Annotated in this window: 40 protein-coding genes (1 of these 40 running past the window's edge); 18 read left to right on the forward strand and 22 right to left on the reverse strand. The window is 61.3% G+C overall.

Going from position 1 to position 57671, the window contains the following annotated elements; all coding sequences use genetic code 11:
* Nucleotides 1-173 precede the first annotated feature (173 nt).
* From AC1RO5_RS25755 to AC1RO5_RS25770, 4 genes are read right to left on the reverse strand one after another with little or no spacing between them, the layout of a single operon-like run.
* The gene (locus AC1RO5_RS25755) at nt 174-1487 is read right to left on the reverse strand and encodes a sensor histidine kinase (RefSeq protein ID WP_493178369.1); all 1314 of its coding nucleotides are present in this window, start codon (nt 1485-1487) and stop codon (nt 174-176) included.
* Nucleotides 1484-2152: a response regulator transcription factor gene (locus AC1RO5_RS25760; RefSeq protein ID WP_493178371.1), complete on the reverse strand. Its 669-nt coding sequence runs from the start codon at nt 2150-2152 to the stop codon at nt 1484-1486. Before AC1RO5_RS25760 ends, AC1RO5_RS25755 begins: the two co-directional genes overlap by 4 nt.
* 3 nt (nt 2153-2155) lie before the next feature.
* Nucleotides 2156-2437, reverse strand: a complete 282-nt coding sequence (locus tag AC1RO5_RS25765; RefSeq protein WP_493178422.1) for a PepSY domain-containing protein — start codon at nt 2435-2437, stop codon at nt 2156-2158.
* A gap of 38 nt (nt 2438-2475) precedes the next feature.
* Nucleotides 2476-2784 (reverse strand): PepSY domain-containing protein, encoded by a 309-nt coding sequence (locus AC1RO5_RS25770; protein ID WP_493178373.1) that lies wholly within the window; start codon nt 2782-2784, stop codon nt 2476-2478.
* Between the two features lie 175 nt (nt 2785-2959).
* On the opposite strand from AC1RO5_RS25770, the gene AC1RO5_RS25775 reads away from it, so the two are divergent.
* From AC1RO5_RS25775 to codA, 5 genes are all read left to right on the forward strand, one after another.
* Nucleotides 2960-4039 (forward strand): patatin-like phospholipase domain-containing protein, encoded by a 1080-nt coding sequence (locus AC1RO5_RS25775; protein WP_493178374.1) that lies wholly within the window; start codon nt 2960-2962, stop codon nt 4037-4039.
* An 85-nt stretch (nt 4040-4124) separates the two neighbouring features.
* Nucleotides 4125-4481 carry a 6-carboxytetrahydropterin synthase QueD gene (gene queD / locus AC1RO5_RS25780; protein WP_007933061.1) on the forward strand — a complete coding sequence of 119 codons (357 nt, stop codon included), beginning with the start codon at nt 4125-4127 and terminating at the stop codon, nt 4479-4481.
* 261 nt (nt 4482-4742) lie between these two features.
* Entirely contained in the window at nt 4743-5567 is an 825-nt protein-coding gene (locus AC1RO5_RS25785; protein ID WP_493178376.1) for an alpha/beta fold hydrolase, read from the forward strand.
* Between the two features lie 219 nt (nt 5568-5786).
* On the forward strand, nt 5787-7058 hold the full coding sequence (gene codB, locus AC1RO5_RS25790) for a cytosine permease (RefSeq protein WP_493178377.1): 1272 nt from the start codon (nt 5787-5789) through the stop codon (nt 7056-7058).
* Between the two features lie 13 nt (nt 7059-7071).
* Nucleotides 7072-8316, forward strand: a complete 1245-nt coding sequence (codA, locus tag AC1RO5_RS25795) for a cytosine deaminase (RefSeq protein ID WP_493178378.1) — start codon at nt 7072-7074, stop codon at nt 8314-8316.
* A 57-nt stretch (nt 8317-8373) separates the two neighbouring features.
* Here the strand turns inward: codA and AC1RO5_RS25800 are convergent, their stop codons facing one another.
* Nucleotides 8374-9366, reverse strand: coding sequence for a diaminopimelate epimerase (locus AC1RO5_RS25800; protein WP_493178380.1), 993 nt, complete (start codon nt 9364-9366; stop codon nt 8374-8376).
* Nucleotides 9367-9535: 169 nt separating this feature from the next.
* Here AC1RO5_RS25800 and AC1RO5_RS25805 point away from each other — a divergent pair, with 169 nt between their 5' ends.
* A complete protein-coding gene (locus AC1RO5_RS25805) occupies nt 9536-10687 on the forward strand; it encodes an MFS transporter (protein WP_493178381.1) in 1152 nt (383 codons plus the stop codon).
* Between the two features lie 94 nt (nt 10688-10781).
* Here AC1RO5_RS25805 and AC1RO5_RS25810 read toward each other — a convergent pair whose 3' ends face one another.
* The 3 genes from AC1RO5_RS25810 to AC1RO5_RS25820 all read right to left on the reverse strand — a co-directional run bounded on the left by AC1RO5_RS25810 (nt 10782) and on the right by AC1RO5_RS25820 (nt 14836).
* The gene (locus AC1RO5_RS25810; RefSeq protein WP_493178383.1) at nt 10782-13205 is read right to left on the reverse strand and encodes a TonB-dependent siderophore receptor; all 2424 of its coding nucleotides are present in this window, start codon (nt 13203-13205) and stop codon (nt 10782-10784) included.
* 97 nt (nt 13206-13302) lie between these two features.
* Complete coding sequence (locus AC1RO5_RS25815) at nt 13303-14277, reverse strand: FecR family protein (protein ID WP_493178384.1); 975 nt, start codon at nt 14275-14277, stop codon at nt 13303-13305.
* A gap of 58 nt (nt 14278-14335) precedes the next feature.
* The gene (locus tag AC1RO5_RS25820; RefSeq protein WP_019579957.1) at nt 14336-14836 is read right to left on the reverse strand and encodes a sigma-70 family RNA polymerase sigma factor; all 501 of its coding nucleotides are present in this window, start codon (nt 14834-14836) and stop codon (nt 14336-14338) included.
* Nucleotides 14837-15032: 196 nt separating this feature from the next.
* Here AC1RO5_RS25820 and AC1RO5_RS25825 point away from each other — a divergent pair, with 196 nt between their 5' ends.
* Nucleotides 15033-16160, forward strand: a complete 1128-nt coding sequence (locus AC1RO5_RS25825; protein ID WP_493178385.1) for an HlyD family secretion protein — start codon at nt 15033-15035, stop codon at nt 16158-16160.
* On the forward strand, nt 16157-17749 hold the full coding sequence (locus AC1RO5_RS25830; RefSeq protein WP_493178386.1) for a DHA2 family efflux MFS transporter permease subunit: 1593 nt from the start codon (nt 16157-16159) through the stop codon (nt 17747-17749). The genes AC1RO5_RS25825 and AC1RO5_RS25830 overlap by 4 nt, the downstream gene beginning before the upstream one ends.
* A 21-nt stretch (nt 17750-17770) precedes the next feature.
* On the opposite strand, the gene AC1RO5_RS25835 is transcribed toward AC1RO5_RS25830, so the two are convergent.
* The 4 genes from AC1RO5_RS25835 to AC1RO5_RS25850 all read right to left on the reverse strand — a co-directional run bounded on the left by AC1RO5_RS25835 (nt 17771) and on the right by AC1RO5_RS25850 (nt 21599).
* Entirely contained in the window at nt 17771-18211 is a 441-nt protein-coding gene (locus AC1RO5_RS25835; protein WP_493178387.1) for a carboxymuconolactone decarboxylase family protein, read from the reverse strand.
* 171 nt (nt 18212-18382) lie between these two features.
* A complete protein-coding gene (locus AC1RO5_RS25840; protein ID WP_493178389.1) occupies nt 18383-19828 on the reverse strand; it encodes a mechanosensitive ion channel domain-containing protein in 1446 nt (481 codons plus the stop codon).
* A gap of 152 nt (nt 19829-19980) precedes the next feature.
* Nucleotides 19981-20607 (reverse strand): isochorismate family cysteine hydrolase YcaC, encoded by a 627-nt coding sequence (gene ycaC / locus AC1RO5_RS25845; RefSeq protein ID WP_493178390.1) that lies wholly within the window; start codon nt 20605-20607, stop codon nt 19981-19983.
* A 125-nt stretch (nt 20608-20732) separates the two neighbouring features.
* Nucleotides 20733-21599 carry a pirin family protein gene (locus AC1RO5_RS25850; protein WP_493178392.1) on the reverse strand — a complete coding sequence of 289 codons (867 nt, stop codon included), beginning with the start codon at nt 21597-21599 and terminating at the stop codon, nt 20733-20735.
* A gap of 105 nt (nt 21600-21704) precedes the next feature.
* Between AC1RO5_RS25850 and AC1RO5_RS25855 the strand changes: the two genes are divergently transcribed.
* Together AC1RO5_RS25855 and dkgB are read left to right on the forward strand one after the other, a co-directional pair.
* Entirely contained in the window at nt 21705-22613 is a 909-nt protein-coding gene (locus tag AC1RO5_RS25855; RefSeq protein ID WP_493178393.1) for a LysR substrate-binding domain-containing protein, read from the forward strand.
* 137 nt (nt 22614-22750) lie between these two features.
* A complete protein-coding gene (dkgB, locus tag AC1RO5_RS25860) occupies nt 22751-23554 on the forward strand; it encodes a 2,5-didehydrogluconate reductase DkgB (protein WP_493178394.1) in 804 nt (267 codons plus the stop codon).
* Between the two features lie 3 nt (nt 23555-23557).
* Here the strand turns inward: dkgB and AC1RO5_RS25865 are convergent, their stop codons facing one another.
* From AC1RO5_RS25865 to AC1RO5_RS25890, 6 genes are all read right to left on the reverse strand, one after another.
* Nucleotides 23558-26788: a transporter substrate-binding domain-containing protein gene (locus tag AC1RO5_RS25865; RefSeq protein WP_493178395.1), complete on the reverse strand. Its 3231-nt coding sequence runs from the start codon at nt 26786-26788 to the stop codon at nt 23558-23560.
* Nucleotides 26789-27409 (reverse strand): response regulator, encoded by a 621-nt coding sequence (locus AC1RO5_RS25870; RefSeq protein ID WP_413695603.1) that lies wholly within the window; start codon nt 27407-27409, stop codon nt 26789-26791.
* Nucleotides 27410-27551: 142 nt separating this feature from the next.
* A complete protein-coding gene (locus AC1RO5_RS25875; RefSeq protein WP_493178397.1) occupies nt 27552-27929 on the reverse strand; it encodes a response regulator in 378 nt (125 codons plus the stop codon).
* Between the two features lie 220 nt (nt 27930-28149).
* The gene (mgtA, locus tag AC1RO5_RS25880) at nt 28150-30867 is read right to left on the reverse strand and encodes a magnesium-translocating P-type ATPase (protein ID WP_493178398.1); all 2718 of its coding nucleotides are present in this window, start codon (nt 30865-30867) and stop codon (nt 28150-28152) included.
* Nucleotides 30868-31379: 512 nt separating this feature from the next.
* Nucleotides 31380-32717, reverse strand: coding sequence for a lysine N(6)-hydroxylase/L-ornithine N(5)-oxygenase family protein (locus tag AC1RO5_RS25885; RefSeq protein ID WP_493178399.1), 1338 nt, complete (start codon nt 32715-32717; stop codon nt 31380-31382).
* Between the two features lie 131 nt (nt 32718-32848).
* On the reverse strand, nt 32849-33331 hold the full coding sequence (locus AC1RO5_RS25890; RefSeq protein WP_018925353.1) for a sigma-70 family RNA polymerase sigma factor: 483 nt from the start codon (nt 33329-33331) through the stop codon (nt 32849-32851).
* Nucleotides 33332-33664: 333 nt separating this feature from the next.
* Between AC1RO5_RS25890 and AC1RO5_RS25895 the strand changes: the two genes are divergently transcribed.
* From AC1RO5_RS25895 to AC1RO5_RS25905, 3 genes are read left to right on the forward strand one after another with little or no spacing between them, the layout of a single operon-like run.
* A complete protein-coding gene (locus AC1RO5_RS25895) occupies nt 33665-34837 on the forward strand; it encodes an efflux RND transporter periplasmic adaptor subunit (protein ID WP_493178401.1) in 1173 nt (390 codons plus the stop codon).
* On the forward strand, nt 34838-36811 hold the full coding sequence (locus tag AC1RO5_RS25900; protein ID WP_493178402.1) for a MacB family efflux pump subunit: 1974 nt from the start codon (nt 34838-34840) through the stop codon (nt 36809-36811).
* Nucleotides 36812-36818: 7 nt separating this feature from the next.
* The gene (locus AC1RO5_RS25905; protein WP_493178403.1) at nt 36819-38213 is read left to right on the forward strand and encodes an efflux transporter outer membrane subunit; all 1395 of its coding nucleotides are present in this window, start codon (nt 36819-36821) and stop codon (nt 38211-38213) included.
* Between the two features lie 169 nt (nt 38214-38382).
* On the opposite strand, the gene pvdP is transcribed toward AC1RO5_RS25905, so the two are convergent.
* On the reverse strand, nt 38383-40011 hold the full coding sequence (pvdP, locus tag AC1RO5_RS25910; RefSeq protein WP_493178405.1) for a pyoverdine maturation tyrosinase PvdP: 1629 nt from the start codon (nt 40009-40011) through the stop codon (nt 38383-38385).
* 268 nt (nt 40012-40279) lie between these two features.
* Between pvdP and pvdM the strand changes: the two genes are divergently transcribed.
* The 5 genes from pvdM to AC1RO5_RS25935 all read left to right on the forward strand — a co-directional run bounded on the left by pvdM (nt 40280) and on the right by AC1RO5_RS25935 (nt 49855).
* Nucleotides 40280-41650, forward strand: a complete 1371-nt coding sequence (pvdM, locus tag AC1RO5_RS25915) for a pyoverdine-tailoring dipeptidase-like protein PvdM (RefSeq protein ID WP_493178406.1) — start codon at nt 40280-40282, stop codon at nt 41648-41650.
* Nucleotides 41647-42927: a pyoverdine-tailoring periplasmic protein PvdN gene (gene pvdN, locus AC1RO5_RS25920; RefSeq protein WP_493178407.1), complete on the forward strand. Its 1281-nt coding sequence runs from the start codon at nt 41647-41649 to the stop codon at nt 42925-42927. The genes pvdM and pvdN overlap by 4 nt, the downstream gene beginning before the upstream one ends.
* A gap of 45 nt (nt 42928-42972) precedes the next feature.
* Entirely contained in the window at nt 42973-43860 is an 888-nt protein-coding gene (pvdO, locus tag AC1RO5_RS25925) for a dihydropyoverdine dehydrogenase (protein WP_493178409.1), read from the forward strand.
* 131 nt (nt 43861-43991) lie between these two features.
* A complete protein-coding gene (locus AC1RO5_RS25930) occupies nt 43992-45650 on the forward strand; it encodes a cyclic peptide export ABC transporter (protein WP_493178411.1) in 1659 nt (552 codons plus the stop codon).
* Between the two features lie 29 nt (nt 45651-45679).
* Nucleotides 45680-49855, forward strand: a complete 4176-nt coding sequence (locus AC1RO5_RS25935; protein WP_493178412.1) for an amino acid adenylation domain-containing protein — start codon at nt 45680-45682, stop codon at nt 49853-49855.
* A gap of 285 nt (nt 49856-50140) precedes the next feature.
* Here the strand turns inward: AC1RO5_RS25935 and AC1RO5_RS25940 are convergent, their stop codons facing one another.
* The 3 genes from AC1RO5_RS25940 to AC1RO5_RS25950 all read right to left on the reverse strand — a co-directional run.
* Entirely contained in the window at nt 50141-52621 is a 2481-nt protein-coding gene (locus AC1RO5_RS25940) for a TonB-dependent siderophore receptor (RefSeq protein ID WP_493178413.1), read from the reverse strand.
* A 568-nt stretch (nt 52622-53189) separates the two neighbouring features.
* Nucleotides 53190-56426 carry a non-ribosomal peptide synthetase gene (locus AC1RO5_RS25945; RefSeq protein ID WP_493178414.1) on the reverse strand — a complete coding sequence of 1079 codons (3237 nt, stop codon included), beginning with the start codon at nt 56424-56426 and terminating at the stop codon, nt 53190-53192.
* Nucleotides 56423-57671, reverse strand: the 3' end of a protein-coding gene (locus AC1RO5_RS25950; RefSeq protein ID WP_493178415.1) for a non-ribosomal peptide synthase/polyketide synthase. The gene runs 12269 nt beyond the window's last position; the window shows 1249 of its 13518 coding nt (coding positions 12270-13518); its start codon lies off the right edge, out of view; the stop codon is at nt 56423-56425. Before AC1RO5_RS25950 ends, AC1RO5_RS25945 begins: the two co-directional genes overlap by 4 nt.

Raw genomic sequence — 57671 nt, forward strand, 5'->3', positions numbered from 1 at the left:
GAAGCAGGCACAGCAAGGGGGAGCAAGCTCCCCCTTTAGTTTTTACCGGACACTAGTGACGCTCCGCGTGGGAATGCTGCCAGGGACGCTCCGCGTTCCGCTTTGGGATGTGACGCAGAGCGTCACGGGATTCATTCCCACGCAGAGCGTGGGAACGATCGGCTGGAGGGAAATCAGCGTTTGGGCAGTTCGATAGTCACTTTCAACCCGCCCCACTCGCTTTCCTCCAGTCTCAACACCCCGCCCCAGGTGTCGACGATGTCGCGCACGATACCCAATCCCAGCCCATGCCCATCGGTCTGTTCATCGAGCCGAGTACCGCGGCTGAACACCTGGTCGTGCTGGTCTTCGGGAATCCCCGGTCCATCGTCTTCCACGCTCAACTGAAAACTTTCAGTCGTTTCGACCACGCTCAACCGCACTTCGGCATCCGCCCATTTGCAGGCGTTGTCCAGCAGGTTACCCAGCAACTCCAGCAGATCTACGCGATCCCACGGCAGTTGCAAACCGGCCGGTGCGCGGTAGCTCAGGTCGAGGTGTTCACCGTGAATCATGTTCAGCGTGGCCAGCAACCCCGGCAGCTCGGCATCGCAATCAAACAACGCCCCCGGCAGTGCATCGCCGGACAACCGGGCGCGGTTGAGTTCGCGATTGAGTCGCTGCTGGACCTGCTCCAGTTGCGCTTGAATCACCTTGCGCAGCTGCGGATGAGCATCGAGTTTCTCGCTGGAGGCCAGGCTCAACAACACCGCCAACGGGGTTTTCAACGCATGCCCCAAGTTGCCCAAGGCATTGCGCGAGCGCTTGAGGCTGTCTTCGGTGTGGGCCAGCAAATGGTTGATCTGCGCCACCAGCGGCTCCAGCTCCACCGGCACTGCTTCGTCGAGTTGCGAACGCTGGCCCTGCTGCAACTGAGCGATTTGCTCGCGGGCCTTTTCCAGCGGGCGCAAGGCGCGGCGCACGGTGATCCGTTGCAACAGCAAAATCAGCAACAGCCCCGCCAGCCCCAACCCGAGGCCGACTTGTTGCATGCGCCGGAAGCTCTCGCGCACCGGCGTGTAGTCCTGAGCGACGCTGATGGAAATCGCCTGGCCCAACCGCCGGTAGTCCGAACGCAACACCAGCAACTGCTGCCCTTCCGGCCCTAGTTGCAGGCTGCTGTTCAGGCCCGGGTGTTCGAGCCGCGGCAGGTCCTGATCCCATAACGAGCGGGAACGCCAATGGCTGTCGGCAAAGTCGATGCGAAAGTAGTGCCCGGAGAACGGTCGCTGATAGGCCGGCGACAGATGCCGCTCATCCAGCTGCAACCCCTGCGGGCCACGCACCAGCGCCACCAGCAGGCTCTCACTGTCGTTGCGCAACCCGGCTTCGAGGTAGCGCTGCAAACCGATTTCGAACAGCCACAGACTGGTTTGCGCCAGCACCAGGCCGACGATCACCATCACGCTGATCAGGCCCAGGCTCAAACGGCGCTGGATCGACCTCACTGGGCTTGCCCGCCGAACAGGTAACCCTGGCCGCGACGGGTTTCGATCACGCTGCGGCCGAGCTTGCGGCGCAGGTGGTTGACGTGGACTTCGAGCACGTTGGAATCGCGCTCGGTTTCACCGTCGTAGAGGTGTTCGGCGAGGTGGCTTTTGGAAAGGATCTGTTCGGGGTGCAGCATGAAATAACGCAGCAGGCGGAATTCGGCGGCGGTGAGCTGGATGTCGGCGCCGTCGCGGGTCACGCACTGGCGACCTTCATCCAGGTGCAGCCCGGCGGCCTTGAGCGTCGGCTGATTGGCCTGGCCATGGGAACGGCGCAACAACGACTGAATGCGCAGGTGCAGCTCTTCCGGGTGGAAGGGTTTACTCAGGTAATCGTCGGCGCCGGCCTTGAGGCCTTCGATCCGCTCGGCCCAGGAACCGCGCGCGGTGAGAATCAGCACCGGCGTGGCCAGGCCACCGGCCCGCCACTGCGCCAGCACCTCAAGCCCCGGCAAACCCGGCAGGCCGAGGTCGAGGATGATCAGGTCATACGGCTCGCTGCCGCCCTGGTACACCGCATCGCGGCCGTCAGCCAGCCAGTCCACGGCGTAACCCTGCCGGTTGAGGCCGGCCATCAATTCGTCGGCCAGCGGCACGTGGTCTTCCACCAGGAGCAAACGCATCGATCAATCTTCCTTGTCTTTCAGTAAGGCGCCGGTGGTGGCGTCCAGGTCCAGCTCGCGCACTACGCCTTCGGCGGTCAGCAGCTCGACTTCATAAACATAGACGTCGTGTTTTTCTTCAAGCTCGGCTTCCAGCAGCCTGGCCCCGGGATAGCGGTCCAGAGCTTGTTGCAAGAGCTGCTCCAGCGGCAGGATCACACCTTGTTGGCGCAAGCGCAGGGCTTCGTCCTGATCCAGGTCGCGGGCCACGGCCACCGAGCAAAAAGCCAGAAGCATCAGCACCATGCGACTGCTGGCGCGCCGATTCAAAAAAAGCACCTTCATTACGTATCCTGATGATCCTTGAGGACCTGCCCGTTGACCGCATCCAGTTCCAGGTCCCACTCAATGCCCTGCGGGTCGCGCAGTTCCACCTGGTATTTGTACTTGCCGTACTCTTCTTCGAGCTCGGTTCCGGTGACGGTCGAGCCGGGGTGTTTGGCCAGAGCGGTGGCGTTGAGCTGCTCGAAAGGCACAATGGTACCAGCGTCGCGCAGTCTCAGGGCTTCGTCGGGCCCCAGGTCGCGGGCATGGGCGGTGCTGACGGTCAGGCTGATGAGGGACGCGGTGAACAGGGCAGTCAGGATTTTCATGGGGGTGGTTCCGTATTTTTTTATGTGTTGCTACGAAGCGACCTTAGCGATTCGAACTTAATTGAAACTGAATTGCCATCATTGGGAATAGCTGATGCATTCCCCTACATTGATCGGGGACAATCGCAGCCCAAGAGGTGCTTATAATCCCCCGCTGCCAGACATCGAGACCGGTATGACCGCTATCCACATCAAGTTCCCTTCCCTGACCCTCAAGGCCGGCCCGCGTGCTCTGGCGCGCATCCGTGCCAACGGCTTGAGCGCTGCCGATGTGGGCACGTTGCCGGGCGCCGCCGGTGGCCCGAAAGCGCTGGGGATTCAGGGTCTGGACCTGGCGCTGTTCGGCGAATGGCTGCCGGCGGCGCCCCGGGAGCGTTCGCTGATCGGCGCCTCGGTGGGCTCCTGGCGGTTCGCCAGCGCCTGCCTGCCGGATGCCGCCGAAGGCATCCGCCGCCTCGGCCATCTGTACACCGAGCAGAACTTCGCCAAGGGCGTGACCATGGCGCAGATCAGCCAGAGCTCCCGGCGCATGCTCGATGATTTGCTCGACGGCCGCGATGCCTCGATTCTGGATAACGCCCACTACCGCCTGAACATCATGGTGGTCAAAAGCCACGGCCTGTTGGCGGACGATCATCGCGGCCGGTTGGGGCTGGGCCTGTCGTCGGTGATCGCTGACAACCTGCGCGGTCGCGCACGGCTGTCGCGGCATTTCGAGCGGCTGATCATCCACGACCCGCGCCAGGCGCCACCGGTCAACGCGCTGAATGATTTCCCGTCACGCTTCATCTCACTGGATGCCGGCAACCTGCGCCAGGCCCTGCTCGCCTCGGGTTCGATCCCGATGGTCATGCAAGGCGTGCGAGACTTGCCGGGCGCAGGCATTGGGACATTCCGCGATGGAGGTCTGCTGGACTATCACCTCGACCTGCCCTACAGCGGCAACGACATCGTGCTGTATCCGCACTTCACCGACCGGGTGATCCCCGGCTGGTTTGACAAGACGTTGCCATGGCGCCGCGCCTGCCCTGAGCGCTTGCAGGATGTTCTGCTGCTGGCGCCGTCGAAGGAATACCTGGCGCGCCTGCCCTACGGCAAACTGCCGGACCGCAACGACTTCAAGCGCTTCATGGGCGATGCCCCGAGCCGGCGGAAGTACTGGCGCGCTACGATGGATGAAAGCCGTCGCCTGGGCGATGAGTTCCTCGAACTGACCGCCAACGGTCGCCTCGGCGAGCGCTTGCTGACCCTTTAGTCAGTGTTTTGCCCAGAGCTCTGGTAAACTCGCCTCCTGCCCACATCGCCGCGGCGATCGCCACCTGAAAGAGCTGAACATCACTGTGGAAATCTTCAAAGAATTTACCTTCGAATCCGCCCATCGCCTGCCCCACGTACCGGACGGCCACAAGTGCGGCCGCCTGCACGGCCACTCGTTCAAAGTGGCGATTCACCTGAGCGGCGATCTTGATCCGCACACCGGCTGGATCCGCGATTTCTCGGAAATCAAGGAGATCTTCAAGCCGCTCTACGAGCGCCTGGACCACAACTACCTGAACGACATTCCCGGCCTGGAAAACCCGACCAGCGAAGTGCTGGCCAAGTGGATCTGGAATGAGTTGAAGCCGTTGTTGCCGGAACTCAGCGCGATCCGCATCCACGAGACCTGCACCAGCGGTTGCATCTATCGCGGTGAGTAAACAGCCTAAAGCAACGCAAATCCCCTGTGGCGAGGGGGCTTGTCGGAACGCCGCATCGCCCCGTTTGAGTGCGTAGCGCTCACAAGATCTTTGGTATATCAGAGATTTTGGGGCTGCTTCGCAACCCAACGGGGGCAAGCCCCCTCGCCACAGGGCTCCCACAAGAAAAATGCGTTTCGTCAGTGAATAGAGAAACAGCCTTCAATGGCTGTTTTTTTATGCCTATGCTTTTTGGCTCGCACACGCCAAGAGGACGCACCCATGACTGACTGGCCGCTGGCTCAGACCTATCGTTTCAACGGGCACTCCGTTCGCTACGCCGTACGTGGCGACGGTCCGCCGCTGGTGTTCGTGCATGGCACGCCCTTCTCTTCTTATGTGTGGCACCGGATTGCGCCGCACTTCATCACCACACACCGGGTGTATTACTTCGATTTGCTGGGTTACGGGCAATCCGCACAGCCGGACGCCGATGTGTCGCTGGGCGTGCAAAACCAACTGTTGGCGCAATTGCTGGAGCACTGGGGCCTGGAACGGCCAGACGTGGTAGCCCACGATTTCGGCGGCGCCACTGTGTTGCGCGCGCATCTGCTCAATGGCAAGGATTACCGCAGCCTGACGCTGATTGACCCGGTGGCGCTGTCGCCCTGGGGTTCGCCGTTCGTGCAGCATGTGCGTCAGCATGAAGCGGCGTTCAGCGGCCTGCCTGATTACATTCAACGGGCGATTGTGCCGACCTATATTCGTGGCGCGATCAAACGCGAGATTCCCGATCAGGAGCTGGCGCCCTACGTGCAGCCTTGGCTGGGTGATTCGGGGCAAGCGGCGTTCTATCGGCAGATCGCGCAGATGGATGAGCGTTATACCCGCGAGGTCGAAACGCTGTATCCGACGATTCGCTGCCCGGTGCAAATTCTTTGGGGGGAAGACGATCAGTGGATTCCCATTGAGCGCGGGCAGGCGTTGCATCAGATGATTGCGGGGTCGCAGTTTCATCCCGTTGCGAATGCCGGGAACCTGGTTCAAGAGGACGCGCCGGAGGCGATCATGGCGGCAATATTGCGATTTTTACCGTTGGCCGGGTGATTTTCAAGATCAAAGGATCGCAGCCTTCGGCAGTTCCTACAGGTGCGATCCTGGCAATTCTACCAACACCACAAATGTTCCAATTTGACTCAACCCCGCACTGCTTTCGAGCTCCCCCCGGGCCAAATCCGCCTGCTCGGCTATAAAGAACAACACCCTCGCGCCATTGGCACGAGCACTGCAACACCCTCGCGTCCTCCATCCAGCAAGGAATGCCACATGACGCAGAACGATCCGGGCAATGATTACCCCCTCAGCGAAGTTCCGATGCACGCCCGCAAGGGGCTCGCCTCCACGGCCATGGTGCTGCTGGGTTTTACCTTCTTCACGGCGACCATGTTTGCCGGCGGCAAGCTCGGGGTGGCGTTCAGTTTCGGCGAGATGCTGATGGTGATCGTCGTCGGCAATCTGCTGCTGGGGATTTACGCCGCGGGGCTTGGCTACATCGCCTTCAAGAGCGGCCTCAATTCAGTGCTGATGGGCCGCTTCTGCTTCGGCGAAGTGGGCAGCAAGCTCAGCGACCTGATCCTCGGCTTCACCCAGATCGGCTGGTACGCCTGGGGCACCGCGACCGCAGCCGTCGTACTCGGCAAATATTTCGAACTGAGCGAGAGCACCGTTCTGGGGCTGATGGTGCTGTTCGGCCTGGGCTTTTGCGCCACGGCGTACATCGGCTATCGCGGGCTGGAGATTCTGTCGTACATCGCCGTACCCGCCATGATGTTGCTGCTGATGCTGTCGATGTGGGTCGCGACAGTGAAGGTCGGCGGTCTCGAGGGTTTGCTTGCAGTGGTGCCGACGGGAACACTGGATTGGTCGACCGCGATTACCCTGGTGTTCGGCACCTTCGTCAGTGGCGCGACCCAGGCGACCAACTGGACGCGCTTCTCCCGCTCGGCGCGGGTCGCGGTGCTGGCGAGTCTGATCGGTTTCTTTATCGGCAATGGCCTGATGGTGCTGATCGGTGCCTATGGCGCCATCGTCTACCAGCAACCGGACGTGGTCGAAGTGCTGTTGCTGCAAGGCTTCGCCATGGCCGCGATGGCGATGTTGCTGCTCAATATCTGGAGCACTCAGGACAACACCATCTACAACTTCGCCGTCGCCGGCTGCAACCTGTTGCGCACCGGCCGACGCAAAACCGTGACCCTCGCCGGCGCGGTGATCGGCACGCTGCTGGCGCTGCTGGGCATGTACGACATGCTGGTGCCTTACCTGATTCTGCTGGGCACGGTGATTCCGCCGATTGGCGGGGTGATCATGGCCGACTTTTTCTTCCGCTACCGCGGTCAGTATCCACGCCTGGCCGATACCCGGTTGCCGGCGTTCAACTGGCCTGGCCTGAGCGCTTATGCGGTCGGCACCGTCGCGGCATTCAGCTCCCCGTGGGTCGCGCCGCTGGTAGGGATTGCCACTGCCGCGCTAACGTATGTGTTATTGACCGGCGTACTGGGTGCCCGTACCGCCGAAGCGCCACTACAAGATCTCTAAAAGGACTCGCCTGATGCACATCATCAACGCTCGCCTGCGCAACCAAGAAGGCCTGCATGAGTTGCACCTGGAAAACGGCCTGATTCACAGCATCGCCCGGCAAACCGAGGCCCCGTCACTGGGGCCTGATGACTTGGACGCCGGCGGTAATCTGGTGGTGCCGCCCTTCGTCGAACCGCACATTCACCTCGACGCCACCCTGACTGCCGGCGAACCGCGCTGGAACATGAGCGGCACGCTGTTCGAAGGCATCGAGTGCTGGGGCGAGCGCAAGGCAACCATCACTCAGGAAGACACCAAGACCCGCGCCAAAAAAACCATCCAGACCCTCGCCGCCCACGGCATTCAGCACGTGCGCACCCACGTCGATGTCACCGACCCGGAGCTGACTGCGCTCAAGGCGATGCTCGAAGTCCGCGAGGAAAGCCGCCACCTGATCGACCTGCAAATCGTCGCATTCCCCCAGGAAGGCATCGAGTCGTACCGCAACGGGCGCGAGCTGATGGAAGAAGCGATCCGCCTGGGTGCCGATGTGGTCGGAGGCATTCCGCATTTCGAATACACCCGGGACCAAGGCGTGAGCTCGGTGAAGTTCCTGATGGACCTGGCCGAACGCACAGGCTGTCTGGTGGACGTGCACTGCGACGAAACCGACGACCCGCACTCACGCTTCCTTGAAGTGCTGGCCGAGGAGGCCCGCAGCCGCGACATGGGTTCGCGCGTCACCGCCAGCCACACTACGGCGATGGGCTCCTACGACAACGCTTACTGCGCGAAACTGTTTCGCTTGCTCGGGCATTCCGGGATCAGTTTTGTTTCTTGCCCCACCGAAAGCATCCACCTGCAGGGACGCTTCGACAACTTCCCGAAACGCCGTGGCGTGACCCGCGTCAATGAGTTGCTCGAAGCGGGGATGAACGTGTGTTTCGGCCAGGACTCGATCGTCGACCCGTGGTATCCGCTGGGCAATGGCAACATCCTGCGGGTGCTCGAGGCCGGTTTGCACATCTGCCACATGCTCGGTTATCGCAATTTGCAGAGTGCGCTGGACCTGGTCACAGACAACAGTGCCAAGGCGATGAACCTGGGCGATCGCTATGGTCTGGAACGGGGCCGGCCGGCGAATCTGCTGATTCTGTCGGCGGACAGCGATTACGAGGTGATCCGCAGCCAGGGTCTGCCTCTGTATTCGATTCGCGGGGGCAAGGTGTTGATGAAGCGACAGATGCCGGTGGTTGAGTGGGCGGATCGGCTCTGAATCTTCGCTGACAGTTCGGGCGTCATCGCGAGCAGGCTCGCGATGACGGTCCCAAAATCACCCCATCAACCGCGCCGTCCCAAACAACCTGACCCGACTCAATTCGCCCTCCTGCTCTTCCAGCAGAATCGGCGCCGTGCCGCCGGGCATGACCACTTTCACTTCCCCGGCTACCACCCAACCCACTCGCCACGCCGCGCACGCCACCGCACTGGCGCTGGTGCCCGACGACTCGGTCGGCCCTTCGCCACGCTCGAACACCCGCGCAACGATGCGCCCTTCGGACTCAAGCATCGCCCATTGCAGGTTCACTCCGGCCGCACACGGCTGCCCTGCCCCGGCTGGCGTGGCGTAAGCGATGCGGGTCAATCCTCCTGACAGTTCCGGCTCGCGCATCTGCGCGTTACTCGGCAACGCATCGGCGCCTGTCACTAAGGTCACACAATGGGGATTACCGATGCGCACGAACTGGCTGCGGTTCCAGGCAGGGTCGAGCGTCGACAACGGCCGCACGTGACTGACATCACGCCCATTCAACACCACGGCTTCAACCCCTTGCGCACCCACCGCGTCAGGCCCGAACGAAGGCTGCCCCAAGTCCAGCCAGAACCCTTGCACGCCATCGATTTCGGCGGGTTTCACCGAAGTCGCCACCGGCGAAACCGCATCATTCTTGTCGTGATGAACCCTGAGCAGGCAAGCCTCCTCCCTCGGCATCAGCCCTCGTTCACTCAGGGCCTGGGAAAAAATCGTCAGGCCATTGCCACTACGCTCGGCCAGGCTGCCGTCGGTGTTGACGATCAGCAGGTCAAACGGCGGCGAAGATTGAAACGGCCCCACCAGCAAGCCATCGCAACGATGCGCCTTGCTGCCGGGCGGTTGTGTCCCGGGAGCCCAGCCGCAGAATGCCTCTATGGCTGACACGGCCCAGGTCTCACGGGTTTGCGCGGCCTGGCTGGCGTGGACAGGCAGGTCGATACCGCTGCGGCGCAGGGCGTCAGGCGCCACGACCACGTAGATATTGCCTCGAGCATCGTACATCCGCGTCATGGTGCCCCCCCTATGAACAATTGATCCGTCGACAATATCGCGAAACAGCGGCTGGCTGTGCAAGGATGTCACCCTGCCTGACTGCTGCCCCCACCGGAACGTGGTGATCGAACCCTTTGCGGTTGTTCACTGTCCTTTGGGGACGCGACGTTTTTTGCCAAGGATCGATATGACCAGCCTCAACACCCAAGCCGCCTTCGTCCCCGGACGCCTGGAACAGATGTCCACGCGCATCGCCTTTTTCATCGCCGGGTTCGGCATCGCGGCCTGGGCGCCGCTGGTGCCTTACGCCAAGGCACGGGCCGGGCTGGATGAAGGCACCCTCGGGCTGTTGCTGTTGTGTCTGGGGGTGGGTTCGATTCTGGCGATGCCCATGGCCGGGATTCTGGCGACGCGCTTCGGCTGCCGCCGGGTGTTGAGCGGCGGGACTTTGTTGATCTGTGCGGCGCTGCCGCTGTTGGCGACGGTGTCTTCGATTCCGGCGTTGATCGCGGCGTTGTTCATGTTCGGCGCGGGCCTCGGCACGGTGGATTCGACGGTGAACCTGCAAGCGGTGATCGTCGAGCGGGCCAGCGGCAAGACCATGATGTCGGGTTTTCATGGGCTGTTCAGCCTCGGCGGGATCGTTGGCGCGGCGGGTGTCAGCGCCCTGCTCGGTTTGGGCTTTTCGCCGCTGGGGGCGATGTTGGTGGTGATCGTGATTCTAGTGCTGGCATTGCTTAAAGCCGCGCCGCACCTGCTGCCTTACGGCAGTGAAAGCTCCGGCCCGGCATTTGCCGTGCCCCATGGCATCGTGCTGTTTATCGGCGGGATGTGCTTCATCGTGTTCCTGGCCGAAGGCGCGGCGCTCGACTGGAGCGCGGTGTTCCTGACGCAGGAACGCGGGATCGACACCGCGTATGCCGGGCTGGGTTATGCAGCATTTGCGCTGACCATGACGCTCGGGCGCTTGACCGGCGACAGGATTGTCCGGCGTCTTGGTTATACGCGAGTGATTGTGTTCGGTGGGCTGACGGCCGCGACAGGCCTGGCGCTGGCGACGTTCGCACCGGCATGGGAGACGGCGCTGGTGGGTTATGCGTTGCTGGGGGCTGGCTGCTCGAACATTGTGCCAGTGCTGTACACCGCCGTCGGCAAACAGACCGTCATGCCGGAAAGCATTGCCGTGCCGGCCATTACCACGTTGGGCTATGCCGGGATTCTCGCCGGGCCTGCCGTGATCGGCTTTATCGCCCATGGCAGCAGTTTGAGTTTTGCCTTTGGGTTGATGGCGATGTTGCTGGTGGCCGTGGCCATCGGCGGGAAGGTGTTGAAGGTTTAAAGCGAAAAGATCGCAGCCTGCGGCAGCTCCTCCAGGGGAAACGCATATTCCGCGTAGGAGCTGCCGAAGGCTGCGATCTTTTGATCTTCAGTCGTTAAAAACCGACGCTGGCCTGCACAAAGAACGTGCGTGGCGCGCCGACGTACATCCCCGAGTTGTTGTCGCTGGAACGGGTGAAATACTGCTTGTCGAAGATGTTTTTCACCCCGGCGCCGACTTTCAGGTTCGACAATTGCGGACCGAAGTCATAACCACCTCGCACGTTCCAGGTCACGTAACCCGGAATGTCACCGTACTGCCCGTCTGCGGAACCTTCGGTGATGTAGTGGCCGCTGAAGCTGCCATCGGCATTCACTCCGGTCCCCGGTGAACGCTGCTTGGACTGGGCAAAGGCATCGAGGTTGTAGGTCCAGCGGTTGATGTCGTAACGCAGCCCGGCGGTGGCCACCTGCCGCGAGTAGAACGGCAGATCACGGCCCTTGAAGCCCGGGATCTCACCTTCATACGTGGCGCGGGTGTAGGTGAAACCGGCGTTGGCGGTCAGGCCGTCGAGCATTGGGTTGAGCGCCGACATGTCGTAATGCACCGACGCTTCAAGGCCCTGGTGCTTGGTCGCGCCGAGGTTGGTCCAGCCCACGTCGTTGCTGATGTATTGCAGTTCGTCATCGAAGTCGATGTAGAACAGCGTCACTTCCCCGCCCCACACGTCATCGTTGTAGCGCGTACCGATCTCGTAGGTCTTGGCCTTTTCCGGGCTCAAGCCGTTGGCAGTGTTGTCACCCGAACCACCCTGGCCGAGCTGGAAATATTGCAGGCTGCCGAACGAGGTTTCGTAGTTGGCTAACAGTTTCCAGGCATCGGACAGGTGATACATCACGCTCAAGGCCGGCAGCGGTTCGTTGCTGTCGATGCTGCGGCGTTTTTCCTGCACGCGTTTGCCGGCGGTGTCGAGAACCGGCCTGTCGTGCCATTCGGTGCTGATGCTTTCAAAACGGATGCCGGGGGTCACGGTCCAGTTGCCGACATCGATCTTGTCATCGATGTAAACGGCGTGGGCTTCGGTGCCGCCGGTGCGGTCCTGGAACACATGGCCATCGGACGTTTTGCTGACCACCGGCTGATTGTTCACCAGCGCCAGACGGCTCGACTCTTCGTGCATGCCTTCTTTCAGGTAGCGATAACCAACGCTGGCTTCCTGCGTGGTCGGGCCCAGGTCGAACACATGGGACACCCGCGGTTCGATGTCGAAGGTGTAGTAAGTGCGTGGATAAGAGCTGAGGGTTTTCTGGTCGCGCGCGGCGATGGTGCTGCCACGGAAGCTGTCGGAATAGTAGGTCAGCACTTCGGCCTGGGTACGGTCGTCGATCTGCCGCGCCCACTTGAACGACACGTCCTTGCGGCGGCCGCTGAAGTTGTCATGGTCGCGGTCGGACTGGAACGGATCGGCGTCGTACTGCTTCTGCGTCAGGCCGCCGGGCATGTCGGCGCTGGCGTCGTAGTAATGGAAGTTGAGGCTGAAATCGTCCTGATCGGTGGGCGCCCAGTGGGTCTTGAAGATCACGTCGTCGATGTCATTGCCGTTGTTGCTTTTGCGATAACCGTTGCCGTTCACCCCGGAATACAACAGCGCCACGCCCAAGCCGTTATCGGCGGTGCCGCCGAGAAACGCGGTGTCGATGTGTTTCCAGCCACCGCGCTGGGTGGTTTCCAGGGTGGTGCCGATTTCACCGGTGGCTTTCTCCGGGATCGCGCGGGTGACGAAGTTGATCACGCCACCGACGTTCTGCGGCCCATAACGCACGGAACCGGCGCCGCGCACCACGTCGATGCTGTCGAGGTTGCCGGAGGAAATCGGCGCCATGGACAGCTGCGGCTGGCCGTAAGGCGCGAAGGCGGCCGGCACGCCGTCGATCAGTACGGTGGAGCGTGGCGACAGGCGCGAGGTCAGGCCGCGCACACCGACGTTCAGGGAAATGTCGCTGCCGCCCGTGCCGTTGGCGTCCTGCACTTGCACGCCGGGCACGCGCTTCAATACGTCGCCGACGTTCATCGCGCCCTGCTCGACCATCGCTTCACGGCGAATCACCGTGCGCGCGCCGGGATGGTTTTGCACCACGGCGGCATTGGCATCGCCGAGCCAGTCGCCCACCACCTTGATGTCGGTCACGCCCAATTCCAGCGGGCCATTTGAGGCGGAAGTCGGGGCCGGCATCAGCGTTACCGAACCTTCATCGATCTGGTATTGCAGACCGCTGCCTTGCAGTAATTGGCGCAAGGCCTGTTCCGGCGAGAGGTTGCCATCGACTACCGGAGCCTGTTTGCCGGCCACCAGTTCCGGGCTGAAAAAAACCTGCAGTGAGGTTTGCTGGCCCAGCTGACTCAAGGCCTGCCCCAATGGCTGCGCCTGAATATGAATGGCATCGGCAGCAAACGCCTGGGGCAGCGCCGAGCTGACCGCCAGGGCGAGAGCGAGGGGCAGCCAGGATGATTTGTTATTTTTAGCGGTGGTTTTCTTCACGTCGAACGTTGTCCTGTGGATCGCAAGAGTGTGCGTCTGTTAATGCAAACCAGTTGCAGTTGGACAAGAAGACGAAGAACTCGAAAAAAACCTGAATCTATCGGGAAATTATTTCCTGGCTGCCGTCATCGAGGGTACGGATGGCCACCGGCAGAATGCTCGGCAAGGCCTTGAGCAGCGCATCGGTGTTGTCGGATTTGAACACGCTGGTCAGGCGCAGGTTGCCCACTTGGGCACTGCCGACCGTCAGCGGTTTCTCCCGATAACGCGACACTTCCTCGGCCACTTCGCTGAGGCTGGCGTTGTTGAACACCAGTTTGCCGCTGCGCCATGCGGTCAGTTCCGCAGGATTGACCGCATAAGCAGCAGTCACTTTGCCCTGGGCATTGATGCGAGTGCCGAAGCCGGCGGTAAGGCTGACGAAATCGTCGCCGCTCCCTTGAACCCTGACCGTGCCCTGCTCCACCGCGACCCGGGTTTCGGCGCTGTCGCGGCGCACATCGAACCGGGTGCCGGTGACCGTGACCTTGCCGCTGCCCGCCTCGACCACGAACGGTCGACTGCTGTCGTGCTCGACGCTGAACATCGCCTCGCCTTGCGTCAACTCGATGCCCCGACGATCCTTTTCATAGCGCACCTGCACCCGGCTGCGGCTGTTCAGATCAATCACCGAACCGTCCGGCAACGCCACATGACGACGTTCGCCAAGGGCCGTGGAATATTCAGCCGTGTAGGTCGCCGGAGGGTTCAAGCCACTGAACAGCCCCAGGCCGAGCGCCACCGCCAACACGCTGGCGGCCACCGCGTAACGCACCAGCGGACGACGTTTACTGCTCGCCGCCGGGGTTTCACACAAGGCGTGCAGACGCTTGGCCGGCAATCGATCGGCCGCCACCCACAGGTTCTGGAGTATCTGATATTCGTTGCGATGCTGAGGGTGTTCGTCCAGCCAGCTCTCGAAGCTGCGCTGTTCTTCAGCGCTGACGGCAGGTTCCTGCAAACGCACAAACCACCGCGCCGCGTCGTCGCGAACCGTTGTTTGCCCGCACGCACAATCACGAGTATCCATCATGGAGAGTCCTGCTTGGCTGGGGACAAGAAGCCGGCGATCTGTTCGGGACAACGCAACATCATGGTTGTGACCCGTCCAGACGATCACGCAGATGCCGCAGGGTGCGGATCATATACTTTTCCACCATGTTCCTGGACAGCCCCAGGCGTTCGGCGATTTCGGCCTGGGTCAGGCCTTCGATCTTCTGCCAGACGAACACCTTGCGGCAGTTGAGCGGCAACTCGGTGAGCGCCCGCTCGATGGAATCCGCCAACTGGATCGCGTGCATGAAATGCTCCGGGTCGCCGGACGACGACACACTGTGATCGATCGCCTCCGACTCCATGGCGCCCCGCCGATCCTCACGCCGATAACCGTCCACCGCGATGTTGCGCGCGGTCTGGTGCAAATACGCCCGAGGTTGTTGCACCGCCGCCGAATCGGACTCGAGCACCCGCACGAAGGTGTCATGGGCCAGGTCCTCGGCCTGCTGACGATTTCTCAGGCGACGGGTCCAGGTGCCGATCAACTCTTCGTAGTGCTCGAAAAAACCGGGTCTGCGGGGCAGCTTGGGGGTCATTGCGGCGTGCTGTGGGGAGGAGGCGTGAATAGTAATGCTTCCTATTAAGCTCGGCAAATCATTCCTCCCCACATCGACTCCCCAGATTGGTTCGTGGACGTGCCAGACGACCGGTAGCAAAAATCTATTGCCACGAAATATTATCTGCGTCATATTACATCCGTAATAAAGCACCGCTTCTCACAGGTATTTGTCCATGACCAGCATGCCCAGCCTTGAACCCGACCTTGCTGTCGCAGTGAACCCACCCAAGCCTCCCCTGCTGAAACGGCTGGTGCTGCTAACGGCAGCCATCGCAGCCCTGGTGTTTATCGGGCTGTACGCGAGCCATTGGTGGACGGCCGGGCGCTTCATCGAAGAAACCGACGATGCCTACATTGGCGGCGACGTCACGGTGATCGGCCCGAAAGTCGCCGGCTATATCGAAGAAGTGCTGGTGACCGACAACCAGAGGGTCAAGGCCGGCGATGTGCTGATCCGGATCGACGCCCGTGACTATCGCGCCAACCTGGCCAAGGCCGAAGGCGCGGTGGCCGCTGAAGAAGCGTTGCTCGCCAACCTCGACGCCACCGAACAACTGCAGCACGCAGTGATCGGCCAGGCCCGCGCCGGCATCGATGCCGCGGGCGCCGAAACCGCGCGCTCGCGGGACGACAATGCCCGCTACAAACGCCTGGTGGGCAGCAATGCCGTCTCGGTGGAAAGCGCGCAACGAGTCGACGCCACCTTCAAGACTGCCCAGGCGCAGAGTGCCCGGGCCCAGGCCGAATTGCTGGCCGCGCAACGCCAGTTGAACGTGATCGAAACCCAGAAACAACAAGCCCGCGCGGCGTTGATACAAGCGCGGGCCGAGCGTGATCTGGCGCAGTTGAACGTCGGCTATACCGAGTTGAAAGCCCCCGTCGATGGCGTGATCGGCAATCGTCGGGCGCGGGTCGGCGCTTATGCCCAGGCCGGTTCGCAACTGTTGTCGTTGGTGCCGGCCAGCGGGTTGTGGGTCGATGCCAATTTTAAAGAAGATCAGCTAGCGCGGATGACGCCGGGCCAGCGCGTGATCGTGCATGCCGACGTGCTCAAGGGGCGTGAATTCCACGGGCATCTGGACAGCCTCGCGCCGGCCAGCGGTTCGCAGTTCAGCGTGCTGCCACCGGAAAACGCCACCGGTAACTTCACCAAAATCGTCCAGCGGGTGCCGGTGCGGATCCTGCTCGACCCGGCGGATGGCGTACTCGGTCATCTGCGTCCAGGCCTGTCGGTGACGGCCGAAGTGGACACCCGCGCCGAGCCTGAAGCTCAAACCCCAACCGTGGCCAGTACGCCATGAGCCGCGCCCTCGCCGCCCCCGCGCAACCGTTCAACGCCGCCAACATGGCGACGGCGACCAAGGTGTTCGCCTTCGCCACGATGTGCATCGGCATGTTCATTGCGCTGCTGGACATCCAGATCGTCTCGGCGTCGCTGCGTGACATCGGCGGCGGGCTCTCGGCCGGCACCGACGAAACTGCCTGGGTGCAGACCAGTTACCTGATCGCCGAAATCATCGTGATTCCGCTGTCGGGCTGGTTGTCCCGGGTGTTCTCGACCCGCTGGCTGTTCTGCGCCTCGGCGATTGGCTTCACCCTGGCCAGCCTGCTCTGCGGCGTGGCCTGGAACATCCAGAGCATGATCGCCTTCCGTGCCCTGCAAGGGTTTCTCGGTGGTTCAATGATTCCGCTGGTGTTCACCACCGCGTTCTTTTTCTTCAGCGGCAAGCAACGGGTGATCGCCGCTGCAACCATCGGCGCCGTGGCCTCGCTGGCACCGACGCTGGGGCCGGTGATCGGTGGCTGGATCACTGACATTTCGTCCTGGCACTGGCTGTTCTACATCAACCTGGTGCCGGGGATTTTCGTCGCGGTGGCAGTGCCGATGCTGGTGAAAATCGACCAGCCGGAATTGTCGCTGCTCAAGGGCGCCGACTACCTGAGCATGCTGTTCATGGCGGGGTTTCTCGGCTGCCTGGAATACACCCTCGAAGAAGGTCCACGCTGGAACTGGTTCAGCGACAGCACGATTCTGACCACCGCGTGGATCAGCGGCCTGGCCGGATTGGCCTTCATCGGTCGCACACTCCATGTGGCTAATCCGATCGTCGACCTGCGCGCCTTGAAGGACCGCAACTTCGCCCTCGGCTGTTTCTTTTCGTTCGTCACCGGGATCGGCCTGTTCGCGACGATTTACCTGACGCCACTGTTTCTCGGCCGGGTGCGCGGCTACAGCGCGCTGGACATTGGCCTGGCGGTTTTTTCCACCGGGGTGTTCCAGATTATGGCGATTCCGCTGTACGCCTTTCTGGCCAATCGCATCGACCTGCGCTGGATCATGATGACCGGCCTTGGGCTGTTCGCCCTGTCGATGTGGGATTTCAGCCCGATCACCCATGACTGGGGGGCTAGAGAATTGATTCTGCCGCAAGCCTTGCGCGGGATCGCGCAGCAACTGGCGGTGCCGCCGGCGGTAACCCTGACCCTTGGCGGGTTGGCACCGGCGCGGCTCAAACATGCTTCGGGATTATTCAACCTGATGCGTAACCTCGGCGGCGCAATGGGGATCGCTGCGTGCGCGACCATCCTCAATGACCGCACCAACCTGCACTTCACCCGGTTGGCGGAGAACCTGAATAGCACCAACGAAGCACTCAATCAGTGGCTGTCCCAGGTCGGCCACAACTTCGCCGCCCTCGGGCAGAGCGGTGACATCGGCGTCACCGCCAGCCTGCATCAACTGTGGCTGCTGACCTACCGCGAAGCGCAGACGCAAACCTACGGCGACGCGTTCCTGATGATCATGGTCTGCTTCATTCTCGCCACGGCGATGGTGCCCTTGATGCGCAAGGTGCAACCACCGGCCGCGCCGAGTGCCGATGCACATTGAGTCTGGCGCTATTGCAAAAAATCAGGCCTGAGGCATCTTGCGGAAACCCACGGCCAGACGGTTCCAGCTGTTGATGGTGGAAATCGCCACGGTCAGGTCGACCATTTCCTTGGGGCTGAACTCGGCGCTGAGCAGCGCATAGTCTTCGTCCGGGGCGCGGGTCAGGCTCAGTTGGGTCAAGGACTCGGTCCAGGCCAGCGCGGCGCGCTCACGATCGGTGAAGAACGGTGCCTCGCGCCAGGCTGTCACGGCGAACAGCCGGCGCGGTGTTTCCCCGTCCTTGATGGCATCGGCAGTGTGCATGTCGATGCAGAAGGCACAACCGTTGATCTGCGACGCGCGCAGCTTGACCAGTTCGATCAGCGACTTTTCCAGCGGTAGTTTCGAGACCGCGGTTTCCAGGGCCATCATGGCCTTGAGGGCGTCTGGGGAGGCGGTGTAGAAATCGATACGAGGTTGCATGGCGAGCTCCAATCACAGTGGGTGTTGGCGCTACGTTAATGCGGACCTGAGGTTGAACAAATAGCCAATTTTTTGGAAGTTGAGGATGCCAATAGACCAGAAGACTTCAGTGATGGTACCGACGCCTTCGCGAACAGGCTCGCGAAGGCGTCGGTACAGGCAATCAACCTATCAGTGGCTACGGCTGCGCAACCACTGCAAAAACCCCTTCTTCGCCACCACCTTGGGTGTTTCCTGCATCAGCGTCTGAGCCGTATGCATACGGAAATCCAGCAAGGCCTTCATCGCCTCGTTGATGTCATGGCGAGCATCGAGGCAAGGCTTGAGGTATTCCTTCTCTATACGATAAAGCGTGCAAAAGGTCTTGGCCGTAAAGTCGGCGAGCGCCGATTCATCGGAAAGAATCCCGGCCTCGCCAATCACCTCTCCCGGCCCCATTCGCGCGGCTTCGAACTTGGTGCCGCCGCGGCTCAGGGCTACCGACACCACGCCGGACTCGATGATGAACAGGTGATCGCTGACCTCCCCCGCCGGCAAGATCATTTCGCCGGCGCGAAAGGTTTGTAGCGTCATGTTCTGGCTGAAGGTTTCTTTCTCTTCCTGACGCAGAGTCGAGAAAATGTTCGAGCTGTCCAGCAGCGCCCGCGGCCGAGACAAGGCAGCAGGCGCGTTAGGCTCGACGCTCGACAACAGGCTGATACCGGATGCCTGCAAATGCCGGAACGCCAGGTCGAACAACTGATTACGCACCATGCGTTTCTGATCCATGGACACCACGAAACCGCTGATTTCGTATTCCACGCCAGTGCTGCCGGAGCTTTTCAACGCCACGTTCGGCGCCGGTTTGTTCAACAGAAAGCGGCACCCCTGCATGGCCCGCTCCAATGCATCGATCACCTTTTGCGGACGAGCGTGGGGGCTCACTTGCAGGCTGATCGAGACACCGAAAATGTCGCTTGGGCGGCTGAAGTTGACGATCTTGGCCTTGGCCGCCAGGGAGTTGGGAATCACCGCCATGCTGCCCTGCGCGGTTTGCAGGCGCGTGGCGCGCCAGTCAATGTCGGTGACCCGGCCTTCGGTGCCATCGATGGAGATCCAGTCATCCAGTTGATAGGGTTTGGTGGTGTTCAGGACGATCCCGGAGAACACGTCGCTGAGGGTGCTTTGCAGGGCCAGGCCGACGACGATCGCCAACGCACCGGACGTCGCCAGCACGCCCTTGACCGGCAACTCGAGCACGTATGCCAGTGCGGCGATGACCGCGATCAGGAAAATCACCGCGCCGAGCAGGTCCTGCAACAAGCGCCCGGTGTGCCCGACCCGTTGCATCATCACCGCACCGAGCAACACCGTCAGGGTGCGCGCCGCGTACAGCCACCAACCGATCTGCAAACCGGTTGCCGCCAGGTGCAACGGCACATTGTCGGCCCAGGGCGCCGGCGCCATGGGGTTCAAGCCTTCGTTGAACAGCAGCACGCTGAACAGCGAGAAAATCACCAGCCGCACTGCCAGTTTCCAGTTGCTGCCGCTGGCCGTGATCAAACGCCACAACACCAGATCGATCAGGATCAAGGCCAGCGCGCACAGCAATGGATGATCGGTGAGCAGTGACTGCATCAAGTAACTCCAGCAAGAACCAATGACACAAACATCGCACGGATTGTAGGAGCTGGCGAAGCCTGCGATCTTTTGGCGATCTTTTGGCGATCTATAAAGATCAAAAGATCGCAGCCTTCGGCAGCTCCTACAAGGGGCGATGTGCGTCAGGTTTACTTGGCGCTGGTCAGGGTGTTGTAGCTGGTCATCAGGTTGCGGTAGTCGGGGATATGGTTGGAGAACAAGGTTGCCAGCCCTTCCACGTCGTTGCGCCAGTCGCGATGCAGCTCACAGGCCAGGCCGAACCAGGTCATCAGCTGGGCACCGGCCGACGACATGCGGTCCCACGCCGATTGACGGGTCAGTTCGTTGAACGTGCCGGAGGCGTCGGTCACCACGAACACCTCAAAGTCTTCGGCCAGGGCCGACAGTGCCGGGAACGCCACGCAGACTTCGGTCACCACGCCGGCGATGATCAGCTGTTTCTTGCCGGTAGCCTTGATCGCCTTGACGAAGTCTTCGTTGTCCCAGGCGTTGATCAGGCCAGGGCGAGCGATGTACGGCGCGTCCGGGAACAGCGCCTTGAGTTCCGGCATCAGCGGGCCGTTGGGGCCGGTTTCGAAACTGGTGGTCAGGATCGTTGGCAGCTTGAAGTACTTGGCCAGGTCGGCCAGGGCCAACACGTTGTTCTTGAAGCGGTCCGGGTCGATGTCACGCACCAGAGAAAGCAGACCCGCCTGATGATCGACCAGCAGAACGGCGGCGTTATCCTTGTCGAGACGTTTGTAGGAAGTAGTCATGGGGTAATCCTCGCTTTTTATCGATGCCGAACGGGCCGGCGTGAGTGACTCTGATTTTTCGTTTAAACGCGCCAGGCAGGCGTAGTCAGCCAAGCCCGACGCACCACAGCACTACTGCATTGAATTCAATCGCTCATCCGGCCGAACCGGCCGGACTGGAAGTCGGCGAAGGCCTGGTGAATCTCCAGCTCGCTGTTCATCACAAACGGGCCGTGGCCGACGATGGGTTCGTCAATCGGCTCGCCGCTGAGCAGCAGCACTACGGCATCGTTGTTGGCCTCCAGGCTGAGCTGATCGCCGTTGCGTTCGAACAATGCCAACTGCCCTTCACGTACCAGTTCCCGACCGTTGACCTGAACCGTGCCGCGCAGCACCACCAGTGCGGTGTTGCGCCCCTCATGCAGATCCAGGGTCAGCAACTTGCCGGCGTTCAAGCGAACGTCCCACACGTCAATCGGCGTGAAGGTCCGCGCCGGGCCTTTGTGGCCGTCGAACTCACCGGCGATCAAGCGCAGGCTGCCGGCGTTGTTTTTCAGCGGGACGCTCGGAATGTCGCCATCGAGAATCGTCTGGTAACCGGGCGCGGCCATCTTGTCCCTGGCCGGCAAGTTGACCCACAGCTGAACCATTTCCAGAGTGCCGCCAGTTTTGGCGAAACCTTCGGAGTGGAACTCTTCGTGAATAATCCCCGAGGCCGCGGTCATCCATTGCACGTCGCCAGGGCCGATCTTGCCGCCACTGCCGGTGGAGTCACGGTGTTCCAGCTCGCCCTTGTAGACGATCGTCACGGTTTCGAACCCGCGGTGCGGATGCTGACCAACGCCACGACGCTCGGTGGTCGGGGTGAATTCGGCTGGACCGGCGTGATCCAGCAGCAGGAACGGGCTGATGTGTTTGCCCAGGTTGTCGTAGGAAAACAGCGTGCGAACCGGAAAACCGTCGCCGACCCAGTGAGGTCGTGGGCTGGTGTAGATACCGATGATGTTTTTCATCTTTGTCTCCGAATCTGTTGTGTGACGCGATGGACAAAGCTTAAAACTGCGCCATTTGGTGCGCTAGACTGCGAAAATCAGCCTTAGCGTTCTATTTGGAGAACGATGGTGGAAGACCTCAACACCCTCTACTACTTCACCCAAGTGGTGGAACACCGCGGTTTCGCCCCGGCCGGACGTGCGCTGGACATGCCCAAATCCAAGCTCAGCCGGCGAATCGCCGAGCTCGAAGAACGCCTGGGCGTGCGCTTGCTGCACCGCAGCAGCCGGCATTGCACGCTGACCGAAATCGGCCAGGCCTATTACCAGCGCTGCCTGGCCATGCGGGTGGAAGCCGAAAGCGCCGCCGAACTGATCGAACGCAACCGCTCCGAACCTCAGGGCGTGGTGCGTATCAGCTGCCCTACGGCGCTGCTGAACACCTGGGTCGGGCCGATGCTCACCCGCTACATGCTCAAATACCCGTTGGTGGAGGTGTTCATCGATAGCACCAACCGTCGGGTCGATCTGATCCACGAGGGGATCGACATCGCCCTGCGAGTGCGCTTTCCGCCGCTGGAAAACACCGACATGGTGATGAAGGTGCTCGGCAACAGTACCCAGTGCCTGGTGGGCAGCCCCGCACTTGCTCAGCGCCTGTCATCACCGGCCACCCCAGCGGACCTCAGCGGTTTACCTAGCCTGCACTGGGGTGGCGCGCAGCGTGAATATCAGTGGGAGTTGTTCGGCGCCGACGGCGCCAGCGCGCTGATACGGCATACCCCGCGAATGATCACCGATGACTTGCTGGCCTTGCGTCACGCGGTACTCGCCGGCATCGGCATCGCCCACCTGCCCAAAGTGGTGGTGCGCGATGACATTGCTGCCGGCCACCTGGTGGAACTGGTGCCGGGCTGGACACCCAAGTGCGGGATCGTGCACGCGATCTTCCCTTCACGACGCGGGCTGCTGCCGTCGGTGCGCACCTTGATCGACTTTCTCGGTGAGGAGTTCAGCCATAGCGATATGGCTTGAGAGCCACAGATCTTTTGATCTTCCAACAGCCCATTCATGACTTGCGGTAAACAGTGCTTTGCCAAACCAGCGGTTTTTCTCAAGGGTGCAGCCGGGGATACTCCCGACCATTCCCACTGCAACCCCTGGAGTCATTGATGTCTATTCCCGCATTCGGTCTTGGTACGTTTCGCCTGCAAGGCCAAGTGGTCATCGATTCGGTAAGCACCGGTCTTGAGCTGGGTTACCGGGTCATCGACACCGCGCAGATCTACGAAAACGAAGCCGAAGTCGGCCAGGCCATCGCCGCCAGCGGCATTGCCCGTGAAGAGCTGTTCATCACCAGTAAAATCTGGGTCGCCAATTACGCCAAAGACCGGTTGATCGACAGCCTCAAAGAGAGCCTGGATAAGCTGCAAACCGACTATCTGGACCTGACCCTGATCCACTGGCCGTCGCCGGAAGATCAGGTGCCGGTCGAAGCGTTCATGGGCGCGCTGCTCGAAGCCAAACGACTGGGCCTGACCCGGCAGATAGGTGTGTCCAACTTCACGGTCGACCTGATGAAGCAAGCCATCGCTGCGGTCGGCGCCGAGAATATCGCCACCAACCAGATCGAGCTGCACCCGTACCTGCAAAACCGCAAGGTCGTCGAATTCGCGCAAAGCCAGGGCATCCAGATCACCTCTTACATGACCCTGGCCTACGGCGAAGTGCTGAAGGACCCGGTCATCCAGCAGATCGCCGATCGCCTGCAGGCGACACCGGCCCAGGTCACCCTGGCCTGGGCCATGCAACTGGGGTACGCGGTGATTCCTTCTTCCACCAAACGCGCCAACCTGCAAAGCAATCTGCACGCCTGCACCCTGACCCTGAACGACGCCGACATGGCGCTGATCGCGGGCCTGGATCGCGGCCAGCGGCTGACCAGCCCCAAAGGCATTGCGCCGCAGTGGGATTGAGTTTCAGCCTTGACGCAAGTGCTTATCCAGCAATGACATCGCGTGCTGCAGTCGATCGACCGCTTCGTCGAGCAGCGCCGAATCCCCCACATCGATGACACGCTCCAGTTGCTCGCAACGCTCGATCAGGCGCTGTGCCCGAACCATGCGCGCGCCGCCCTTGATGCGGTGCGCCAGGTCGCGCAGCACATGGTGATTGCCATTGGCGTGCGCCAGGAGCAGATCCTCCCGATCCACCCTGTTGGTCACCGTCAGCTCGCGCACCAGGCTTTCAATCAACGTGCGGTCCGCACCGACGTATTGTTCCAGGCCACTGAGGTCCATCTCGGGCGTTGATGGTTCTTCGATGCGCTCAGGCGCCTGACTGGCAAACCTGGACGCCAGCCAAGCGTCCAAATCCGCCAGCAGGATGGGTTTGAACAGGCAGTCGTCCATGCCTGCCTCCAGACAGCGCAACTTCTCCTCGGGCTGCGCATTGGCGGTAAACCCCAGAATCAGCGTCGACGGCAATCCCTTGGCGCGCTCTTCATCGCGTATGGCACCGGCCAGCTCATAACCACTGAGCCTGGGCATATTGCAGTCGGTGACGACCAGATCGAAGCCATGCTCGCGCCACAGTTCAAGCCCCCGCGCGCCCTCTTCGGCCTCCAGAACATGATGCCCCAGGTGGCTCAGTTGTCGTGAAAGCAACAATCGATTGGCCGGGTGATCGTCGACCACCAGAATCGTCAGTGACTGCGTCGGCGCCTGCAACCCGATATCGCCCCCCACACTGGAAGGCAACGGTTGCAATGCGATCAGCTCAAGGTTGATGTCGATCCGCGTGCCTTGCCCAAGAACGCTGTCGAGTTGCAACTGCCCGCCCATCATTTCGCACAAGCTGCGACTGATCACCAACCCCAGGCCAGAACCGCTGCGGGCTGACTGTCGGCCGTTATCGGCCTGGATAAACGGGCTGAACAACCGTTGCCGGTCGACGGTGCTGATGCCAATGCCGGTGTCTTCAATGCATACGCTGACCGCCAGATGCCCCGCCGTAACGAGCACTACCCGCAGCGTCAGGCTCACCTCCCCCTCACGGGTGAACTTGATGGCATTGCTCAGCAGATTGGACAGCACCTGCTTGAATCGGATGGGGTCGATCAACACATCGCAGTCGCTGTGTTCGTCCAGATCGATTCGCCAAGCCAACGCGTTCTGTCGTGCAAGACCTTCGAAAACCCGACATACCGACGCCACCAGCGCCCGCAGATTGGCCCGTTCAGGACTCAGGGATAAATGCCCGGACTCGATCCGCGCGATATCCAGAATGTCGCCGATCAGCGCCAGCAATTGTTGGGCGGCACTGGACGCCACCTCAATGGCGCAACGGTCGGTGACGCCCTCGTCCGCACGTTTCAGGGCCAGTTCGAGCATGCCGATCAGAGCACTCATCGGCGTGCGGATCTCATGACTCATGGTCGCCAGAAAGGTAGTTTTGGCGCGATTGGCGTCGTCCGCCACGTCCTTGGCGTCCTGCAATTGCTGCAACCATTGCTGGCGCTGACGGATCTGCCAGCGCTGCCAGGCGATCCAGCCCAGGGCGAGTAACAGCAAGGCGCCAGCCACGGCAAATGCCTGAAGAATGCCTTGGCGATGACGCAGCCAATAGCTGTCATCCACCACCACATCATTGCTCCAGCGCGCCACCAGATCGTCCATCTCCTGGGGCGAGATGCTCAGCAATGCCTTGTTCAGTATCGAGTGCAGCTCCAGCGCATCATTTCCGGTCGCCAGAGCGATGCGTGCCGGTTCATCGCCCACAGTACTGCTGATGCGCAGACGCCCGCTGTAATACCGGGCAATCAGGTAGCGGGTCATGAACAACGAACTGAGCGCGGCATCGGCTTCCCCCTTCATGACCATTTCCAGGCCTTGGGCCGGGCTTTGCACATCCAGCATCCGCACCTGCGGTGCCCTGGCAAGAATGAATGCGCGCATGGGATGACTGTGATAAATCGCCAGGCGTTTGCCGGCCAAATCGTCCAGCGTCCTCGGACTGCCGGGGGTGACTGCACTGACCAGCGTGTATGGATTAGTGACGTAAGGGCTGGTAAAACGCAGCCCGGCTACACCTTCAGTCGTGGGGATGAGAGCCGGTAATACGTCGATCTCGCCAGCCTTGAGCCGCTGGATCTGCTCGTCCAGGGATTGGCCCCGCTGCACGTCAAAGTTCAAACCGCTACGCTGGCTGATCAGCGTCAACAATTGCGCGGTCAACCCGCTGAATCGCCCTTCGGTATCATAGAAAGTCAAAGGCGCAAAGTCCCCGACCACTCCGACCCTCACCGTCGGATGCTGATCCTGCCAGCGCTGTTCACTGGCGCTCAGACTCACTCGCTGTAGACCCAGCCGATTGGCACGGCCGGCACTCCATCGTTGCTCGATGGCAGAGCGTTGCTCCATCGGGATCGCCGCCAGTGCCTTGTCAACAATGTTTTTCAGGCGCGTATTGTCCCGCGCCAATGCGAAACCGAACGGGTTGGCGTCAAGGCCGGATGGCCCCATCAACTGAACGTTATTGTGGTAGTTGTTGTTGATCAGGTAATTGGCACTGATAAGATCCCCGAGATACACATCATCCTGCCCATATGCCACGGCTCCGAGTGCATCGAGCGGCGATGGGTAACGTTGCAGATCAGCCCTGGGATAGAAGGCTTTGACGGTCTGCTCCGGCAGATAGTCGGCGACCATGGCAATGCGTTTACCAGCCAGATCCTCGGGCATGCGCTCGTCCAGTCTGGTGACCAGCATCGGCTGATCTTCGGCATAGGCGCTGGTTCGATTCAGTTCGGGATCGGCGGCCTCGAAGCTGTTGGAGGTTCCCAGCAGATCCAGGTCTTTGCGTTTGAGTGCCTCCATCGCTGACTCGCGTGTGCCATAGCGCAGCACCTCGACGTTGACGTGCAGCAGTTGCGCAAGCAGCCCGACGTAATCGGCGGTAATGCCCTCCAGTTCATCGTGATTGCGCGTCAATTCGAAGGGCGGGTAGTCCGGCCCCGTTACTCCGACGCGCAACACCCGCTTGCTGATCAGCCAATTGCGATCATCCACATCAAGCTGGACAGCGTTGCTCTCCACCGTGGAGCGCCCCAGCAGGCGCAATGACCTAGGCTCGTCGGCTACCGCGACCAGGGCCTGCGATGCAAGACATAGCATCAAGACCCACAGGAAGATGCGCACGGTCGGGCTCATTCAGATCAGATGATTGCGCACGGCGAAATCGCGCAGGTGCACTGCTGCATTCACCCCCAGTTTTTCGATCAAGCGGGTCTTGTAGGTGCTGACGGTCTTGTGACTCAGGTGCATAAGCTCGGCGATAGCCTTGTTACTCATACCCTGAGCCAAATACCGCAAGATCGTCAGTTCGCGGTTGGAGAGTTTGTCGATCATCTCTTTTTCGCTGCGTTGCCGGGGGTCCTGCGACACCGAAGGCAGTCGGACGAAAAAGGTGTAGTTGGCCATGACTGCATGCGCGGCTTTTTGCAATTGATTCAAGTCGTTGGTCTTGGCGACGTACGCCATGGCCCCGGCGCGCATGCAACGCTCTTGAAAAAACAGCGGATCCAGGGAGGTGAAAACCAGTACCAGACATAACCAATCACTGGCCTTGATCCGGCCCAGCAGCTCCAGCCCATCACCACCGGGCATCACCAGATCCAGTACCACCAGATCGACTGCATGCTCACGAAGTATCGACAAGGCCTCGCCAACACTGGACGCCTCATAGAAGTGTTTGAAACCTTCCCGCTCAAGTACAAGTCTGACTGCGGCGCGTATCACCGGATGATCGTCCACAAGCAGCGCTTTCTTCATGGCAATTCCTTTGCAAAAACTCAACGATTGCCCGCCGCTAACCGCCGGGATAGACGCAGCGGCTGCGCGATGACTTTTGCACGGAAAGCAGGAAAAATGTACCTGTCAGAAATGATAGTACCGACGGACGGTAACCCTGAACTCAACCAATTCGTCGTCGACTCCGCTCGTGATCCAGAAGCGGCGCAGCTTCATACATAGACAGATCGATGCGCGCCATCAGTCGTCGGATGGCTGCCAAATCCGGCAGCGCCGCGTGGTCGTCGTAGATCAAGGCGTGGTGAACCTGAGGGTTATCGCGGAAGAACCCGGACAGATCCAATGACCCTTCCGCCAGAGCGGCATTGACGACCACCAGGTCGAACGGCTCGCAACCGTACTCCACCAGGTTCAGCATATCTGCAAGGCTGTGCACCGGTGCCACCCGGTAATAACCGAGCTGATTGAACAACCGCTCGGTTTTCAGCCGGTGAAAATGCTGTTCGTCGGCGATCAGGATGCGCAAGGCTTTGTTGGTCATCGCGGGCCTCCAGGTCAATGGCTGATAAATGAGGCGGCAAGGCTACGGAAGACTTGGGGAGCGTTCTGTAGGACTTTTCCTAAAAATAGAGGGCTCTGTCCGACTTGAAGATCAAAAGATCGCAGCCTGTGTAGGAGCTGCCGAAGGCTGCGATCTTTTGATTTTTATTGAAGCAAGATCAAAAGATCGCAGCCTTCGGCAGCTCCTACAATTGGCAGCATTACTGCCAACCAAACCTGCGGATGTAGAAGCCTTTAACAGCCTGGGTCAGCCCCATGTATGCCAGCAGAATCACCGGCAGGAACACGAAATACAGCGACGGCAGCGCCTGCAGTTTGAAGTAGTGCGCCAGCGGCCCCATCGGCAGGAAAATCCCCACGGCCATGATGATGCCGGTCATCACCAGCAGCGGCATGGCGGCGCGGCTTTGCAGGAACGGGAGCTTCGGCGTGCGGATCATGTGCACGATCAGCGTCTGGGTCAGCAGCCCGACCACGAACCAGCCAGACTGGAACAACGTCTGGTGGTCCGGGGTATTGGCATCGAACACGTACCACATCAAGGCAAAGGTGCTGATGTCGAAAATCGAACTGATCGGGCCGAAAAACAGCATGAAGCGTCCGACGTCCGCTGGCTGCCAGCGTTGGGGCTGTTTCAGCATGTCTTCATCGACGTTATCGAACGGGATGGCAATCTGCGAAATGTCGTAGAGCAGGTTCTGCACCAGCAGGTGCATCGGCAGCATTGGCAGAAACGGGATGAACGCACTGGCCACCAGCACCGAGAACACATTGCCGAAGTTCGAGCTGGCGGTCATTTTGATGTACTTGAGCATGTTGGCGAAGGTCCGCCGCCCTTCCAGCACGCCCTCCTCCAGCACCATCAAGCTCTTTTCCAGAAGAATGATGTCCGCCGCTTCCTTGGCGATGTCCACCGCGCTGTCCACCGAAATGCCGATGTCGGCAGTGCGCAGGGCTGGCGCATCGTTGATACCGTCGCCCATGAAACCGACCACGTGACCGTTGCCCTTGAGCAGGCGGACGATGCGTTCCTTGTGCGACGGCGTGAGTTTGGCGAAGACGTTGGTGGTCTCCACCGCCACCGCCAGCTCGGCGTCGCTCATGCGCTCGATGTCGTTGCCCATCAGCAGGCCTTGCTGCTCCAGCCCGACTTCACGGCAGATTTTCGCGGTCACCAGTTCGTTGTCGCCGGTCAGCACTTTCACCGCCACACCGTGCGCGGCCAGGGCCTTGAGTGCCGGCGCGGTGCTTTCCTTCGGTGGATCGAGGAAAGCCACGTAGCCGATCAGCGTCAGCGCCTGTTCATCGGCCAGGCTGTAAGTATCGCGGCCCTCGATCATCGGCCGCGCCGCCACCGCCACCACCCGCAGGCCTTCGGCATTGAAGGTGGCGGTGACCTGGCGAATCCGTGCCAGCAATTCATCGCTCAGCGCCTCGTCGGCATCGCCATGACGGACCCGGGTGCACACCGCCAGCACTTCTTCCACCGCGCCTTTGCAGATCAGCAGATGCGGCTGATCACGCTCGGCCACCACCACCGACATGCGCCGACGGGTGAAGTCGAACGGAATCTCATCGACCTTGCGAAACGCCGTGCCGACTTTCAGTTCACGGTGGATTTCCACGTGCTCCAGCACGGCCACGTCCAGCAGGTTTTTCAGGCCGGTCTGGTAGTAGCTGTTGAGGTAGGCCATTTCCAGCACGTCATCGGAATCGTTGCCCCAGACATCGACGTTGCGCGCGAGGAAGATTTTGTCCTGGGTCAGGGTGCCGGTCTTGTCGGTGCACAGCACGTCCATGGCACCGAAGTTCTGGATCGCATCGAGGCGTTTGACGATGACTTTTTTGCGCGACAGGAACACCGCGCCCTTGGCCAGCGTCGAGGTGACAATCATCGGCAGCATTTCCGGGGTCAGGCCCACGGCGATCGACAGCGCGAACAGCAACGCTTCGGTCCAGTCACCTTTGGTGAAACCGTTGATGAACAACACCAGCGGCGCCATGACGAACATGAAGCGGATCAGCAACCAGCTGACTTTGTTGACCCCGGTCTGGAATGAAGTCGGCGCACGATCAGTGGCACCGACCCGCTGCGCCAGCGCGCCGAAATAGGTGTTGTTGCCGGTGGTGAGAATCAGCGCCATCGCCGTTCCGGACACCACGTTGGTGCCCATGAACAGGATGTTGTCGAGGTCCAGCGGGTTGTGGGTATGGTTGTCCTGCTGACGTGGGAATTTCTCCACCGGCATCGATTCACCAGTCATCGCGGCCTGGCTGACGAACAAGTCCTTGGCGTTGAGCACCCGGCAATCGGCGGGAATCATGTCACCGGCCGAGAGCACGATCAGGTCGCCCGGCACCAGTTGCTTGATCGGCAACTCAAAGCGTTGCGCACCGTTGTTCGCCACCTCCCGACGCATCACCGTGGCGGTGTTGCTGACCATTGCCTTGAGCGCGTCGGCGGCCTGGTTGGATTTGGTTTCCTGCCAGAAACGCAGCAAGGTCGAGAGCACCACCATCGAGAAAATCACGATGGCGGCTTTCATGTCTTCGGTCAGCCAGGAGATCACCGCCAGCAAGGTCAGCAGCAGGTTGAACGGATTTTTGTAGCAGTGCCACAGGTGCGTCCACCACGGCAGCGGTTGCTCGTGCTCGACTTCGTTGAGACCGTACTGTTCGCGCAGCGCATCGGCCTCGGGTTCAGTCAGGCCGTCAGGGTGGCTGCCGAGGGTGTCCAGTAATTGGCCAGTGTCGCTGTTGGCGGCGGCGACCAGGGTTTGCGCGAGCGTCGGCGGGACTTCACGGCTGACCGTGGTGTCGGTGAAGCTTTCCAGCAGCGCCAGTCGACGGAAGTGCCGGGCGATGTGACGGTTTCGCAGGAATCCGGCGAAGAATTCTTTCAGCCAGGTCAGGTTCATGGCAGTGCCCCCCAGGGTCAGCCGGGAAACCGTCGAGCAGGCGTGTCGAGGCGCTGCGATGACGACACGGGGTCGAACATCACACGCTGTTCAGCGTCGATGAGAGGACGTCGGGAGTCGGGCCAAACCGGCCACGATCGGGATGCCGCTGCTCGCTTTACGGCGAGACAACGGCACAAAAAGGCTGCGCGTTATCTTGCCGGGAAAATGCCGGTTACCGAGACCGGCCGACAACTGTCACTCGAACAAGTACCCACTGTGGGTCTCCGCTAATTGATGAAAACGCGCGAAGCTTACGCCGCGATTTCTAGAGAGTAAACGCTGCACGGGGGTGTTGCGGGGGGAATCGCAGGGTTCTTCAGGAAGGGTTCAGCTTTCAGGATGATCGTTCCCACGCTCTGTGTGGGAACGCAGCCCGGGACGCTCCGCGTCCCTTCTGAAGCGGACGCAGAGCGTCCATTGAGGCATTCCCACGCAGAGCGTGGGAACGATCAACACAACCGCAAAAAATCTCAGCTAGCAGTCGCCAACAACAAGTCCCTCACCGACCGGCCATGCCCACGGGATTTGCCATGGTCATACAACGAGCCGGCAATTTCATCGGCGCGGATCGGCAGGATCGACAGCAAGGTGTCGCTCAAGCCGTGGCTGGCCTGGCAGAAGCCCTGCATGTAGATCCCGGCCTTGCAACGCTCGTCGGTGATCAGCCTGTAATTGCGATCGACCTCGAAATCACCCAGGTATTGTTCCAGCGGTGCCAACAGTTTGCGGTGCATCTGACGCTCGTAACCGGTGGCCAGCACCACGGCGTCGTAACGGTGAACCGTGACTTCGCCGGTGGCGTTGTTGCGCATCGCCAGCTCGATACCGCGTTCGGTGGCGGTGGCTTTTTCGATGGTGGTCAGGGTCCGGAACGCATGGCGCGCGATGCCCGAGACTTTCTGCCGGTAGAAGATCCCGTAGATGCGTTCGATCAGGTCGATGTCCACCACCGAATAGTTGGTGTTGTGGTACTCGTTGACCAGACGCTCGCGTTCACTGCTGGCCTGCTGGAACACCAGGTCGGTGAATTCCGGCGAAAACACTTCGTTGACGAAGGGGCTGTCATCGGCCGGTTTCAGGGCCGAGCCGCGCAGGATCATGTCCACCTGCACCGACGGGAAGCTGTCGTTGAGGTCGATGAAAGCTTCCGCCGCGCTCTGCCCGCCGCCGATGATCGCGATGTTCATCGGTTGGTTGTTCAAGCATGGCTGCTTGGCTATGCGCTCCAGGTACTGGGAATGGTGGAACACCCGACCGTCATCCTTCAGTGCCTTGAACGCTTCGGGAATGCGCGGTGTACCGCCGGCGCTAACCACCACCGAACGGGTGGTGCGCACATGCTGCAACCCCTGAGTATCACGCGAGATCACCCGCAACGCCTCGACCTGCTGGTTGTGCAGCACCGGCTCGATGGTCAGCACTTCCTCGCCGTAGCGGCTCTGCCCGGTAAATTGCCCGGCGACCCAGCGCAGGTAGTCGTTGTACTCCATGCGGCACGGATAGAAGGTGCCGAGGTTGATGAAGTCCACCAGACGACCGTGGTGCTTGAGGTAGTTGACGAAGGAATACGGGCTGGTCGGGTTGCGCAGCGTCACCAGGTCCTTGAGAAACGAAATCTGCAGTTCGCTCTGGGTGACCAGGGTGTTGCCGTGCCAGCGGTAGTCCGCCTGCTTGTCGAGAAACAGCACATCCAGCTCGCCCTGGCTCGGCCCGCGCTCTTGCAGGGCGATGGCCAGGGCCAGGTTCGAAGGGCCGAAACCGACGCCGATCAGGTCGTGAACGATGGGCGATGCAATTGCCTGTGTCATTTCCAGTGTCCTCTGGATAAACCCCGCAACTGCGGGGATAAAGCCTGGGTGACCTGACCGGCCTTTGGCGGCAGCAGATCGTCTGTTGAATAGGAACGAGGACAATGAAAAAAAATTTAACGAGGACTGGTTTAAGCGACGTCCCACTGGCGCATCCGCACCCGGCAATGCTTCATGGCATTGACGATGTGCTTTTCCACCAGCGCCTTGGAAATGCCCAGGTGCTCGGCGATTTGCGGGTGCGACAGGCCTTCGATTTTGCGCAACAGAAAGCTCTCGCGACACAGCCGTGGCAATTCCGCCAGCGCGCGCTGGAGCATGTCCAGACGCTGACCGTGATCGAGGCTGTTGTGGGGCGAAGGGATGAAGTAGCGTTCTTCGCTGTCGAGCACGTCCAGGGACTCGACCTGACGCAAGGCATTGCGTCGGTGGTCGTCGATCACCAGGTTGAGCGCGGTGCGATAAAGGAACGCCCGGGGTTGCTCGATCGGCGTGTCGCTGGAACGCTCCAGTACCCGCAGATACGCGTCATGCACCACATCTTCGGCCACCTGACGGTTGCCTAGCCTGGCGTTCAGGAAACACACCAGCTCGCGATAGTAGTTTTCCAACATGACTCCCGGCCGCACGGGGTGCGGTTTCTATCCTTGAGCCAGATCCGCGACTGCCGGGGAGGCAGTGGCACGATGGTGGCAGTTTCGAGCGCGTAATTTATAGTAATTCTCATATAGATTTAAAGTGCTGTTTCTATTTGCCTGATAAATAGTGCTGTCCTATACCTTTGACTTTGTCTGTCACTCAAAGCCTCAACGCTTAAATTCCCCGCCTCTTCCCTCGTTTACAGGACAGCTCCCCGTGTCTGTCGGCCCTCCGACAGCGTTCAGCTGTCGCCAGGTTTTTGCGCGCCAGCTGAATGACGGGCCGAATCCTATTGGCCGGAACCCTGCATGAAACGTCCCCGTCACACCCGACGCGCCCTGCTTGTAGCCCTTTGTCTGATCCCCGTTATCGCCGTAGCAGCCTGGCAGGTTTTGCCTGCGGGTCGTGACCGGTTCGCCACGGTCCAGGTCGCGCGCGGCGACATCGAAAGCAGCGTCACGGCATTGGGAACCCTGCAACCGCGACGTTATGTCGATGTCGGCGCCCAGGCCTCCGGGCAGATCCAGAAGATCCATGTGGAGGTCGGTGACGTGGTCAAGGAAGGCCAGTTGCTGGTGGAAATCGACCCTTCCACCCAACAGGCCAAACTCGACGCCGGGCGTTTTTCCATCGACAACCTCAAGGCGCAGCTGCAGGAGCAACGGGCACAACACGACCTGGCCCGGCAGAAATATCAACGCCAGCAGAACCTCGCCGCCGGCGGCGCGACACGCGATGAAGACGTGCAAACGGCCCAGGCCGAACTGCGCACCACTCAAGCGCGCATCGACATGTTCGAGGCGCAGATCCGCCAGGCCCAGGCCAGCCTGCGCAGCGATCAGGCCGAACTCGGCTATACGCGCATTTACGCACCGATGAGCGGAACGGTCGTGGCCCTTGATGCCCGGGAAGGCCAGACCCTCAACGCCCAGCAACAAACGCCGCTGATCCTGCGCATCGCCAAACTGTCGCCGATGACGGTCTGGGCCGAGGTCTCGGAGGCTGACATCGGCCACGTCAAACCCGGCATGACCGCCTGGTTCACCACGCTCAGCGGCGGCAACCGGCGCTGGAGCAGCACGGTGCGGCAGATTTTACCGATACCGCCCAAACCGCTGGATCAGACCAGCCGGGGCGGCGGCAGCCCGGCCAGTTCCAGTAAAAGCGGGACTGCCCGCGTGGTGCTGTACACGGTGCTGCTGGATGTCGACAACACCGACAATGCGCTGATGGCGGAAATGACCACCCAAGTGTTCTTCGTTTCCAATCAGGCAAACAACGTCCTTACCGCGCCTGTCGCGGCGTTGCAGAGCGGCCCGCAGGCGGACAGTCAAACCGCTCGGGTGGTCGCCCAGAACGGCAGCATCGAACAACGGACTGTGCGCACCGGCATCAGCGATCGCCTGAAGGTGCAGATCCTCGACGGACTGGCCGAAGGCGATCACCTGTTGATCGGCCCCGCCGACGGCAGCGGAGGTTGAATGCAAACGCCCCTGATCGACCTGCAGGACATCCGTAAATCCTATGGTGGCGGCGACGCGCCGCAAGTCCACGTCTTGCGCGGCATCGACCTGTCGATCCACGCTGGGGAGTTCGTGGCGATCGTCGGCGCTTCCGGCTCCGGTAAATCGACGTTGATGAACATCCTCGGCTGCCTCGACCGGCCAACGTCCGGCGAGTATCGGTTCGCCGGCGAAAACGTCGCGGCACTCGACAGCGATGAACTCGCCTGGCTACGCCGCGAGGCGTTCGGTTTCGTGTTTCAGGGCTACCACCTGATTCCGTCCGGCTCGGCCCAGGAAAACGTCGAGATGCCGGCGATCTACGCCGGCACTCCGGCGGCCGAACGCCACGCCCGCGCCGCCGCCCTGCTCGACCGTCTGGGCTTGGCCGAGCGCACCGGCAACCGTCCGCACCAGCTCTCCGGCGGCCAGCAACAACGGGTATCCATCGCCCGCGCATTAATGAATGGCGGCCACATCATCCTCGCCGACGAACCCACCGGCGCCCTCGACAGCCACAGCGGCGCCGAGGTCATGGCGCTGCTCGACGAACTGGCGAGCCAGGGCCATGTGGTGATCCTCATCACCCACGACCGCGACGTGGCGGCGCGAGCCAAACGCGTGATCGAAATCCGTGACGGCCTGATCATCAGCGACAGCGCCCGCGACAACCCCGCCGTGCAGGCCTCGGCCAATCCCGGTGCGCTGCAAGCGGTGGATTTGCGCAAGCGGCTGAGCGAAGGCAGCGAGGCCACCGGTGCCTGGAAAGGTGAACTGGTGGATGCCGTACACGCGGCCTGGCGGGTGATGTGGATCAACCGCTTCCGCACCGCCCTGACGCTGCTGGGGATCATCATCGGCGTCGCCTCGGTGGTGGTGATGCTGGCGGTCGGCGAAGGCAGCAAGCGTCAGGTCATGGCGCAGATGGGCGCGTTCGGCTCGAACATCATTTATCTCAGCGGCTCCGCCCCCAACCCGCGCACGCCGCCGGGCATCGTGACCCTGGATGACGTCGCGGCGTTGGCCAGCCTGCCGCAGGTCATGCGGATCATGCCGGTCAATGGCGCCGAAGCCGGGGTGCGCTTCGGCAACCTCGACCATCTGAGCTACGTCGGCGGTAATGACACGAACTTTCCGGCGATCTTCAACTGGCCGGTGGTCGAAGGCAGCTACTTCACCGAGGCCGATGAACGCAATGCAGCAGCGGTCGCGGTGATCGGCCATAAGGTGCGCAGCAAACTGCTCAAGGATGTCGTCAACCCCATCGGCCAATACATCCTGATCGAAAACGTGCCCTTTCAGGTCGTCGGTGTGCTCGCTGAAAAAGGCGCCAGTTCCGGCGATTCCGACAGCGACAACCGGATTGCCGTGCCCTACTCGGCCGCCAGTGTCCGGTTGTTCGGCACCCACAACCCCGAATACGTGGCCATTGCCGCGGCCGATGCGCGCAAGGTCAAAGAGGCCGAAAAGGCCATCGAGCAGTTGATGCTGCGCCTGCACGACGGCAAACACGATTTCGAACTGACCAACAATGCCGCGATGATTCAGGCCGAGGCGCGCACGCAGAATACGCTGTCGCTGATGCTCGGTTCGATTGCGGCGATCTCGCTGCTGGTGGGCGGCATCGGCGTGATGAACATCATGCTCATGACTGTGCGCGAACGGACCCGCGAGATCGGTATCCGTATGGCCACCGGTGCCCGTCAGCGCGACATTTTGCGCCAGTTCCTCACCGAAGCAGTGATGCTCTCAGTGGTCGGCGGGATCGCCGGCATCGCCCTGGCGCTGATCGTCGGCGGCGTATTGGTGCTCAGCAAAGTCGCGGTGGCCTTTTCCCTGGCGGCGGTCATCGGCGCCTTCGCCTGCGCACTGATCACCGGCGTTGTCTTCGGCTTCATGCCGGCCCGCAAAGCTGCCCGGCTCGACCCGGTCACGGCCCTTACCAGTGAATGATCGATCTATGAAACCGCAACTGAGCCTGTTGACCCTTTGCCTGTTACTCGGCGCGTGCAGCCACCCTGCTCCACGCCCGGACAGCGGCATACAACCACCGCCGGCGTGGCAATCGCCACACGATGAAAGTGCCTCCCAGACGAGTCGGCAATGGTGGTCGCAGTTTGGCAGCCCGCAGCTTGATCGCTTGATCGAACAGGCCCGCTTCGGCAGTTATGACCTGGCCGCCGCCATCGCTCGAGTGCGCCAGGCCCAGGCCGACACGGTGATTGCCGGCGGCTCGCAGCTGCCGGAGATCAAGGCCGGCATGAACGCCAACCGCCAGAAATTGCTGCGCGGCAACGGCTATAGCCAACTCGATGCCGACAGCAGCAACAAGGCCGTGGACTACTTTGACGCCAACCTCAGCGCCAGTTACGAGATCGACTTCTGGGGCGGCAAACGCGCGTCCCGAGACAGTGCGCAGTTCGGGCTGCGCGCCAGCGAGTTCGATCAGGCCACGGTTGAATTGACCTTGCTCAGCGGGGTGGCCAACAGCTACACGCAAGCCTTGTCGCTGGATGAACAAAGTCGCATTGCCGGGCTGAACCTGGCCAACGCGCAGAACGTTTTGAAACTGGTGCAGACTCGCTTCGACTCAGGCTCGGCCACCGCACTGGAACTGGCGCAACAGAAAAGCCTGGTGGCGGCGCAACAACGACAATTGCCGCTGATTCGCCAGCAAGCCGAAGACGCTCGGATCAGCCTCGCCGCCCTGCTTGGCCGACCGGTTCAGCAACTGCCGCCCAGCCAGGAGTCCTTCGAGCAACTGCAGTGGCCCGCTATCGGCGCCGGACTGCCCAGCGAATTGCTCAGCCGCCGCCCGGACATCGCCCGCGCCGAAGCGCAACTGGCTGCCGCCCAGGCCAACGTCACGGTCGCACGCGCCGCGATGTTGCCCGCCGTGACCCTCAGCGCCAACATCGGCTCGGGCGCCAACACGGCCAGCGACATTCTGCGCAGCCCTTTCTACAACCTCACCGCCGGGCTGGTTGCGCCGATCTTCAATAACGGCCGCCTCGGCGCCGAGCGCGACAAGGCCACGGCTCGCCAACAAGAACTGCTGGAAGCCTATCGAGGCGCGATCATCAATGCTTTTGCCGACGTCGAAAAAGCCCTCAACAGCATTCGCGGCCTGGATGAGCAGCGGCAGTGGCAACGCGAAGAACTGAACCAGGCCCAGACCGCGTTCAACATTGCGCAAAGCCGCTATCAGGCCGGCGCCGAGGATTTGCTGACGGTGCTGGAAACGCAACGCACGCTGTATGCGGCGCAGGATTCGAATGTGCAACTGCGGTTGTCGAGGGTGCAGGCGAGCATTGCGTTGTACAAGGCGTTGGGTGGGGGGTGGCAGGTGCTTTGATCGAGGTTATCTGTCACCAAAAACCATGTGGCGAGGGAGCTTGCTCCCGTTCGATTGCGCAGCAGTCGCAAAACCTGCGCATTCGGTGTGCCTGACACCATGTAATTGCAGGTTTCAGGGCCGCTTCGCAGCCCAGCGGGAGCAAGCTCCCTTGCCACAAGTGCCTGGCTTACGAACTCAGCGGCTTGACCTTCAGATTCCGCGCATACCATGGCCGTTGCGGCACTCGCCGGAACAAATCCGCGAGTTTCTTTTCATCCGTGCCGAAGGTAATGCGCAGCGCCAGCTTCATGGTTTCCGGGTCCATTTCCACCGACTTGCCGACCTGCAATCCCGGCGTGGTGCTGCAACCGTGGGTGCTCGGGCCGAGCCATGGATCATCGACTTCAACCCAGCGTCCCGGGGCGAACCAGGGCACGCCATTGACCTCAAGCCGATTGAGCTCACCCGGATGGAAACGCTCGTGGGCGCGGAACCAGTCTTCCAGACGATCGTCGATCCAGCCGTGGAAGTGCCAGAACACCGGGTTCACATGGGATGAAAACGGGTCACCGAGGAAGTCGTTTTCCGGCGCATACCAACGCGCGGCAAAGTCCGCCGGATCCCTGGCGAAAGGCACCGGCTGACCGTTGGAAGGATCGCGTGGCACCGAGGCCCAGCGCATGTGCAGCCAGTCGTGCAGCCCCAGCTCGATCTCCGAACCGAACTGCCCCAGGGTCAGCTTCGACAGATAACGCGGGTCGCGGTAACGGGATTCCCACACCTGAAAATTGCTGTGGTAGGTCTCGGCAGTCTTGATGTCGCTGACCCACTGGGTGTACTCGGTGTCTTCGGCGGCCAGCCAGGTAGGCGGCAGCGCCGTGCCATCGTGATTGTCGAAATAGCGGGCGAAGCCCTGACGGTCGCGCTCAAGCTCCGGCTGCGGCATCGGGAAGCTCGACCAGGACGGCAGGTCCTGCATCGAACGCGCCGTGCCGAGCATGTGCCGGTGCATGAAGAAAAAGTCGATCCCCGAGCCATTACGGTCTTTGCGCGGCCCCCGGGCATCGCGCTCATGGCCTCGCGGGCCCGGCTGCCAGCCGATGCCGCGCAAGGCGCCCTGTTGGTCCTTGGAGAGTTTGTGCCATTTGTCCCGCGAGGCGTGCCAGAGCTGGTGGAACAAGCGGTGTTCGGCGGATATCAGCCACGCCAGCAACGGCGGATTCAGACCGACACGCTCACGGGCTTCGGGAAACAGCCATTTGCGCGCGACAAAGCGATTGTCCAGTTCCGGCAAGCCGAGCGGGCGATCCAGACGCAGAATCCGCCCGCTGAGCGTGCCACTGCCGGCATTGCCGAAATCGGCCCAGACCTCATCGAGCATGACCGCCAGCTCATAAGCCGGCGCGCCGTTGGCCGATTGCCGATCGATCAGGCGCCAGTACAGCTGGCTGGCGTCAGGCGACACCAGATCGCCGATCAGCCGGTAACGCGGCTCGGCTTCGCTGCGTAACTGCTGCGCGGTATCGAGGCAGCCACGCAAACCGCGGCCGCGCTGGGCGATGTCGAGAAACAGCTCCAGCCCGTGCTGCGGTAACCCGTCGAGGCCCGCTTGCGAACCTTCGAAACGGATATCCCAGATCCCCCGCAGCGAGTTGGCCAACTGCTGACCCGCGGTGTCCGCCAGGTCGACCGTCGCTTCGCCGGGGGTGATCGTGGGGTCCGGCTTCGTCCATTCGCGATGCCCATAATAAGCCGCAGGCACGGCAGCGCCAGTCAGCGCCAGGCCTGCCATGAACCATCGTCGAGAAATCGTCATTGCCCTACCTGTGTCAGCCATGAAGCAGGCTTTATCCAAGCTAGAACGTTTGTTCGGTCCGGAAATTTAGAAGCTTCGCGGGCAAGCCTCGCTCCTACAAGTTGGTGGTGGATCACAATGATGTGGACGACACAAAACCTGTAGGAGCGAGGCTTGCCCGCGAAGAGGCCCGCAAGCTCACCTAAATTTCCCTGTCAGCCACTCGTTCCTCCCAGATAGCAAAGGCCCCTGCGCCTGCACCGGGGCGGCGAACCTGACTGAGATGGCAATGACAAAACCACGTTCGAAAAAGGCACTTTACATCGGCCTGCCGCTGGCCCTGGCAATCAGCGCCGGCGCCAGCTTCGCGGTCTGGTATTACGGGTTCAAGGACAACCCCGGTTACCCGATCAAGGTCATGCAACAGGCCGACGAGCTGCACGAGCGCATGCTCTCCTTCGACAGCCACATCACCCTGATGCAGAACTTCGGCACCCAGGGCAACGAAGCCGACAAGGATGGCGAGGGCCAGTTCGATCTGGTCAAGGCCAACCGCGGACGCCTGTCCGGTGCGGCCCTGACGATTTTCGGCTGGCCGGAACTGTGGAATGGCGCCAACGCGCCGCACAAGCCCACCGCCGGTTTTGTCGAAGAGGCACGCAACCAGCAGGAGATCCGCTACAAGATTATTTCCGGGATGGTCCGTGATTTTCCCAATCAGGTCGCCATCGCCTACACCCCCGACGATTTCCGTCGTTTGCACGGTGAAGGCAAGTTCGCGATTTTCATCAGCATGCTCAACGCCTACCCGCTGGGCCACGACCTGAACCTGCTGGACCTGTGGACGGCACGCGGCATGCGCATGTTCGGCTTCAGCTACATCGGCAATAACGACTGGGCCGACTCTTCGCGTCCCTTGCCGTTTTTCAATGATTCACCCGATGCCCTCGACGGCCTCTCGGACCTGGGCAAGCAAGCGGTGCATCGCCTGAATGACCTGGGCGTGATCATCGACGTGTCGCAAATGTCGACCAAGGCCCTGGAGCAAGTCGCGCAATTGAGCCGCACACCGATGGTCGCTTCGCACTCGGCGCCACGGGCGATGGTCGATATCCCGCGCAATCTCAGCGACAAGGAAATGCAGCTGATCAAGAACAGCGGCGGCGTGGTGCAAGTAGTCGGCTTCTCTCAATACCTGCGCCCGCTGACCCAGACCACCCAGGACAAACTCAACGAACTGCGCAAAGAGTTCGACCTGCCGCCCCTGCCGAACCTCGCCATGGCATTGATGCCGGGCGATCCGGTCATCGCTGCCTGGTCGGAGAAAAAATTCGGCCAGTACGCCAGCCGTCTCTACGCGATTCTTGAAAAAGAACCCAAAGCCAGCCTCAAGGACCTCGGTGACGCCATCGATTACACGGTGCGCAAAATCAGCATTGACCATGTCGGCATCAGCTCCGACTTCAACGAAGGAGGCGGCGTCGAAGGCTGGGAAAACGTCGGTGATATTCGCAATGTCACGGCGGAACTGATTTCGCGCGGTTACTCCGAAGCAGACATTGCCAAGCTCTGGGGCGGCAACTTCCTGCGGGTTTGGGATCAGGTGCAGAAAGCCGCCAAGCCAGCGCTGATTTCACAACAAGGCACGAGCAAACCATGAGCGATCGTCGCACCTTTCTGAAACAGGCCGGGATCCTCGCCGCCGGCCTGCCCTTGACTGCCGGCCTGGACAACGTCGCCAGCGCCACGCCACTGCCCTCGCTGCCTGGGGACAAATGGGCGCAACTGCGGCAGCTGTTCGACCAGGATCCGGACTACCTGCATTTCTCCAATTTCCTGATCACCTCGCACCCAAAACCTGTGCGTGAAGCGATCGAGATGCACCGTACCGCCCTCGATAAAAACCCCGGGCTGGCGATGGACTGGGACCTGGGTGTGATCGAACAGCGTGAAGAAGAGGTGCGTGTCTGGGCCGGTCGTTACCTGCAAGCCAATGCCAAACAGATCGCGCTGACCGGCAGCACCACCGAAGGCCTGGCGATGATTTACGGCGGCGTTCATGTGCGCCCCGACCAGGAAATCCTCACCACCGCCCACGAGCATTACGCCACCCACACCATTCTCGATCTGCGCACCCAGCGGGACGGCACCCGGGTGCGCAAGATCAGGTTGTTCAAGGATCCGCAGACGGTCTCCAAAGCGGAGATCCTGGCCTCGATCGAGCAGAACATCAAACCCGAAACCCGTGTGCTTGGCATGACCTGGGTGCACTCCGGCAGTGGCGTGAAACTGCCGATCGCCGACATCGGTGCGTTGGTGGACAAGCACAACCGCGGCCGTGCCGACCAGGACCGCATTATTTACCTGGTCGACGGCGTGCACGGCTTTGGTGTCGAGGACTTGAGTTTTCCCGCCATGAACTGCGACTTCTTCATCGCCGGCACCCACAAATGGCTGTTCGCCCCCCGTGGCACCGGCATCGTTTGCAGCCGCAGTGAACAGGTCAAATACGTTACGCCGATCATCCCGACCTTCTCCGAAGCCACGGCCTTCTCCACCACCATGACACCGGGCGGCTACCACTCGTTCGAGCACCGTTGGGCACTGAACGAAGCCTTCAAGCTGCATTTGCAATGGGGCAAGGCCGATGTTCAGGCGCGTATCCATGCGCTGAACAGCTATATGAAAAAACGCCTGCAAGCGCATCGGCAGATCGAACTGGTCACACCCCTGAGCCCCGAGCTGTCATCGGGTTTCAGCTTCTTCCGGGTCAAGGGCAAAAGCTGCGACAAGATCGCCGCCTGGCTGATGCAAAACCGTGTGATCGCCGATGCCGTGGAGCGCGACGTGGGCCCGGTGATCCGCACGGCGCCGGGGCTGCTCAACACTGAAGCTGAAGTCGACCGCTTCATCGCGTTGCTCGGCAAACAGCTCTGATCGCCAGCCCCTCCGATTCCTTTTAACTTTTTATCGAGAGCAATGATGAACAGTGAGTTGCGTAGCTTGTCCCTGAAGACGCTCCCCGCACTGGCCTTCGCCGCCGTGGTTGCAGGCCTGCTGCCCGGCGCCGCTCAGGCTGCCGCACCCGCCCAGCCCGGCAAGGTGTTCAAGGACTGCAAGGACTGCCCGGAGATGGTCGTGCTGCCCACCGGGACTTTCACCATGGGCACCCCGGACAATGAGGTGGGCCGCGAGCCCGACGAAGGTCCGTTGCACCCGGTGACCTTCGCCAAACCGCTGGCCATCAGTCGCTTTCAGGTGCTGACCGGCGAGTGGGACGCGTACCTGCGCGACAGCGGTTACGTCATGCCCGACGGCGACACCCGGCCAGGCCGCGAGTGCAAGGCTGGCGTGCCGCGCTATGAACGCACGGCCAGGCACCCGGCGGTGTGCATGAACTTCCCCGAGGCCAATACCTACGTGGCCTGGCTCTCGAAGAAGACCGGCAAGCACTATCGGCTGGTCAGCGAATCGCTGCGCGAGTATGCCGCCCGCGCGGGCAGCAGTGGCCCGTTCCCCTTCCCGTTCGATGAAGGCAAGGAATACAGCATCGCCAGACACGCCAACACCTACGGCGCCGCCGATGGCTACAACTTCACCTCACCAGCAGGCAGTTTCCCGGCCAACGCCTTCGGCGTGTACGACATGCACGGCAACGTCTATGAGTGGACCGCCGATTGCTACAACGAGAACTACGTCGGTGCACCCAGCGATGGCAGCGCCTGGTTGACCGGCGAATGCACGGCCCGGCGCATTCGCGGCAATGACTGGGGCGAAGCTCCGGTGTTCTCGCGTTCGGGCAACCGTAATGCCACCTACCCCGATACCCGTGGCGACTGGATCGGTTTTCGCGTCGCGCGGGATCTTTGAGGCTCCCACCTCCTGTCGCATGACCTGCAACAAACCCGTGCGCGGCTAAATCGTCGCCCACGGGTTTCGTCTTTTAAGCAGCCAAACTCTTGAACCTTTGCCCTTTAGCGGCACTTGAAGCGGAAACTTCCATGACCTCAAAATCCCGCGGAGCCTTCAGTGAAGTCCTCGGCCTGCTCAGGCCTTTCCAGGTCATCGTTGTGGTGTCGATCATGCTCGGCATGCTCGGTGGCCTCAGCATCACCGCGTTACTGGCGACCATCAATGACGCACTGAACGCCGCCGACACCCCGTCACCCCGGGTGTTGGCAACGTTTATCGGCCTGTGCGCAGTGGCGTTGCTGACGTCGATCCTGTCGGACATCGGCACCAACCATGTCGGCCAGCACATCATTGCCGGGCTGCGTAAATCCCTCGGGGAAAAAGTCCTGCTGGCACCGATCGAACAGATCGAGCGCTTCCGCAGTTATCGACTGATCCCGGTGCTGACCCATGACGTCGACACCGTCAGTGATTTCGCCTTTTCCTTCGCGCCGCTGGCCATTGCGTTCACCGTCACCCTCGGGTGCCTGAGCTACCTGGCCTACCTGTCGTTGCCGATGTTTGCCTTGCTGCTGGTGGCCCTGGTGATCGGCACCGCGCTGCAATACGTGGCCCGGACCAAGGGCATCAAGGGTTTCCAGGCGGCTCGTGAAGCCGAGGACGAACTGCAAAAGCACTACAGCGCGATTGCCGCCGGCGCCAAGGAACTGCGCATCCATCGTCCGCGCCGCCAACGCATGTTCAGCCAACGCATCGAAGGCACCGCTGACTTCATCTGCAACACGCACATCCGCGCGGTCAACACCTTCGTGGTGGCCAAGACCCTCGGCTCGATGCTGTTTTTCGTGGTGATCGGCTTGGCGCTGGCCCTGCAATCGCTGTGGCTGGGCACTGATAAAGCGGTGCTCAGCGGGTTCGTGCTGGTGCTGCTGTACATGAAGGGCCCGATGGAATACCTGGTCACCACCCTGCCGGTGGTCAGCCGCGCCAACATTGCATTCAAGCGCATTGCCGACCTGGCGGAGCAGTTTTCCTCGCCGGAACCGCACCTGCTGCTCAGCGACAAAGACGCGCCGAAACCGGTGGTCGAACACCTTGAATTGCGCGACGTGCATTTCGCCTTCCCGGCGGTGGACGGCAGCAAGCCCTTTGCCCTCGGGCCAGTCAACCTGTCCATCGCCCAGGGCGAGATCGTGTTTATCGTCGGCGAGAATGGCGGCGGCAAGACCACGCTGATCAAGTTGTTGCTGGGGCTGTATGCGCCGCAGGGCGGGGAAATCATCCTTAACGGTAAGCTGGTCCTGGCGCATAACCGCGACGACTATCGCCAGTTGTTCACCACGATTTTCGCCGACTACTACCTGTTCGACGAATTGGTGCAAGGCGAACAGAACGTTCCCGAAGACGCCAACCGTTATCTGGAACGCCTGGAAATCTCGCACAAGGTCAGCATCCGCGATGGCGCCTTCAGCACCACCGACCTGTCCACCGGCCAGCGCAAACGCCTGGCCCTGTTGAACGCCTGGCTGGAAGAACGCCCGGTGCTGGTGTTCGACGAGTGGGCGGCCGACCAGGACCCGGCCTTCCGGCGCATCTTCTACACCGAGCTGTTGCCGGAACTCAAATACCTGGGCAAGACCATCATCGTCATTTCCCACGACGACCGTTACTTCGATGTCGCCGACCAATTGGTGCGAATGGAAGGCGGCAAGGTCGTCGCACAAAATAAACCGTTGGCGACCGCCTGAACGATCCACCGCCGACTACGAGAGCCCCGATGAACGACATGATCGATGATGATTTACTGGCGCTGCTGCTGGCCGATGCCGGTGATCAACCCCAAGGCATAACCACCCGCGCACGAAAAACCCCGGCGCCACTCTCCTTTGCCCAGCAACGGTTGTGGTTTGTGCAGCAACTGTCACCGGACAGTGCCGCTTACAACCTGCCGCGAGTGATGCGCATCACCGGCGCGCTGCAGGCGCAGCGTCTGGAAATTGCGCTGAACCGGGTGCTTGACCGTCACGACATCCTGCGCACGGCGTTCCGCGAGATCGACGGTGTGGCCATGCAGGTGGTCGATGATCAGGCGAAGTTGGTGCTCGGCCAGGAAGACCTGTCCGCACTGGCCGACGAAGACCGCGCCCGGCAGATAGCGCTGTGCATCGAGACCCAGGCGGGCACGCCGTTCGACCTGCGCCAGGCACCGCTGATGCGCGCGACCTTGCTCAAGGTCGGCACCGAAGAACAGCTGTTGCTGATGAACATGCACCACATCGTCTCCGATGCCTGGTCCAACGCGATCCTGATGCAGGACCTGAACCGTGCCTTCGCGCAGGACTGCGACGCAGACGCCCCGCCGCTGCCACGTCCGGCGATTCAATACGCCGACTACGCCGCCTGGCAACGCAGTGACTACCTGCATAGCGCAACCTGCGCCAACAGCGCCGACTACTGGCAAAACTACCTGGGCACTCCGTTGCCGACCCTGGATATGCCGGTGGATTTCCCCCGCAGCGCGCAACACCGCCATCCGGCCGGCAAGCATGATTTCGAACTGCCGGGGTCACTTTCGGCTGACCTGAACCGCTTCTGCCAGCAACAGGGCCTGACGCCGTTCGTAATCGCGCTCGGGGCCTGGCAACTGTTGTTGAGCCGCTACAGCGGTCAGCAGGACTTTACCGTCGGCGTGCCGAATGCCACGCGCAATCGCAGCGAAACCCAAGCGCTGGTCGGCTTCTTTGTCAGCAGTCAGGTGTACCGCGTACGCCTTGATCCGTTGCTGTCCGGCAGCGATTTCCTGCAGCGCCTGCGCCGTGAATCCCTGGCGGCGCTGGACCATGCGGATTACCCGCTGGAGTTGAGTTTCGATGCCCTGCAATTGCAGGCCAGCGCGCAAGCCAATCCGCTGTTCCAGGTGCTGTTCAACTGGCGTGCCGACAGCGCAGAGCCGGCGCACATCGATCTGGACGGACTGACGCTGGAGTTCCTTGACGCAGGGTCGAGCCAGGCCAAGTTCGATGTGTCGCTGGACGTCACGTACTCGCCACACGGCGTGGCAGCGAGCCTGGAATACAGCCGCGATCTCTACACCCCTGCAACCATCGAGCGTCTGGCCCGGCACTGGCAGAATCTGCTACAGGCACTGGTCGATGATCCTGATCGCGCGCTCGGCGAACTGCGGTTGCTGGGCGAGGATGAGCGACAGGTGCAGTTGCAGCAGTGGAACCCGTCCGTGTCGGCCCAACCCGAGGAAGGCGTGCATCAATTGTTCGAACGCCAGGCGCTGGCCACACCGCACGCGGTGGCGCTGATCTGCGACGACCTTCAGCTCAGTTACGCCCAGCTCAACACTGCCGCCAATGGTCTGGCCCACGCGTTGATTGCACAGGGTGTCGGACCGGAAGTGCTGGTGGGCATTGCCGTGGAGCGTTCGGCGCAGATGATTGTCAGCCTGCTGGCGGTGCTCAAGGCTGGCGGCGCTTATGTGCCACTGGACCCCGACTACCCGCAGGAACGCCTGGCCTGGATGATTGAAGACAGTGGCCTGAGCGTGTTGCTGAGCCAGCGTTCGCTGCTTGATCGGCTGCCATCGATGCCCGGCGTCCAGCGACGCTGCGTCGACGACATCGATGTCCGGGGGACGCTGCCCGCACTTGACCCGCCCTGCCGCACCACCGGCCAAAACCTCGCCTATGTGATGTTCACGTCCGGCTCTACCGGTCGCCCCAAAGGGGTCGGCATCACCCAGGCGGCGTTGACCCGTCACGCTCAGGTGGCGCTGGAGTTTCTCGGTCTGACCGCACAGGACCGGTCCCTGCAGTTCGCCACGTTCAACTTCGATGCCTTTGTCGAGCAACTTTACCCGGCGTTGATCTGCGGCGCCTCGGTGGTGCTGCGCGGGCCGGATATCTGGGACAGTGAAACCTGGTATCGCGAACTGCTCGACAAACAGTTCAGCGTCAGCGACCTGACCACCACCTACTGGAACATGCTGGCCAAGGACTTCGCCGCAGCCGGGCAGCGCGACTACGGTGCACTGCGGCAAGTGATCGTCGGTGGCGAAGCGATGCCACCGGAGGGCGTGGCGGCCTGGGGCAAGGCCGGGCTCGGGCACGTGAAGCTGCTGAACACCTACGGGCCGACGGAAACGACGGTCAGCGCCACGGTGCTGGATTGCAGCAACTACGTGACAGGGCAAATCGCCCTGCCCAAAAGCATGCCGATCGGCCAGCCTCTGGCCGGACGGGCGATTTACCTGCTCGATGCCGGCGGCCAGCCAGTGCCGGTGGGCGTCGTCGGTGAACTGATGATTGCCGGCGACCTGCTCGCACGCGGCTACTTCAAGCGACCTGAGCTCACGGCCGAGCGCTTCATCCCCGACCCGTTCGATGTTCAGGGCGGCGGTCGTCTCTATCGCACCGGCGATCTGGCGCGCTACCGCGCCGACGGCGTGATCGAGTATGCAGGCCGGCTGGATCACCAGGTGAAGATTCGCGGCTTCCGCATCGAACTCGGGGAAATCGAGTCATGCCTGCTGCAATCGCCGCAGGTCCGCGAGGCGTTGGTGGTTGCCCGGGAAGGCGCGGTGGGTTTGCACCTGGTCGGCTATGTCGTGGCCCAAAGCGACTCGCTGAGCGCGCAGCAACAACTCGACCTGCGCGAAACCCTCAAGGCTGAACTCAAGGCCAGGCTGCCGGACTACATGGTACCCAGTCATCTGCTGGTACTGGCCGCCATGCCGTTGAGCCCCAACGGCAAGCTCGACCGCAAGGCCCTGCCGCAGCCCGACCTCAGCCAGACGCAGCGGCACTTCATTGCCCCCGAAACGCCCCTGGAAAAGGCGCTCGCCGAACTCTGGCAAGAAGCGTTGCAGGTCGAGCGTGTCAGCCTGGACGACAACTTTTTCGAACTCGGTGGCCACTCGATTCTGGCCATTCAATTCATCTCGACCCTTAACGCGCGCCTGGGTATCAAACTGGCGCTGCAACACATGCTGGCTCACCCCAATGTCCAGGCACTGGCCAGATTCATCGCACTGGAGCATCAGCAGCATGTGCAATGCGTGGTCGAACTCAATGCCTCGACAGCGTCGGCACCACCACTGTTCTGCCTGCACCCCAGCGGCGGTATCGTGTTCTGTTATCAGCCGCTGGCGAAAAAACTCAGTGCCCATGCCCGGACCTTCGGCGTAATGCACAAGGGCTTTGCCGACAAAGACTCGAACGCTCAGACATGGGCCGAGATGATTGCCGACTACAGCGCGCAGATCGTCGAGAAGCAGCCCCACGGCCCCTACCGATTGATGGGCTGGTCATTGGGGGGCGCGATCGCCATGGACGTCGCCGCCCACCTGGAACGCCAGGGCAAGGAAGTGACCTTCCTCGGCCTCGTCGACACCACTCTGCCGGAACGTGACCTGCCCGCCGACCTGCCGCGCAAGCCGCTGGAAGAAGACAACCCGAACCACCTCAGCGCGGAAAACGAACTGCTGGCAGCACTCGAAGTCTTCAACCTGATGTTCGCGCATCTGGAACCGGCGGCGACGAGCTTCATCGCCCGGAACCCGACGGCCGACCTCAAGGCCTTCTATCGCTGGGCCAGCGAACAGACGGCGACCGGCGAGCAAGAGATGATCGCGACCCTGGAAGGCATCAAGCAGGAAATCATGAACGCCCAGGCCTATGCGATTCACGATCGCCTGGTGGACGCGTTCAATGCCTTCTCGCTGCCGCTGCTCAAGGTCAAGGCCAGTTGCTGGTGGTCGCTGTCGCATAAAACCCTGGAGCAAGTGCTGTATTCGGAACAACTGCTCAGGGCCCACAACGTGACAGGCCAATTGCACACCTCGATCCACTCACCACTGCCACACCGCAGCATGATCTACACCGAGTCGCTACTGGAGTCGTTTACCGAAGTGTTCCTCGGCTGCCAGGGCGAGTCATGTAGCTGACCGAGCGACGGCAAAAAAACGCAGAAGCCATGGCTTCTGCGTTTTTGTTTGTGCTTCAGGTAAATCAGGATCAAAAGATCGCAGCCTTCGGCAGCTCCTACAAAAAGTGATCTGACCCCAAAATGTTGGACACCAATCCTGATTTTCGGGTTACAGATCAAAGGAATGTGAACACCCGTAGGAGCTGCCGAAGGCTGCGATCTTTTGATCTTCAGCCTCACAAGCATTAGCCCGCGCCCCTGGTAAAAGGGCGCGGGCCGGGACTTTGACGCTAGTGCAAAGGACTCAGAACTGCGGTGTGTATTTCACGCTGAACATCACGTTGCGTGGATCACCGTAGTTGTTGTTGCCGTTAATCTGGTTGTAGGCCGCTGCGAAGTAGGTCTTGTCAAACAGGTTGTTGGCATTCATCGCCAGCTCGATTTCCGGGGTGAGCTGGTAACCGACACGGGCATTCCACACGGTATAACCCGGAACGTTGACGGAGTGGTCGAAACCTACCGTGTGGGTTTGTGCGGTAAAGCCCAGGCCAGTACTCACACGGCTCCAGTCGCCGCTCAACTGATAATTACCCCACACACGCAGCATGTGTTTAGGCGTCCACCAGCTGAAGATTTTGCCTTCGTTGGTAGGGTCGTCGAGGTATTTGGTGGTGTTGTAGGTGTAGCCGGCAAACAGTTGCAGATTGTCGATCACTTCGCCGCTGATTTCAGCGTCCAGACCCTGGCTGCGCACTTTGCCCGATGCCGTCGAGCAATACCAACCGTCGCAGGTTTGCGCACCCTGCGTATCGAGAACGGCACGGTTTTCTTGGTCGTAACGGAACAGGGCCACGGATGTATTGATCCGGCCATCCATCAACTCGCCCTTGAGACCAATCTCGTAGTTACTGCCGACAATCGGTTTAAGTACCGAGCCGGCGGTATCGCGTTCGGTCTGCGGTGTATATACGTCGGTGTAACTGGCGTAGACCGCCCATTCGCGGCTCAGGTCATAGACGATACCGGCATAGGGCGTGACTTCTCCGGTTTCGGTGGCGGTGCTTTTTGGATCTTCTGTAATGCCGGTCGCGGTCTCGGTAGACGATTTGTAGCTGTAGTCGTACCAACTGACGCGCGAGCCGAGCACCAGGGTCAGGTCTTCAACAGGCTTGACCCTCCAGCTGCCGTACAGGCCTTTCTGGCGGATGTCGTATTGGCTGGGAGTCCCACGGCCACCGGGGCTATTGATCAAGCCTTCGTAGCTGATCTCCGGACGGTTGTGATCAATGTCGAAGATATTGTCGGAGCTGTCATTGAAGGTTCGGGCGTATTTGTCGTCCGAGGTGTATTTGGAATAGTTGCCGCCCACCATGATTTCCTGCTGCATGGACAAGGCTTCGAACTTGCCGGTGAGGTTCATGTCCAGAGCGACTTTGGTGGAGTCCATGTCCGTCACGAAGTCAGCGTATTGCACGCCGCTGCCATCGGGATTGATGCCATCGCCTGTGGATTGCACCCGCTGGTTCTTCGCCTTGTTGGTTTCCGTCATGCGCACGGCGCCGATCTTGAAGGCCCAGTCGTCGTTGAAACGGTGTTCCAGATCGGTGTAGAGCGTGGTGACGTCGATATCCGAGTGGTTCCACTTCGCCCCGGTGTACGTGCTGCGCGGCAGGTCGATGGGTTTACTGTCGGAGTAGCGCGGGAAGCCGCGGACATTCGAGCGCGATTCGCCGTCGGACTGGCTGACCGCCACGCCCACGGTAGTGGCTTCGCTCAGGTCGAAGTCCAGCGCGCCGTACAGCGAGGTGGTCTTGTACCATTCAGAATCAACGAATGTGTGGGTGTCGTCCTGATCGGCCACGAAGCGTCCACGAATGGTGCCGTTCTGGTTCAACGGCCCACCGGCGTCCAGTTGCAGACCGTAGTGATCCCAGGAGCCAGCCTTGCCGGTCAGGGTCACGGTCGGCGTGGCCTGACCGCGCTTGCGCACCAGGTTGACCGCGCCACCCGGGCTGCCGGTGCCTTGCAGCAAGCCCGACGCACCACGCAGCACTTCCATGCGGTCGAAGAAAATCAAGTCCTGCGTGGCCCAATTGCCCAGCGCGTAAGTGTTACGCGGGATCGGCACACCGTCGTACTGCCAGTCATCGATCTGGAAACCGCGCGAAGAGAGGATCAAACCTCTGCCGACGCCTTGGGCACCGACGAGGCCAGTGGTCTTGTTGGCCGCGTCCTTGAGATCGACGATATCCTGATCGTCCATTTGCTTGCGGGTCATCACCGTGACCGACTGCGGAATTTCCTTGAGGGTGTGGGTGCCCTTGCCAATGGTCACGGCATTCGAGGTGTAGGAATTCGAGCCTTCGGTGGTCGCGCCCACCTGTTGCGCGTTGATGGTGGTGGCGCCCAGTTCCAGACCCTCGGTCGAACTGCCGCGTACCAGCATCAGCGTGTTGCCTTCAAAGCTGTAGTGCACGCCCGTGCCCTTGAGCAATTGGGCAATCGCCGCTTCGCTGCTCAACTTGCCGCTGACGCGTGTGCTGCGCAGGCCGGCCATGTCATCGGCGTTGTAGATCACCTGCTGATTGGTCTGCGTGCCAAACGCCTGCAGCGCCTGGGGCAAAGGCTGGGCAGGAATGTTGAGGGTGAAGTCTTCGGCGTGGACCTGCGCGCTGAGCGGCAACAGGCAAGCCATGCCCAGACCGGCCAACGAGCGACGCGAGCGCAGGGTTCGGGCAATGACCAAGGCCTTGAACAGAGGTTTCAACTCATGAATTGCTGACATCGTGCTCTCTATTTTTAATTGAAATGGATAGGATCCATGGGCAACCGAGTGCCCTGCCGCTGCCTGGACCTGTGAACCACCTGGATCGGCTGCCGTCTCGGGCAACACGTCGCAAGTCGATGACCGTCCCCTCCCCGGGCTCGATCGTTTGTCCGGGCAGCGGTAAAAATGTGTACGGCTGGGAAAAACTGAACCCTGTGGCTACCCTGCCCGGCTCGATTTATCTGCTTACGTAAGTAAGACGCAGCACCGTGCAAAAACCGGAATGAGTTTATTTATCATTCGCGCAAAAATTCAAAAAAAAGGCCGACTCGTTGGGCGTCGGCCTTTTTCTAATCCTGAAACCAATGAAAATCCCCCTGTGGGAGCGAGCCTGCTTGCGAAGGCGGTGGGACATTCAACAATGACCCCGATCGTTCCCACGCTCTGCGTGGGAATGCATCCCGTGACGCTCTGCGTCACATACAGAGGCGGAACGCGGAGCGTCCCTGGCGGCATTCCCACGCAGAGCGTGGGAACGATCAAAAAAAGGCCGACGCGTTGGGCGTCGGCCTTTTTTTCTGCTACTTCAACCGTTTTGTGCAGCCTTGGCGTTTTGCAGTTGCCGGGCTTTTTCGGTGAGCAACGCTTTTTCTTCGGGGCTCATGTTGTCCAGACGCAATCGCGCCTGGGCCATTTTCTCCAACTGACCCGGACTGCTTTCCCGGGAGCGCAACGCCGCCGCCAGACCCGCCACGGTCGGATGGTCAAACACCACGCCCGGCTGGATTTCGCACTGCAACAACTTGCGAATGCCGGCCACCAATTTGATCACCAGCAAGGAGTGGCCCCCGGCGGCGAAAAAGTCCCGGTCGATGCCCAGACGCTCAACCCCCAGCAACTGCGCCATGCGCGTCACCAGCAGTTGCTCAAGAGCATCGCGGGCCTGCATGCCTTCATCGTCAGCCGAGGTGGACGCGAGTTGCTGCAAGGCCTTGCGGTCGACTTTGCCGTTGGCCAGTCGCGGGAAGCTGTCGATCAACTGCAAGTGCTGCGGCAGCATCACACTGGGCAGACGCAGCGCCAGTTCGTCGCGAACGGCGTCGAGCAAAGTCGCCGAAGGCGCCTGATGCGGCACGATGAAAGCGAGCATCCCGTCTTGCGCGGACTGACCCGGCAACACCAGTGCTTGCGCGACCTGCGGCAAACGCAGTAACTCGGCTTCGATCTCTGCCAGTTCGATGCGAAAACCCCGTACCTTGATTTGCTGATCGCGCCGACCGTGCAACGCAATCGCCAGATCCGGGCGATAGCGGGCCAGGTCGCCGGTGCGGTACAGGCGCTCCTGCGGATTGAATGGGCTCTGGATAAACACTTGCGAATCGGCCTCGACATTCACGTAGCCGCGACACAACTGCGCGCCGCCGAGGTACAACTCGCCCAGCACACCGACCGGCGCCAGTTGCAGGTTATCGTCGAGTACAAACACCTGATTGTTGCCCAGCACCCGGGACAGAACACCGGTGTCAGGCACAGCCGCATCCAGATGCAGCGGATGAACCAGCACGCCGACCGTGGCCTCGGTCGGGCCGTAGTGATTGAACACCCGGCAATCACTGCGCAAACCGGCGATCCGTTGTACCAATGCCTGGGCAATCGGCTCGCCGCCCAGCACCAGCGTGCGCGGCAGTTGCGCGCGTTCGCTGTCGAGCAGCGCGGCCAGGTGCGACGGAACGATCTTCAGGCAATCGATGGCCTGCCGTTGCAGGAAATCGGCAAACAAATTGCAGTCCTGCATTTGCTCATCGCTGGCCACATGCAGCGCGGCGCCGTTGTACAAGGCGCCGAACAGCGCCGTGTTGCCCAGGTCCGCCGCCACCGTGGAGGTGAAGCCGAACTGCTGGCACTGCTCCAGCCCCAGAGCCTGGCTGACCTGAGCGGTGTAATTGAGCAATTGCCGGTGCTCGATGACCACGCCTTTCGGCATACCGGTGGAGCCGGAGGTGAACAGCACGTACGCCGCCTGATCGCCCTGTGTGTCGAGGGTGATGGCCGACGTGCTCGCCGGGGCCGATTGCAGCACACGATCCATGGTCGCCAGAGGCAACGGATGATCGTGCCATTGCGCGATGTGCCCGGCGTCGACCAGCAGCAACGCAGCGCCGGCCTGTTCCAGCATCAAGGCTTGACGGGCTTGCGGCCATTGCGGGTCCAGCGGCAGGTACGCCGCGCCGATGCGCCACGCCGCGAGCATGGCGATCACCAGCTCCGCCGAGCGTGGCAAGGCCAGCGCGACGATAGCCCCCGGCCCCATGCCCTGGGCTTTTAATGCCTGGGCCAACACCTCGACCTTCGCCTGCAACTGCCCGTAACTCAGGCGTTGATCGCCGTCAGTCAGGGCGATGGCTTGCGGCGTGGTCCGGGCCCAGTCGGCAATGCGCTGCGGCAAGAACCGGCTATCGACCAGTGCTCGCGCTGGCGGGTTGATCGCCAGCAAGCGCTGCTGTTCGGCGGCTCCCAACACGTTCAGTTGACCGAGTTCGGCGTGAAGATTGGCAACGATGTTTTCGAGCAATACGCGCAACTGCGCCAGCAACCCTTCCATCGCCTGAACCGAGTAGCGGGCCGGGTTGTAATGCAGCTGGAACGCGTGGGCGTTGCCCGCCTCGTCCGTTTGCAGTTCAAGCATTAATTCAAACAGTGCTTCGCGCATGGCCGAACGCGGAGTCCATTGCAGATCAGCGGACGTCGCGGCTTGCATGGCCCGGCACACGGCAAAACCATACGCCGGGTGAGCCGCCGTCGGCGCCAGTTCAGGCGACCAGTATTCCTGCCACGTCCGGTGCTCATCCAGACGCGCCGCCAACTCCGCCACCCAAGTGCTGAACCCTGCATTCGCCGTCAGTGTCAGGTTCAGCGGCAAGGTTTTCTCGAACACGCCCACGGCATCGCTGAAGTATTGGTAATCTTCGCGACTGTCATGCCGCACACCGACCAGCACCTGTTGATGCCCGCTGAGCCGACCCAGCAACAGCCACCAGGCCGCTTGCAGCACCACACTCGGCGATTGCTCCAACGCCCCGGTCACTTGCTGCAAACCGCTGCGCAGTGCCGGATCGAGCGTGAGCGCCTGCGACTGAGTGGCCGACGACAATCCAGGATTGCCATTGCGATAGGCCAGCCACGGAGTACTCAGATCAAGATCGGCGCCTTGCAGGTGTTCCTGCCAGTAGATACGTGCGCCGGCCGCGTCTTCGTCGAGCACCACTTCACTGCGCCATTCCAGGTACTGGGTGAATTCACCGGTCTCTTCATCATCGTCCGCCGCCGTTGGTTGCCCATAGGCCCGCACCAATTGCTGGTACAGCAACCGCACGCCGCTTTCATCGAGGCTGTGCCGGGCCAGGCCCAAGACCAATTTCCATTGATCATCGGCCAGGCGATAGAGCACCGCTTGCGCGCCCTCGGATTCACCGACGACAAAAGCACGTTCCGACCATTCGCTGAGCTGAGCCTGAATACCGGCCGGAGTATCGACCCGCGCCTGCACGCTCAGCGGGAAGCGCTCCGCCCCCCCGACGAACTGCCGAACACCATGGAATCCCGGCGCCTTGCCCAGCCGCGCAACCAGCATCGGCTGTTGCGCCAGCAAGCGATCCAGCGCGCTTTGCATTCGCTGCGGATCGAGGGCGCCGCGGATCTCGATCTCCAGGAAATGCAGCGCATCACCACAGGCCGGGGCCTTGGGCAACTGCTCCAGCAACCGTTGCTGTTCAGGCGTCAAGGCGTAACCCAGGTCCTGCTGCTCCATCGATACCTCGTTCATGCTCCGGTTTCCTCGGTATTCATTACGCGCTCAAGGGCGCTGCGGTCGAACATGTCGCCCATGGCCACGACGATCTTGCGCGGGCCTTCGAACGGATCACGGGCGTGGGCCACCAGCATGTTGTCCAGCAGGATGGCGTCGCCTTTTTGCCAGTCGAAACGCACCGCGCATTCTTCGTACAAGTCACCGATGCGTTGCATCACTTCGTCTTCGATCGGCGTGCCGTCGCCGTAGAACACATGGCGCGGCAAGCGGTCCAGGCCGAACATCGACAACAGGTCTTCCCGCACGTCCGGCTCCAGCCAATAGATGTGATGCAGTTGCACCTGGTTGAAGAACGATTTGGCGCCGGTCACCGGGTGACGAATGATGGCCGGGCCTGGGGTGCGGGTTTGCAATTCGTTGTTGTCGAGCCAGCGCCATTCGATGCCACCGGCCTGGCAACGGGCCTCGACTTCGGCACGGTCTTCGGTCTTGAAGAAGTGCTGCCAGGACACGTCGAGGTTGTCGGTGAAGGTGCGCACGTAAAGCAGGCCTTTTTCCTCGAACTTGTCGCGCAGGTCCGCCGGCAGTTTTTCGTACATCAACCGGCAATCCACCACCGGAGTCGCACCGCCAATGGGCGCGGCTTGCTCGCAATAGAACATCTGCTTGCGCGGCCAGCGGTCCTGATGGGAGCTCTCGTTGTGGAACAGGATCATCTTGCGTTCCGGGTACGGCGTGGAGCGGTAGGTGTTCTTGCCGCCCTCTTTCTTCGGCAGATCGCCGTACTGGCCGTAAAGCCCCGGCTGGATCGCTTCGGCAAACGCCTCGAAGCCCTGAATGCCATCCAGCTCGAAACCACGGAACAGAATCCCGGCATGCCTGGCGAGTTTTTCTTCGATCAGCGGCCGGTTGTTGTTGATCCACTCGATCAAGTCCAGATGCGGCTCGTTCGGTTCCAGCAACAGCGGGAACGGCTGTGGCGCGGCGATCAGCGATTCGCGTATCGGCGCCGGTCGGGCCTTGGCCGCCGGGATGGCGCCGCGCTTGAGGAACTTGCCGAGTTTGTCGGCCTTGGGTCCGGGGACGGCAGGCTTGGCGGCCACCGCTAAATTGTCGACTGGCATGCTGATAGCTCCCAATAGAATGTCCTGATCAGCGACGATCTGTTCCAACAGGGCTATCCAGGCCTTCACCAGGTGCTGAATGCGCTCGTGTCCGAACAAGGTTGTGGCGAATTGCCAATTACCCAGCAATTGCCCT

The organism is Pseudomonas sp. GW822-FHT02G04, from assembly GCF_058802085.1.

Bases quoted from the DNA above. Each gene is read 5' to 3' on its own strand.
- AC1RO5_RS25770 (WP_493178373.1), bottom strand. From the start codon at position 2,784: ATGAAAATCCTGACTGCCCTGTTCACCGCGTCCCTCATCAGCCTGACC.
- AC1RO5_RS25940 (WP_493178413.1), bottom strand. From the start codon at position 52,621: ATGTCAGCAATTCATGAGTTGAAACCTCTGTTCAAGGCCTTGGTCATT.
- AC1RO5_RS25830 (WP_493178386.1), top strand. From the start codon at position 16,157: ATGAGCCGCGCCCTCGCCGCCCCCGCGCAACCGTTCAACGCCGCCAAC.
- ycaC (WP_493178390.1), bottom strand. From the start codon at position 20,607: ATGACTACTTCCTACAAACGTCTCGACAAGGATAACGCCGCCGTTCTG.
- AC1RO5_RS25930 (WP_493178411.1), top strand. From the start codon at position 43,992: ATGACCTCAAAATCCCGCGGAGCCTTCAGTGAAGTCCTCGGCCTGCTC.
- AC1RO5_RS25865 (WP_493178395.1), bottom strand. From the start codon at position 26,788: ATGAGCCCGACCGTGCGCATCTTCCTGTGGGTCTTGATGCTATGTCTT.
- AC1RO5_RS25900 (WP_493178402.1), top strand. From the start codon at position 34,838: ATGCAAACGCCCCTGATCGACCTGCAGGACATCCGTAAATCCTATGGT.
- AC1RO5_RS25855 (WP_493178393.1), top strand. From the start codon at position 21,705: ATGGTGGAAGACCTCAACACCCTCTACTACTTCACCCAAGTGGTGGAA.
- AC1RO5_RS25805 (WP_493178381.1), top strand. From the start codon at position 9,536: ATGACCAGCCTCAACACCCAAGCCGCCTTCGTCCCCGGACGCCTGGAA.
- pvdN (WP_493178407.1), top strand. From the start codon at position 41,647: ATGAGCGATCGTCGCACCTTTCTGAAACAGGCCGGGATCCTCGCCGCC.
- AC1RO5_RS25760 (WP_493178371.1), bottom strand. From the start codon at position 2,152: ATGCGTTTGCTCCTGGTGGAAGACCACGTGCCGCTGGCCGACGAATTG.
- AC1RO5_RS25775 (WP_493178374.1), top strand. From the start codon at position 2,960: ATGACCGCTATCCACATCAAGTTCCCTTCCCTGACCCTCAAGGCCGGC.
- AC1RO5_RS25835 (WP_493178387.1), bottom strand. From the start codon at position 18,211: ATGCAACCTCGTATCGATTTCTACACCGCCTCCCCAGACGCCCTCAAG.
- AC1RO5_RS25875 (WP_493178397.1), bottom strand. From the start codon at position 27,929: ATGACCAACAAAGCCTTGCGCATCCTGATCGCCGACGAACAGCATTTT.
- mgtA (WP_493178398.1), bottom strand. From the start codon at position 30,867: ATGAACCTGACCTGGCTGAAAGAATTCTTCGCCGGATTCCTGCGAAAC.
- AC1RO5_RS25870 (WP_413695603.1), bottom strand. From the start codon at position 27,409: ATGAAGAAAGCGCTGCTTGTGGACGATCATCCGGTGATACGCGCCGCA.
- dkgB (WP_493178394.1), top strand. From the start codon at position 22,751: ATGTCTATTCCCGCATTCGGTCTTGGTACGTTTCGCCTGCAAGGCCAA.
- pvdP (WP_493178405.1), bottom strand. From the start codon at position 40,011: ATGACGATTTCTCGACGATGGTTCATGGCAGGCCTGGCGCTGACTGGC.
- codA (WP_493178378.1), top strand. From the start codon at position 7,072: ATGCACATCATCAACGCTCGCCTGCGCAACCAAGAAGGCCTGCATGAG.
- AC1RO5_RS25885 (WP_493178399.1), bottom strand. From the start codon at position 32,717: ATGACACAGGCAATTGCATCGCCCATCGTTCACGACCTGATCGGCGTC.
- AC1RO5_RS25765 (WP_493178422.1), bottom strand. From the start codon at position 2,437: ATGGTGCTGATGCTTCTGGCTTTTTGCTCGGTGGCCGTGGCCCGCGAC.
- AC1RO5_RS25840 (WP_493178389.1), bottom strand. From the start codon at position 19,828: ATGCAGTCACTGCTCACCGATCATCCATTGCTGTGCGCGCTGGCCTTG.
- AC1RO5_RS25850 (WP_493178392.1), bottom strand. From the start codon at position 21,599: ATGAAAAACATCATCGGTATCTACACCAGCCCACGACCTCACTGGGTC.
- AC1RO5_RS25945 (WP_493178414.1), bottom strand. From the start codon at position 56,426: ATGAACGAGGTATCGATGGAGCAGCAGGACCTGGGTTACGCCTTGACG.
- AC1RO5_RS25825 (WP_493178385.1), top strand. From the start codon at position 15,033: ATGACCAGCATGCCCAGCCTTGAACCCGACCTTGCTGTCGCAGTGAAC.
- codB (WP_493178377.1), top strand. From the start codon at position 5,787: ATGACGCAGAACGATCCGGGCAATGATTACCCCCTCAGCGAAGTTCCG.
- AC1RO5_RS25800 (WP_493178380.1), bottom strand. From the start codon at position 9,366: ATGACGCGGATGTACGATGCTCGAGGCAATATCTACGTGGTCGTGGCG.
- AC1RO5_RS25890 (WP_018925353.1), bottom strand. From the start codon at position 33,331: ATGTTGGAAAACTACTATCGCGAGCTGGTGTGTTTCCTGAACGCCAGG.
- AC1RO5_RS25935 (WP_493178412.1), top strand. From the start codon at position 45,680: ATGAACGACATGATCGATGATGATTTACTGGCGCTGCTGCTGGCCGAT.
- pvdM (WP_493178406.1), top strand. From the start codon at position 40,280: ATGACAAAACCACGTTCGAAAAAGGCACTTTACATCGGCCTGCCGCTG.
- AC1RO5_RS25905 (WP_493178403.1), top strand. From the start codon at position 36,819: ATGAAACCGCAACTGAGCCTGTTGACCCTTTGCCTGTTACTCGGCGCG.
- AC1RO5_RS25815 (WP_493178384.1), bottom strand. From the start codon at position 14,277: ATGATGGATACTCGTGATTGTGCGTGCGGGCAAACAACGGTTCGCGAC.
- AC1RO5_RS25785 (WP_493178376.1), top strand. From the start codon at position 4,743: ATGACTGACTGGCCGCTGGCTCAGACCTATCGTTTCAACGGGCACTCC.
- AC1RO5_RS25895 (WP_493178401.1), top strand. From the start codon at position 33,665: ATGAAACGTCCCCGTCACACCCGACGCGCCCTGCTTGTAGCCCTTTGT.
- pvdO (WP_493178409.1), top strand. From the start codon at position 42,973: ATGAACAGTGAGTTGCGTAGCTTGTCCCTGAAGACGCTCCCCGCACTG.
- AC1RO5_RS25820 (WP_019579957.1), bottom strand. From the start codon at position 14,836: ATGACCCCCAAGCTGCCCCGCAGACCCGGTTTTTTCGAGCACTACGAA.